Raw genomic sequence first — 54,649 nt, 5'->3', positions numbered from 1 at the left:
CTGCGCGAGCGTACGGGTGAGCAGGCGCGAGACGTGCATCTGCGAGATGCCGACCTCCTCGCCGATCTGCGACTGGGTCATGTTCGCGAAGAAGCGGAGCATGATGATCTGCCGCTCCCGGGGCGGGAGTTTGGCGAGCAGCGGCTTCAGCGACTCGCGGTACTCGACGCCCTCCAGGGCCGCGTCCTCGTAGCCGAGGCGGTCCGCGAGGGAGCCCTCGCCGCCGTCGTCCTCCGGGGACGGGGAGTCGAGCGAGGAGGCCGTGTACGCGTTGCCCACCGCGAGGCCGTCGACGACGTCCTCCTCCGACACCCCGAGCACGGCGGCGAGTTCGGGCACGGTCGGCGAGCGGTCGAGCTTCTGCGCGAGCTCGTCGCTGGCCTTGGTGAGCGCGAGCCGCAGCTCCTGGAGCCGGCGCGGGACGCGCACCGACCACGAGGTGTCGCGGAAGAAGCGCTTGATCTCGCCGACGACCGTCGGCATCGCGAACGTCGGGAACTCCACGCCCCGTTCGCAGTCGAAGCGGTCGATCGCCTTGATCAGGCCGATGGTGCCGACCTGGACGATGTCCTCCATCGGCTCGTTGCGCGAGCGGAAGCGGGCCGCCGCGTACCGCACGAGCGGGAGGTTCAGCTCGATGAGGGTGTCGCGGACGTAGGTGCGCTCCGGGCTGTCGGCCGCGGCGCCCACGGCGTCGAGGGCGCGCAGCCGTAGGAACAGAGAGCGGGAAAGGGTGCGGGTGTCGAGGGCTGCCGGGGCGACGGCGGGCGGCGGGGGGAGGAGCGCTTCGCTCTCGGCCGCGGTCGTCGCCGTCGTCTGCGTGGGTACCGGCTCGGACACGAGGACCGGAACGGGCGTGAGCGTGAGCACCTTCGAGCTGCCCTGTTCTGCGGACATGCCACCCCCTTGAGGTCGCGGACGGTCGCGGTGGGGCCGCGACCATCGGAGGAACGCAGCTTCCACCTCAATACCGGCCGTGGGGCTGCGGCAAACGCGTCCCCAGCAGAATGTCACATGTCGGCAACACGCTGTAGTGACTTGTCGACAAGGAGAGGGCGCATATCCGCAGGAAACAAGGGGTGTACGGCAATTGGGGCGCCGCGGAACTGCTCCGAACCGGTCTACCCGTTCCGGTCATGCCTCGATTCTGTTTGCGGATCTCAACCGGGCGAAGCTGCGGGCGAGGAGCCTTGACACGTGCATCTGCGAGACCCCGAGCTCCTGGCTGATCTGAGATTGCGTCAAGTTGCTGTAGTAGCGCAGCATCAGGATCCGCTGCTCCCGCTCGGGCAGCTGGACGAGCAGGTGCCGGACCAGGTCGCGGTGCTCGACGCCGGCGAGCGCGGGGTCCTCGTAACCGAGCCGGTCGAGCAGTCCTGGCAGCCCGTCGCCCTCCTGCGCCGCCTCCAGGGAGGTGGCGTGGTACGACCGTCCGGCCTCGATGCAGGCGAGCACCTCGTCCTCGCCGATCCGCAGCCGCTCGGCGATCTCGGCGGTGGTGGGGGAGCGGCCGTGAGCCGTCGTCAGGTCCTCGGTGGCGCCGTTCACCTGCACCCACAGCTCGTGGAGCCGGCGCGGTACGTGCACGGTGCGGACGTTGTCGCGGAAGTACCGCTTGATCTCGCCGACCACGGTCGGCATGGCGAAGGTCGGGAACTGCACGCCCCGGTCCGGGTCGAAGCGGTCGATCGCGTTGATCAGGCCGATGGTGCCGACCTGGACGACGTCCTCCATCGGCTCGTTGCGCGAGCGGAAGCGGGCCGCCGCGTACCGCACGAGCGGCAGATTGGCCTCGATGAGCGCCCCGCGCACCCGGTCGTGCTCGGGGGTGCCCGGCTCCATGTTCTTGAGCTGCCCGAAGAGCACCTGGGTGAGCGCCCTGGTGTCGGCGCCGCGGCTGCTCCGGTCCCGGGGCCGGGGGGTCTCCGGGGCTTCGCCCCCCTCGTGCTGGGGCGGGACCTGAGGCGCTGTACTGGCCGGCACGTTCACGCCACCCCTTTGGCTGGTGTAGCTGGTCGACTGGTCTTTCAACTACGGTCAACTCATCCGTCAAAAGCGGTCATAGCATCACAAGACATGTCCACTGTGTGCAAGCACCGCATAACGACGTGTTGAAGGCATGGTGGAGCAAAAAGCGAAGGCCAGAGGCGTGATGGGCGGAAACGCGCGAGACCCCCCGCCCGGACGGCGGGGGGTCTCGGAGACGTACGGGGCCGAACGGCCCTGAGGGGGACCTAGAAGGGGTAGTCCGCGATCACCCAGGTGGAGAACTCGCGCCAGAGCGCGACGCCCGCCTGGTGCGCCGGGTGGTCGAGGTACCGCTGGAGCGCCTCCAGGTCCTCCACGGCCGAGTTGATCGCGAAGTCGTAGGCGATCGGCCGCTCCGACACGTTCCAGTCGCACTCCCAGAAGCGCAGCTCGGGGATCTGCCCGCCCAGCGCACGGAAGGCCTCGACGCCGGCGACGACGCGCGGGTCGTCCCGCTCGACACCCTCGTCGAGCTTGAAGAGGACCAGATGGCGGATCATGGCGGGCTCCTAATTGATGAGTTCGGTCATGAACTCGCCGACACCCTTGGCGGCGCCGGAAAGGCCCTCGAAGCCTATCTGGACGAGCTCGGCGGAGCGGTCGGGGGCGGTGATGATCGCGTACAGGATGAAGACCCCGAACGCGTAGACCGCGACTTTCCTCGCCTGGGACATCGGCCCCTCCCCTCCCCGTACCGTGACCCCGCCTGGGCGGTCGCCACTCTAACCGAGCCTTTATGGACCAAGGGCCCTGCGTTCGGGGTCTTTCGCCGTCCCCCGGACGGGTGTACGCGGAGCAGGATGGATGTCGAGCCCGGCGGATCTGGCAGGAATCCGCGGGGCACATGGAACCGGCCCGCACTGCGGGGCCCGCGCCGCGAGCTTCCCCCTGACTGCGGCGCAGGGCTTGCCGGACCGGTTCTCATCGGGGGGAGCGGCTTGTCCCCCCGATGCCGCTCCCCCCGTCCTCATGAGTGCGGGAAGGGCCCCGGCGGTGCGCCGGGGCCCTTCGCCGTGTCCGTACGCGGGAACGCCGTCCGTGGGAACGCCGTACGCGGGAACGCCGAAGGGCCCGGCGCTTTCGCGTCGGGCCCTTCGTAGTGGCGGTAGCGGAGGGATTTGAACCCTCGGTGACTTGCGCCACACTCGCTTTCGAGGCGAGCTCCTTCGGCCGCTCGGACACGCTACCGAGAGAGAGCTTAGCCCAAAGTCGCCCAGCCAAGAAATCCGTATCCCCGCGCAGCTCAGCGGGTGCGGAAGAAGGAGGTCAGCAGCTCCGCGCACTCCTCGCCGAGCACCCCGCGGACGACCTCCGGACGGTGGTTGAGGCGGCGGTCGCGGACGAGGTCCCAGAGGGAGCCGGCGGCGCCCGCCTTCTCGTCGTCGGCGCCGTAGACGACCCGTTCGACGCGGGACTGGACGAGCGCGCCCGCGCACATCACGCAGGGCTCCAGGGTCACCACGAGGGTGCAGCCGGTCAGCCGCCACTCGCCGGTGGCGGCGGCGGCCCGGCGCAGCGCCAGGAGTTCGGCGTGGGCGGTCGGATCGCCGGTCGCCTCCCGCTCGTTGTGGCCGCGGGAGAGGACCTCGCCGGACGGGGAGAGTACGACCGCGCCGACCGGTACGTCACCGGCCGGCACGGCCGCGTCGGCCTCGGCGAGGGCGAGACGCATGGCGTCCCGCCAGGAGTCCGGCACGGGGCCGGGTATCGCGGTCGGCACTAGCGGACGGCCTCCAGGATCTCGGAGGCGCCGATCGCGTCGGCGATCTCCCCGAGGGCGTCCTCGGTCAGTCCGAGCAGGGTCCGCTCCGGCATGCCGAGGTCGGCGAGGATCCGGCCCTCGCCGAGCGGGCCGGCCGGCGCGATGCCGGCGCTGCCGGCGGAGGCGTCGTCCTCGTTCCCGTCGGTGGTGTGCTCCGGCTCGCCGTCCTCGGTGCCGTCCAGGTCCGCGAGCGCGTCGAGCTCGTCCAGCTCGCTGTCCGGGTCGTCGTCGCCGAGCAGTTCCGAGGTGAGGATCTCCCCGTACGAGGAGCGGGCCGCGGCCGCCGCGTGGGAGACGTAGACCCGGGGGTCGTCCTCTCCGTCGACGCGGACGACGCCGAACCATGCGTCCTCCTGCTCGATGAAGACGAGGACGGTCTCTCCTTCGTCGGCCGCCGCCTCACGGGCCAGATCGGCCAGGTCCGCCAGCGTCTCCACGTCGTCGAGCTCCGTATCGCTCGCTTCCCACCCGTCTTCGGTGCGCGCGAGCAGTGCGGCGAAGTACACCTGACTCTCCCACTGATCAGAGGTGTGATGATCCGGCGGCGCGCTCCTGAGCCCCGCCCAATCGGCATCGTGACAGAAACGACGGCCTCAGGAGAGGTCTTCGGCTCTTGCGTCGTGCATCAGTCTGAACCACACCGCGTTCGGGTGGGCGTACGACCCCGGCGCACGGAGGGGGCGCGTCGACCGTGGCCAGGGGCCTCACCAACGGAAGGTGCGCATCCGCATCGCCTGTCTCATCCGGGCCGCCCGGGCGCGCCGGGGCTGGACCCGGTCGCGCAGCGCCTTCGCCTCGCCGAGCTCGCGGAGGAACTGGGCGCGGCGCCTGCGGCGCTCCGCGTCGGTCTCCGTGCCGGTCTCCGGCTGTGGCTCCGGCGTCCGGGGCTCCGTGTCGCCCCGGACCTGGCCGGATGTGTTCTTCGGGTCGGGCATCGGCCACACCACCCCATCACTGGGTCCCTGTGCCCCCACCTTGCCGCAGCGGTGCGGGTCGGTGCCAGTGGTGGGCCGGTGCCGGTGTGCGGCGGGCTACTGTTGAGCCATGCGTCTCCACGTCGTCGATCACCCGCTGGTCGCCCACAAGCTCACCACCCTGCGCGACAAGCGCACGGACTCCCCGACCTTCCGCCGGCTCGCCGACGAGCTGGTCACCCTGCTCGCCTACGAGGCGACCAGGGACGTGCGGACCGAGCGGGTCGACATCGAGACCCCCGTGACGCCGACGACCGGCGTGAAGCTGTCGTACCCGCGTCCGCTGGTCGTCCCGATCCTGCGCGCCGGGCTCGGCATGCTCGACGGCATGGTGCGGCTGCTCCCGACGGCCGAGGTCGGCTTCCTGGGCATGATCCGCAACGAGGAGACGCTGGAGGCGTCGACCTACGCCACCCGGATGCCGGAGGACCTCTCGGGCCGCCAGGTGTACGTGCTCGACCCGATGCTGGCGACCGGCGGCACGCTGGTCGCGGCGATCCAGGAGCTGATCCGGCGCGGCGCGGACGACGTGACGGCCGTGGTGCTGCTCGCCGCCCCGGAGGGCGTCGAGGTCATGGAGCGCGAGCTCGCGGGCACGCCGGTGACGGTCGTGACGGCCTCGGTCGACGAGCGGCTCAACGAGGCCGGCTACATCGTCCCGGGGCTGGGCGACGCCGGTGACCGCATGTACGGCGCCGCCGAGTAGGTCCCGCAAGGGGGCGCTGGAGCCCCCCGCAGCGCTCAGCAGCGGGCGGCCGGGACCGGCTTCGGCTTGTCGAGGGCCACGAGCGCCGCGTCCGCCGTCGCCTTGGGCGACAGGTTCTTGAAGGCCGTACCGATGATCAGGTCGACGTCCGCCGTGGTGCGGGCGTCGACCTTCGTCGTGGCGCCGGTGAGCTGGGTGCCGAGGACGGCGAAGGCGCCCTTGGTGGCCGTCGGGGCGCCGAGCAGGATGCCGGTGCCGGGGACCTTCTTGTCGTAGGCGGCGGACGCGTTCCCGATCTTGCCGATGGTGAAGCCGCGCTTCTTGAGCTCGTCGGCGGTGGCCTTGGCGAGCCCCTTGCGCGGGGTCGCGTTGTAGACGTTCACCGTGACCTGCGCGGGCTTCGGCGGCTTCGCCGCGGCCGTGGCGCTGGGGGTGAGGGTGGGCGCGGGCTTGCAGTCGGTCTGCTTGCCGGCGGTGGTCTTCCGGGTGTCGTCGCCGGAGAAGACGTCGACGAGCTGGAGCGTGCCCCAGCCGGCCGCGCCGAGCACGACCACCGCGGCGGCCGAGGCCAGGACGATCCTGCGCCGGCGGTGGGGTCGGCGCATGCGCGGGTAGACATCCCCCGTGATGCGGTACTTTCCGCCCATGCCGGGGGGAGTGAGCATGCTCATGAACGCAGCGTAATGCCGCCCGCGCGCGATGCCTACTTGATGATCATGTGATCACGGCCGGATGGGCGCGAACTGCCCTCGAAAGGATCAGCGCGGGGCCTCCGGCGGTGACGTCAGTCCAGTTCGAGCACGCGCGCGTGGAGCACCTGGCGCTGCTGCAGGGCCGCGCGGACGGCGCGGTGCAGTCCGTCCTCGAGGTACAGGTCGCCCTGCCACTTCACGACGTGCGCGAAGAGGTCGCCGTAGAAGGTGGAGTCCTCGGCGAGCAGGGTCTCCAGGTCCAGCTGGCCCTTGGTGGTGACGAGCTGGTCGAGGCGGACCGGGCGCGGGGCGACGTCCGCCCACTGCCGGGTGCTTTCCCGGCCGTGGTCGGGATACGGTCGGCCGTTTCCGATGCGCTTGAAGATCACACGGAAAGCCTACCGGGCGAGCGGTCCCCGGCGCAGCCACGCGGAGCCGATGGGATGCTGTCACAGACCACGACATAAGCGACATTGGGGTGCCGCATGGGCGAGGCGGAGCAGCAGGAGCCGGAGCGGGCCGGGCCGGAACGGGTCACGCCGAAGCCGGTCGCGTCGGACGGCGCCGCGTCGGACGGCGCCGCGCCGGACGGCGCCGCGCCGGAGCGGGTGACGTCGGGCGGGGGCGCGCCGGACGGAGTCACGTCGGGCGGGGTTGCGTCGGACGGGGTGACGTCGGGCGGGGTTGCGTCGGACCGGGTGACGTCGGACGGGGTCGCGTCGGACGGAGTCACGCCGGTGCGGGTGACGTCGGACGGGGTCGCCCCGGACCGGGCCACCTCGGACGGGGTCGCGTCGGACCGGGCCACCTCGGACCGGGCAGCGCCGGACCAGGCCACCTTGGACCGGAGCACGTCGGACCGGGCAGCGCCGGACCAGGTCACCTTGGACCGGAGCACGTCGGACCGGGCAGCGCCGGACCAGGTCACCTTGGACCGGAGCACGTCGGACCGGGCAGCGCCGGACCAGGTCACCTCGGATCGGAGCACGCCGGACCGGGCCGTCCTTCCCGGTCCCGTCGCGGAGATCGCGGCCGGGTACGCCTTCGAGGGCCCCGCGCTCGACCTGGGCGCCGTGCTGTGGGACGGGACCTGTCACCCGGACGCGTCCGTACGGATCCCGCTCCCCGTCCTCAACCGGCACGGTCTCGTCGCCGGCGCCACCGGCACCGGCAAGACCAAGACCCTCCAGCTGATCGCCGAGCAGCTCTCCGCCCAGGGCGTCCCGGTCTTCCTCGCCGACGTCAAGGGCGACGTCTCGGGCGTCTCCGCCCCCGGCGAGGACGGCGCGAAGGTACGGGAGCGGGCCGCGCAGGTCGGCCAGGAGTGGACGCCCACGGGCTTCCCCTGCGCGTTCTACGGCCTCGGCGGCCTCGGCACCGGCATCCCGATCCGGGCGACGGTCACCGGCTTCGGCCCGGTGCTGCTCTCCAAGGTGCTCCAGCTGAACCGGACGCAGGAGCAGTCCCTCGGCCTGATCTTCCACTACGCCGACGCCAAGGGCCTGGAGCTGGTGGACCTCAAGGACCTGCGCGCGGTGGTCGCCTTCCTCGTCTCGGACGTCGGCAAGCCCGAGCTGAAGGGGATCGGCGTCCTCTCGACGGTGACCGCCGGGGTCATCCTGCGCGCCCTGACCACCTTCGAGCAGCAGGGCGCGGGCGGCTTCTTCGGGGAGCCGGAGTTCGACACCGCCGAGTTCCTGAGGACGGCGCCGGACGGGCGGGGCACCGTCTCGGTCCTGGAGCTGCCGGCCGTGCAGCAGCAGCCGCAGCTCTTCTCGACCTTCCTGATGTGGCTGCTCGCGGACCTCTTCCACGACCTGCCGGAGGTCGGGGACCTGGAGAAGCCGAAGCTGGTCTTCTTCTTCGACGAGGCCCACCTCCTCTTCAACGGGGCGTCGAAGGCCTTCCTGGAGTCGATCACGCAGACGGTGCGGCTGATCCGCTCCAAGGGCGTCGGCGTCTTCTTCGTGACCCAGACCCCGAAGGACGTGCCGGCGGACGTCCTCGCCCAGCTCGGCAACCGGGTGCAGCACGCGCTGCGCGCCTTCACTCCGGACGACGCCAAGGCCCTGAAGGCGACGGTGCGGACCTTCCCGGAGTCGGCGTACGACCTGGAGGAGGTGCTGACCTCGCTGGGTACGGGCGAGGCGGTGGTCACCGTACTCAGTGAGCGGGGTGCGCCGACCCCGGTGGCGGCGACCCGGCTGCGGGCGCCGGAGTCGCTGATGGGGCCGGTCGACCCGGCCGCGCTGGACGCGGCGGTGAAGGGCTCGCCGCTGTACGGGCGGTACGCGCAGGCGGTGGACCGGGAGTCGGCGTACGAGCGCCTGGCGGCGGCCGAGGCGGCCGAGGCGGCGCGCACGGCGGAGCCGAAGGTGGAGACGGAGGCGAAGACGGGGGCGAAGACGGAAGCGAGGGCTCCCGAAGAGGAGCCCTCGCTCGTCGAACAGGTCGTCGGCAGCGGGATGTTCAAGTCCCTCGCGCGCTCGATCGGCACCCAGCTGGGCCGGGAGATCAGCCGCTCGCTCTTCGGGACGGCCCGCCGCCGCAGGTGAGGCGGTGTGGGGGGGGGTCTACTCGGTGACCTCGTGGTGGTCGTCGTGCAGGCCGCCGTCGCTGCCCTCGCCCGTGGTCGGCGTGGAGACGACCGGCCGGCGCAGCGAGGAGATGTCGTGGGCGTAGGTGCCGACGGCGTTGGCGATGACGTCGATGTTGGCGTCGAAGGCCTCGCGGTTGATGTTGGTGATGTCGTCGCCCTCGGCGTGGTAGTTCACGTCGTAGGCGACGCCCGCCTCACCGCCGAACTTGGCGGCCTGGGCAGGGGTCTTGATGCCCTCGGCGCCGGTGAAGGTGCCGCCGGAGGGGATGCCGGCCTTGATGAACGGGCCGTAGTCGGAGCGGCCGCTGAAGTCGGTGCCCTCGTGCGGGAGTCCGCGCCGGTCCATGAAGTCGGTGATGTCGCGCTCCAGCTGCGCGGAGCCCTCGGGGCCCGCGCCCTGGCCGACGCCGTCCGAGTCGTCGCCGTCGTACACGAACAGGCCGTAGTTCGGCGAGGCGATCATGTCGAAGTTGAGGTAGAGCTTGATCTCCTTCTTGTCGAGCGCCGTCAGGTTGGCGACGTAGTGCTCGGAGCCGAGGAGGCCGTTCTCCTCCGCGGACCACCAGGCGAAGCGGACCTTGTTGCGGACCTTCTCCTTCGACTGGGCGAGCTCCAGGGCGGTCTGGAGGAGACCGGCGGAGCCGGAGCCGTTGTCGTTGATGCCGGGGCCGGCGGTGACGGAGTCGAGGTGCGAGCCGAGCATCACGGTGTTGGCGGCGTTGCCGCCCTTGGTCTCCGCGATGACGTTGTTGGTGGAGCGCTTCTCCTTGAGCTGGCGGATCTCGTAGGAGAGGTTCACCGGGCCCTTGGCGAGGTCGGCGAGGAGCTGCTCGCCCTCGGCCTGGGAGATGCCGGCGGTCGGGACCTTGCCGGCGTCGGCGGCGCCGAGGGTGCCGGAGAGCAGGCCCGCGGTGTTGTTGAAGACGATCGCGCCGACGGCGCCGGCCGCGGCGGCGTTCGCCTGCTTGGTCGCGAAGGGGCACACACCGCGCTTGATCAGGGCGATCTTGCCGGTGAAGGCGCCGGCGGCGAAGTCGCCCGGCTCGCAGCCGACCGAGCCGTCGGCGTCGAGCGGGGCGGCGGCCAGCTCGGCGGTGATGCCGCCGACCGGGGTGGACTCGGTGTAGGTCATCGCCCGGACGTCGAGCGCGCGGGGAGCGTCACCGAGGACGGTGGCCTTCTCGGCGAGGGTCTCGGTGTAGACGAAGTCGAACTTCTCGTACGAGACGTTGTAGCCGGCCTTCTTGAGCTGCGCGTACACGTACGCGGCCGAGGCGTCGTGGCCGAGGGAGCCGGCCGCGCGGTGGCCGCCGGCCGAGTCGGCTATCGCCTGGAACTTCTGCAGGTGCCTGAAGGCGTCCTCGCCGGTGGTCTCCCGGACCAGCTTCTTCGCCAGCTTCGCGGCGTCCCGGGCGGGCGCGGCGGCGGGGTCCTTCACGGCGGTGGCCGGAGAGGCGAGGACCAGGGGGGTGGCGAGGGCCGCCGCGGCGAGGATGGCCGCGGTACGACGCTGGGTTGAGTTCACAGGAGTCCTTCCCGATGGGGACGAGGTTGAGGGGAAGTTAGCCACCGGGAGGGCATTCTGTGAACACGTCCGCCGCAATTCATGTCAGCTTGAACAGGATTGACATCTGGAATTCTTAATTCCCGGAAGATTTGCTGGCATTGGCGGCCTTGCTGGCATTGGCGGCTTTGGGGTCCTTGGCGGCTTTCGCCGCTTTGGCGGCCGCCTTCATCTCCTGCTTGTGGGCGCGGACCTTCGCGAGCGAGGCGGGGCCGGTGATGTCGGCGGCCGAGCGGTACGCGCCCTGCTCGCCGTACGGGCCGGCCGCCTCCCGCCAGCCCGTGGGCCGCACGTCGTACCGCTTGCCGAGGAGGGCGAGGAAGATCTGCGCCTTCTGCTTCCCGAAGCCGGGCAGTGCCTGGAGCCGGGCGAGCAGCTCCTCGCCGCTGTCCGCGGTACGCCAGACGGCCTCGGCATCGCCGTCGTACTCCTCGACGAGGTACCGGCACAGCTGCTGGATCCTCTGCGCCATGGACCCCGGGTAGCGGTGCACGGCCGGCTTCTCCGAGAGCAGCGCGGCGAAGGCCTCGGGGTCCTGGGCGGCGATCTCGTGCGCGTCCAGGTCGTCCCGGCCCATGCGCCCGGCGATGGTGTACGGGCCGGAGAAGGCCCATTCCATCGGGACCTGCTGGTCGAGCAGCATCCCGACGAGCGCGGCGAGCGGTGACCGCCCGAGGAGCGCGTCGGCCTCGGGCTGCTGGGCGAGGTGGATCTCTGGGCTCATGTTCCGATGATCCCGCCGGGCGGGTCGCGGCGCCTGGCGGAGGCTCCCCCCCCGGTACGGGGCGGCGTCCTCCTGGCTCAGGCGTCCGCGAACCGCTCCAGGGCCTCGACGATCAGCCGCCGGGTCTCGCCGCCGCCGAGGTGACCGGCCTGTTCGACGACGTGGAGCTCGGCGTCCGGCCAGGCGCGGGAGAGCTCCCAGGCGGTGGTGAGCGGCCCGCCCATGTCGAGCCGCCCGTGGACCAGCACGCCGGGGATGCCGGCGAGCCGGTGCGCGTCCCTGATCAGGGCGCCCTCCTCCAGGAAGGCGCCGTGGGCGAAGTAGTGCGAGCAGATCCGGACGAAGCCGAGCCGGGTGTCGTCGACGCGGTCGGTGTAAGGGGTCCCCATGCCCTCCATGGACAGCACGGCGTCCTCCCAGGCGCACCAGTCGGCCGCCGCCCGCTCCCGGACGGCCCGGTCGGGGTGGTTCATCCGGGCCGCGTACGCCCCCACCAGGTCCTCCGCGCCGTCCACGCCGACCCGGAACCGCTCGTGCGCCTCGGGGAAGAACCGGCCGACACCCTCGTACAGCCAGGCCGTCTCGGAGCGCCGGGTGGTGGTGACGGCGGCGATGACGATCTCGCTCACCCGCTCCGGGTGCGCCTCCGCGTACGCCAGGATCAGCGTCGAGCCCCAGGAGCCGCCGTACAGCAGCCAGCGGTCGATCCCCAGGTGGACGCGGAGCCGCTCCATGTCGGCCACCAGGTGGGCGGTGGTGTTCACGGAGAGGTCGGCGGCCGGGTCGCTCGCGTGCGGCAGGGACCGCCCGCAGCCGCGCTGGTCGAACTGGACGATCCGGTACTTCCCCGGGTCGAAGAGCCGGGGCGCGGTGGGGGAGGACCCGGAGCCCGGCCCGCCGTGCACGACGAGCGCGGGCTTGCCGTCCGGGTTCCCGTGCACCTCGTAGTGGACGCGGTTGCCGTCCCCGACGTCGAGCAGCCCGCTCTCGTACGGGACGGGGGTAGGTGCCGGTGCCGGTGCCGGTGCCGGTGCAGGGGCCGGGGCGGCGGATGTCGGCGGGGGAGGGGCGTCGGATCGCATCCGCCCGACGCTACTCGGCGCCGGTGATCCGGGTCTCGGGGTTTTCGCACCAGCGCAGCACGGCGGGCCAGGGCCCGAAGCCGCTGTCGGGGGTGAGGTGGCCGCCGCCCGCGACGAGGTCGAGGTCCAGGCCGAGCGGGGTGCCGTAGTGCAGGTCGGCGCCCTCGGGGCAGTACCCGTCCCCGTCGCCGTACACGAGTCGGGCCGTCACCCCCTCCTCGGTGAGGTCGAGCCTCTCGGCGAACGCGGCGATCTCCGGGATGCCGGCGGTGACGCCGGGGGAGGGCGGGGCGACGAGCAGCACCCGGTCGGCCTCGGGCCGCCGTCCGCCGGCCCGCAGCCAGAGCAGCACGGACAGGCTGTGCGCGAGGACGACGAACTCGCCCTCGGCCGGCCGCTTCCCGTGCTCCTCCAGGGCCGCGAGCCAGTCGTCGAGGACGGGCGCGTCCGGCTCGGGCAGCTGCGGATAGCGGACCTCGTGCCCGCGGTCCCGCAGCTCACCGGCGAGCCAGTGCTGCCAGTGGCCGACGGGCCGGTGGTTCTCGAAGCCGTGGAGGATGAGGAAGGTCTTCGGCGTGGTGGTCATGCGGCGATGGTGAGGCGCGCGACCACGTGGGTCCAGGGGCGTTCCGAGGACTGGACGGGAGCACGCCCGCCCCGCGCCTCCCCCTCCTGCCTTCCGCTCCCGCTTTCCCCTCCTGCCTCCCCCCACTGCATCCGCTCCTGCCTCCCCCTCCTGCCTCCCCCTTACGCCCGGAGGGCGAGCAGCTCCCGTACGCCCGCCTTGACGCGCTCGGCGGGCAGCGCCTGCTCCACCGAGAGGTGGTGCATCAGGTCGGGCGAGAAGGGCGCCAGGAGGAGGTGGGCGAGGAGGGCGGAGTCGCCGCCGGGCCGGAACCGGGAGAGCAGCATCGCCACGTGCGTGTGCATGACCTGGTAGGCGCCGCTGTGGTAGCGGGCGCGGGGCGCGGCGGAGTGCGCGGCGAGCAGGAGGGGGCGCTGTTCGGCGACGCGGTCGACGAGCGCGTCGAGGAAGGCGTCGAGCCGCTCGCCGGCGGGGGCGCCGGGGCCGAGCGGCGGCGGCCCGCTCATGTACGCCTCCTGGAACTGCCGCTCGCGGTCGTCGAGGAGCGCCCACAGCAGCTGGGAGACGTCGCCGAAGCGGCGGTAGACGGTGCCGACGCCGATGCCGCTGGCGTGGGCGACCTGGTTCATGGTGACGGCGTCGGGGCCCTGCTCGGCGACGATCCGGGCGGCGGCGTCGAGGATCCGGCGGCGGTTGCGGGCGGCGTCGGCGCGCTCGGAGACGGGCGCGGAGCCGGTGCCGGGGCCGGCGTGCGGCCCGGTGGCGGTGGCGGAGGCGGAGGCGGTCGGCAGCACGGTGAGCAGCCGTGCGGGTCCGTCGCCGTCGGCTCCCGGCGTGCCCGGTGTTCTCGTGCTCATCGGCCCGTTCCTGCCCTTCGTCGCGCCCCCGTCGTCGATGGTCCTGTCCTTCGAGCATACCCGCCCCCCTTGCGAACCGGATGGCTATCCGCTTAGCTGGAGAAAAGTGAAACGGAAAGAAATCCACTTATCCGCCACGAGGAGCCAGCCATGTCCGTCAAGGTCGCCGTCGTCTACTACTCGTCCACCGGTGCCGTGCACCAGCTCGCCCAGGCGGTCGCCGAGGGCGCGGAGAAGGCCGGCGCCGAGGTGCGCCTGCGCCGCGTGCCCGAGCTGGCGCCGGACGCCGCGATCGACGCCAACCCGGCCTGGCGCGCCCACGTCGAGGCCACCGCCGGCGTCGAGGTCGCCACCCTCGACGACCTGGAGTGGGCGGACGCGTACGCGCTCGGCTCGCCGACCCGCTTCGGGAACGTGGCGGCCCAGCTCAAGCAGTTCGTCGACACCACCGGCGGCCTGTGGCAGCGCGGCGTCCTGGCGGACAAGCCCGCCACCGCCTTCACCAGCGCGCACAACCTCCACGGCGGCAACGAGTCCACGCTGCTCGCCCTCTACAACACCTTCCACCACTGGGGCTCGGTCATCGTCTCCCCCGGCTTCACGGACCCGGCCGTCTACGGCGCCGGCGGCAACCCCTACGGCACCGCCCACCCCGCCGCCAACGGCGCCCCCGCCGAGAACGTCCTGGCCGCCGCCCGCTACCAGGGCACCCGCCTCACCACGATCACCAAGCGCCTCAAGGGCCTGGCGGTCGACTGACCGGCACGAGGAAGCGAAAAGAGCGCGCCCCGGCGGACGAAGTCCCCGGGGCGCGCTCCGCTCCACGGATGCGGCGAATGCGGCACGCACAGAAGGCACATGCGGCCATGAGGCCTCTCAGGCCAACGACAGGAACAGCTTCTCCAGCCGGGCCCGCATCTTGTCCGGGTCCTCGCCGTCCCGCTTCCCGTTCTCCATCTCGGTCAGGCACTGCTGGAGCCCCGTCGCGATGATCGCGAACCCGGCCCGGTCCAGCGCCCGCGAGGCCGCCGCCAGCTGCGTCACGACCTCCTCGCAGTCGCGCCCCTCCTCGATCATCCGGATCACCCCGGAGATCTGGCCCTGCGCCCGGCGCAGCCGGTTCAGCACGGCCTTGAGCTCCGCACCCGCGAGATCGAGTTCCACAACCACTCCTCAGCACACACCCCAGGGGGGCAGCCCGACCCCCACCACGGGGACCCATCACCCCCAAGGATGACACCCACCCCAACCATTCCCCCGGGCCCGCACCCGGCCCTCGCCGTCGGGGCTCGGGCCGGGAAGGGCGGCCGCCTCAGTCCTGGGCCGGCCCCGTCTCGTCGATGCGGCGGATGACGACCGGGTATTCCGGGGCGCCCGCGGGCTGGGGGCAGCGGGCGACGCGGGCGGCGATCTCCGTGACCCGGTCGAGGCTCTCGCACTCCAGGACCCAGTAGCCGGCCAGGACCTCCTTGGTCTCGGCGTACGGGCCGTCCGTCACGACCGGGCGGCCTTCGGCGTCCAGGGAGACGTGCCGGGTCTCGCCCGGGTCGGCCAGGCCCTGCCCGTCGAGCATCTCGCCGCTTTCGAGCAGCTCCTTGTTGAGCGTGTTCATGAAGTCGAACATCGTCGTCAGGGACTCCTTGTCCCAGGCCGGGCTGTGCGCCGAGCCGCGCCCGGACATCGCCTCGTAGTCGGCGTGCGAGCCCTGGACCATCACGAGGTACTTCATGGTGTCCTCCGTACGTGCGTGTCGTGTGAACCTCTCTCGAAGGTGGGTCGGAACCGACCCCCGGATCTCGACACCGCGCGGGCGGAATGCCGAAATCCATCCGGAATCACCCGACCGCCCCATGATGTCCGCTGTGCAGTCCTTCACCTTCTCCGCCGCGTTCATCACGTTCTTCTCCGTCATCGGACCGCCGAAGGTGCTCCTCGCCTTCGCCGGCCTCGCCCAGTCCCACCCGGTCCGGCAGCTCCGCACCATCGCCCTGCTCTCCTCCGCCGCGGCGGTCGTCGTCGGCATCGTCACCGGCGGCACCGCGCCGTGGCTGCTCGACCTCTTCCACATCAGCACCCCCGCCCTCCAGCTCGCGGGCGGCGTCATCTTCTTCATCTACGCCGTCGGCCTCGTCCTCGGCATGCACCTCGGCTCCGACGGCCCGCACGACGACTCGCCCGACACCGTCAGCGGCGTACGCGAACTGCTCATGCCGTACGTCGTCAGCCCCCTCGCCATGACGGCCCTGCTCATCGAGGGCGCCGCCCGCACCTCGCTCGGCTGGCGCTCCACCGTCGTCGGCGCCTACATGGCGGTCATCGCGCTCGACCTCCTCTGCGTCCTGCTGCTCGCCCGGATCCTGCGCCGCACCCACCACGCCACCATCGAACTCCTCGGCCGGCTCCTCGGCCTGCTGCTCGCCGCGGTCGGCGTGGACCTCGTCCTCGACGGCCTCTCGGACCTGGGCGTCCCGGGCGTGGGCCGGTACCACTAGGACGAGGGGCCCCTCACGCGTCCAGGAAGTCCGTCACCGTCCGCACGAACTCGTCCTCCTTCTCGAAGAACACCACGTGCCCCGCGTCGATCTCCGCGTACGCGCTGCCGCCGATCGCCGCCGCCAGCTCCCGGCTGTTCTCCACCGGCACGGTCGCGTCCCGGGTGCAGCCGACCACCAGCGTCGGCGCGGTGATCCGGGGCAGCAGCGCCCGTACGTCCACCCCCAGGTCGAGCGCGACGTGCCGCAGGGTCCCGGGCGTGGGCGGCATGTTGGGGACCAGCGCCTCGACGCCCTCGCGGCCGATCGCGTTGAGGAACCCCCGGCTGAAGCCGGTCATCGCCACGATCCGCCCGAAGCCCGCCGGGTCGTGCTCGCCCAGCCGCTCCCACAGCGTGAACAGGTTCCGCAGGTACTCGTCGCCCTCGGTGTACGCCCAACCTGCCACCAGGATCAGCCGGTTGACCAGATCAGGCCGCAGCGCGGCCACGGCCGCCGCGACCGGCGCCCCCATCGAGAACCCGAGCAGATCCACGGGCCGGCCGCCGGCGTCCTCGATCACCGCGACCACCTGCGCCGCGAGCCCTTCGACGGTCAGCGCCCCGCCGTCGTCGACGGTCCGGTCGGCGCCCGAGAGATCGGGCGTGATCACGGTCCGGGACGGCGTGAAACGGCCCGCGGTCTGCCCCCAGTTGACGACGGCGCCGCCCGACCCGGTGCCGTGCACGAGCAGCAGGGCGGGCCGGGAGGAGGCGGTACCGGCGTGGACGTCGTAGTGGACGCGGGCGCCACCGACGGAGACGGTCGAGGCGGAGAGGGTGGCGGCGGAGAGGGTGGTGGGGGCGGTGCTCGTGGTCATGATGGCTGCTTCCTGAGATGAGGACGGTTCGGGCCGTTCGGGCCGTTCGGGCCGCTCGGGCCGTTCGGTCCTGCGATGAGGGCCGCTCGGGCCGTTCGGCCGACACCCAGGACGATGCCGCCGTACGGAACCCACCGGGAGAGCCCTCCTCACCCTGGGATCGCCGGTCCCTGTCTCGGCCGCCGCCCCTCCGGCAGGATGATCGTCATGGCCACGACGATCGACCGCCGCGAACTCGCGGACTTCCTGCGCCGCCGCCGCGAGCGGGTCGCCCCGAAGGACGTGGGCCTCCCGGCCGGCCCGCGCCGCCGCACACCGGGCCTGCGCCGCGAGGAGGTGGCCCAGCTGGCGGGCATGTCCGCGGACTACTACATCCGCCTGGAGCAGGCCCGCGGCCCGCAGCCCTCGCCGCCGATGCTCGCCGCCCTCGCCCGCGCGCTGCGCCTGGACGCCGACGAGCGCGACCACCTCCACCTGCTGGCGGGACACCGCCCGCCGGCCGGAGCCGTCGCGGGCGAGCACGTCGCCCCCGGCCTGCTGCACCTCCTCGACCAGCTCCCGACGACCCCCGCGCAGATCCTGAGCGACCTCGGCGACGTCCTCGCCCAGAACGCCCCGGCCCGCGCCCTCCTCGGCGGCGTCTGCACGGTCTCGGAGCACGGGCGGAACGTCGTGTGGCGCTGGTTCGCCGACCCCGACGCCCGTACGGCGTACCCGCGGGAGGAGCACGCGTACTACAGCCGGCTCCACGTCGCCGACCTGCGCGCCGCCTACGGCCGCCGCGGCGCCGACCCGGCCTCGACCCGCCTGGTGGAACGGCTCCGCGCCGCAAGCGAGGAGTTCGCGGAGCTGTGGGCCGAGCACGAGGTCGCCGTCCGCCGCCACAGCCGGATGCGCGTCGAGCACCCCGTCATCGGCCCGGTCGACCTGGACTGCCAGGTGCTGCTCGCCCCGGCGGGCGAACAGCGCCTGGTCTTCTTCACCCCGCCGCCCGGCACGGACACCGCCGACCGCTTGGCCCTCCTCGCGGTGGTGGGCACCGAGCAGTTCACCCCCTGAGACGCCCAGCCGTCAGCCGTCGGACGCGGCCCGCTCCTCCAACGGCCGCCGCCGCAGCGCCGGTTCGGTGAGGGACGGCGGCCGCCAGACGCCGTCGGCTCGGTAGGCGTCCGTCCCCGGCGGCACGATCGCGTCGATACGGTCGAGCACCGCGTCGTCGAGCACGAGCGAGGCGCCCTTCAGCAGCCCGTCCAGCTGCTCCATCGTCCGGGGCCCGAGGATCACCGAGGTGACGGCCGGGTGCGCGGCGGCGAAGGCGATCGCGAGCTCGGGCAGCGAGCAACCGATCTCCTCGGCGAGCAGGGCGAGTTCCTCGACGAGGTCGAGCTTCGCCGCGTTCTCGGGGAGCGCGGGGTCGAAGCGGTGCGGGGTGATCGCCGCCCGCCCGCGCGTCATGTCCACCGCGCGCCCCTTCCGGTACGCCCCCGAGAGGTACCCGGAGGCGAGCGGTGCCCACGTCAGGACGCCCATCCCGTACCGCTGCGCCACCGGCAGCACCGCGGTCTCCACCCCGCGCGCGAGCAGCGAGTACGGCGGCTGCTCGGTCCGGAACCGCCGCAGCCCGCGCCGCTCGGCGACCGCGTGCGCCTCGACGATCCGCTCGGCCGGGAAGGTCGAGCAGCCGAAGGCCCGGATCTTTCCCTGAGAGACGAGGTCGCCGAGGACGTCGAGGGTCTCCTCGATGTCGGTCCTGTGGTCGGGCCGGTGCACCTGGTACAGGTCGATCCGGTCCGTCCCGAGCCGCGCCAGGCTGGCCTCGACGGCCCGCACGATCCACCGCCGCGACAGCCCGCCCCGCCCGGGCCCGTCCCCGCCCACGGGGAAGTACACCTTCGACGCGAGCACGGTCTCGTCCCGGCGGCGCGGGTCGCGCAGCGCCTTCCCGACGATCTCCTCGGACTCGCCCGCCGAGTACATGTCGGCGGTGTCGACGAAGTTGACGCCCCGGTCGAGGGCGGAGTGGATGATCCGTACGGCGTCCTGATGGTCGGGGTTGCCGACGGCCCCGAACATCATGGTGCCGAGGCAGTAGCTGCTGACTTCGATCCCGGTCCCGCCGAGTATCCGATAGCGCATGCGCCGCACCCTAGGAGTTGGAGCGGACTCCAGCGCAAGCCCCGGGACCCCCGGCGCTACCGGCGCTGCCGGCCGCCGCGACCGACCTCGCTCAGGAACGCCCCGACCGCCCCGTACACCTCCCCGGGCCGCTCCAGATGCACGTCGTGCCCGGCCCCCGGCAGGCAGACGCCGCGCAGGCGTACGGGCTGCCGCCGCGCCATCCCGTCCCACTGCGCCGCGTCGATGATCCCGTGCTGCCCGAGCACCGCGAGCAGCGGTACGTCGACGGCGTCCCACTCCTCCCACCAGGAACGGACGGCGTTCTCGTCGAGCGAGGCGGCCAGCACCCCGGCGTCGAACCGGGGCCACCACCCCCCGTCCCGCTGTTCGAGCCCGGCGGCCCACCCCTCCCCGACGGCCCCGCCGCCGAAGTACGCGACGGCCGCCTCCCGGCTCGCGAAGGGCACGGGCCACCCCCGCAGCCATCCCGCGACCCCCGCCACCTCCTCGGGCGTGGACCCGGCGGGCCCGGCCTCGACCAGGACGGCCCCGGCGACCCGGGGATGCCGCCGGGCGGCGGCGAGCAGCGCGGCATGCCCCCCATAGGACTGCCCGACGAGCACGAACCCCCGCCCACGGCCCCCGAACTCCTCCACGACCCCGAGCACATCGTCGACGTACGCCCTCCGGGACACATCCGCCGGCGTCCGCTCGCTCCCCCCGTGCCCCCGCTGGTCGAGCGCGAGCACCCGGTACCCGTCCCGGCGCAGCGACCGGGCGAGCCCGTCCCACTCCCCGCAGTGCCCGGCGAGCCCGTGGAGCAGCAGTACGCCCACCCCGTCGCCGCCCCAGTCGCGCACGGACAGCCGGACACCCCCACGCACGAACGTCCTGGTGACGTACGCCACATCCACCCCCGTCACATCCATCCCCCGCCCTCCGTCAAACCAATGAAAGCCCACGGAGAACCCCGAACTCACCAAGGAGAACGACATGGACGCGCGCCTCAACCTCTTCGCCAGCCCCGTCGCCGCCAAGGTCGTCCGGCACCTCGCCTCGGCCGGCCTCGCGATCTCCGACGCCGTGATCCCGCACAGCACCCAGGAACTGGTGAAGATCCGCGCGAGCCAGATCAACGGCTGCGGCTTCTGCCTCGACATGCACACCAAGGACGCCACCGCGGCCGGCGAGACGGCCCAGCGCCTCCACATGGTCGCCGCCTGGCGCGAGGCCAAGGTCTACACGGAGGCCGAGCGCGCGGCCCTCGAACTCACCGAGCAGGGCACCCGCCTCGCCGACCACCACACCGGCGTCACCGAGGCGGCCTGGGAGAACGCGGCCAAGCACTACGACGAGGAGCAGCTCGCCGCCCTGGCCTCCCTGATCGCCATCATCAACGCCTTCAACCGCCTCAACATCATGGCGCAGACGCCGGCCGGCGACTACGTCCCCGGCCAGTTCGCCTGACGGCCGGCCTGATAGCCGGCCCGACGGCCTACTTCCCGTCCTCGGCCCGCACATGAGCCACCAGAGCGTTGGCGTGCCCGTGCCCGAGACCGTGCTCGCCCTTCAGCCACGCGACGAGCTCCATGTGCTTGTCGAGCGGCGAGGAGCGGATCACCTCGAACCACTCGGACACGGGCCGCCCGTACTTCTTCTCGATGGAGGGGAAGTAGCTGGCGGGACCCTTGGGCGCGGGGCTGGTGGACAAGACGACCTCCGAATGAGTGGAACGGAACGGAACCGAACGGAACCGAGCGGAACGGAACCGGGCGGAACGCATACGCACCAAGAATGACCCCGCTCCCTCCCCGAACTCATCGCCCCCCCACAGGAAAAACCTCAATCCCGCCGAACAAGTCCCGGATCCACATGCCGCCGCACCATCAACCCGGAGGCCCCCGCAAAGTCCCCGCCCGAGCCCCCAACAACCCCAACGCCACCACCTGCCCCCGCCGCAAGGCCCGCTGGCGCCATCGAGGGCGGCACGAGCAGGGTGTCGGGCCGGAGGACGGAAGGCTGATACGCGTCCCTCTCCACGCCGACCTCCGGCACGGCGAGGACGACCTTCCGTCCGTCCTGAAGGGCGAACGGGAAACGGTCGCCGGGCTTCGGGTCGTACGCGGTCGGCGGGAGCGGACCGCGGAGCCGCATGACCTCGCCGCCCACGCAGCCGCGTAGCCGCGCAGCGAGATCGCGGCCCTGGCCGCCTGCTCGCACGTGCCGACGACCACGTCGAGGCCGATGCCGCCGGGTTCGCCGGGCGGGCTCCACGAGCTGTACGCGGTCAGATGGGCCCGCACGTCCGGCAGCCGTTGAGCTCGCTCAGGAGCACGCCCGGCGTGAGCGAGGCACCGAAGACCAGCAGCACGAGCCCGGTGACCACCCGCAGCGAGGAGCCCGGATCCACCTCCGAACGCCGCATCGCCAGCGTCAGCGGCAGGGACCTGGAGACGGCGGCGGTCCGCCGCGCGAGCCACGCGATGACGGGCGGCAGTCCGAAGACGAGCCCCGCACCGGTCGGCAGCACGGCGGCCGGCACGAGGGTGGAGGCGGCGGACCCGCCGGACGGGTCCTTCCCCAGGACGCTCATCGCGCAGTAGCAGCGTCCCCCCTTTCCGCGGCGGCCGGCGCTCCGCCGTCCGGCGCACCGCGATCGGCGAGAGCGCGGCCCGCCGGGCCCCGAACAACCCGACGATCCAGGCCGGCGCGGGGCACCCGACCAGGCACACCGCCGCGGTCGACCACTCGGGCCGCCCGTCCGCCGGATACCACTGGAACCCCGGGAGCCCGACCCGTGCCATGACCTCGTCGACCCCGAGGTACGCGACGAGCCCGAGCACCGCCCCGACGCACGCCGCCGCGACCGCAGCGCCGCCGGCCGCCGTGCCCGGGACTCCCCGGAGAGGCGCGCGGACGGAGAGGGAGACGACGAGCGGAAGGAGGACGATGCACCCGAGGGTGAACCGCAGGATGCTCAGGGTCCCCTCGTCGACGACCTCCTCGTGGAGCCGTCCGTCCCCCCTCCCCCCCCGAAGCGTTCGAGCGCGTGCGGCGCGGTCAGCTTGTCCGGAGCGGTGCCGACATAGGCGTAGAGCTCGTCGGGACCGCCGAAGCCTGCCGCTCCGATGGTGCCGGTCACCCGGCCGGGAACGAAGCCCGAGACACCGGGATTCGCCGCGAGGACGTCACGGAGCACGGGCGAGACGACGCCCTCCCCGGGGCCGGGGAACGCCGCGACCCCCGGCGGGCGGGGGACCGGGCCCGGTCCCGCGCGGGCGAGGAAGATCCGCCGGAACGGCCTCGAACCGTACGGGTCGAGGAACTTCTGGTAGACGCCATCAGCAGAAAGCGCGCACGCCCCCTGCGCCCACTGCCCCACAGCAGGCGCAGTCCCAGAAGGAAGGGGCTCACGCCGCCACCCGCTGGGCGAGGACGCCGTCCACCATCACGTACTGGGTGTCGGCGTGCGCGGCCACGTCCGGGTCGTGGGTGACGACCACCACCGCGGTGTCCAGCTCGCGCGCGAGACGCAGGAACTCCCCCAGAACCGCCTGGGCGTCGGCGCTGTCGAGAGCTCCGGTCGGCTCGTCCGCGAAGACCACGTCGGGCTGGTGGACGAGCGCCCGCGCGACGGCGATCCGCTGGCGCTGCCCGCTCGACAGCTTCGACGCCCGGCGGCGGAGCACGTCGCCCATGCCCAAGCGGCCGAGGACGCGGGCGGCCGCGGCGTGCGCCCGGTCCTTCGCGATCCCTGCCAGGCGGAGCGGCAGGGCCGCGTTCTCCTCCACGGTCAGTTCGTCGAGCAACTCCCCGTACTGGAAGACGAATCCGATCCGCTCCCGGCGTAAGGCGCTCAGGTCGGCGTCGGACAGCGAGGACAACGGCACCCCGTCGAAGGCGACCGTGCCGCTCGCCGGCGGCAGGACACCGGCGAGGCAGTACAGCAGCGAGGACTTCCCGGAGCCGCTGCTGCCCATGATCGCCGCCACCTCGCCGCGCGCGAGCGAGAAGTCGGCGCCGCTGACGGCCTGTTGTTCTCCGTAGAAGAAGTCCACGCCCTCGGCGCGGAGGATGAGGTCCATGATGCTGAGACTCCTGAAAAAAGGGGAGCCGCTGAGCGCGGCTCCCCTGGGGCGGTCGAGGTCAGCGGAGGAACTCCCGGAGCTTCGAGCAGTTGTCCGGCCGGAGCGAGTCCCGGTCCCGGCAGGCCTGGATCTTCGCCTGGTGGGTCTCGGGCATCGCGCCGTCGAAGAACACGTGGTCGACGTGGACCGCCTTCTTCTGGACGCCCTTGAGCCGCGTCCAGTCGTAGGCCTCGACCTTCGCGCGGAGGCAGACGTTGCGCCCGTCGCCGCCATCGGTGTCCTTCAGACTGCCGACGAGAACAGCTCCGCGACGACCGCCGCGACGACCGCCGCGGTGATCGACTTCTTCAACTGGCCCATGGAGCACTCCTCGGTGGCTAGGGGCCGACTGGTCGTCGCAGAAAGTACCGACTCCACTACGCACCGCATGCGGCAGGAACGTAATTTCGTTCAGATCACCGCCCGATCCGGTGACCGGAAGGTCGGAAGGAAATCTCTACGCTTCGGGCCATCCGTGACCGGATACCGCCGTACCCCACCGAACGAAACCGCAGCTCAGCCACGGGAGCGCGTGAGCGGCGGAAGGGCCGGCGCCCCCAGGGGTGATCGTCGACGAACCTGTGACGGGTGTTCGACCGAGGGCGCGGCTCCGCACGAAGGGCCGGACCCTTGTCCCGGAGAGCTTGCCTCGCAGGCGTCTCCACCCGCAGAACGGTGACGTTCCCGCCTCCCCTTGCACGGGTGTGCCGGGCGGCCTCGTGAGGAACTGTCACACCTCCTGGCCATACTTCGCGGCATGGCTGTCAGATCGGACTTCTCGCTGCACCTTCAACTGGACTACGTTCGCGAGCAGGTGGTGAGCGACGAGGTAAGACAATCGGTCGCGTCTGTGATCCAGCACATGAGCAGCGGACGCGGTGGTCACCGCAGGGGCGGGAAGAAACTCACGCAACTCTTGAAAGAGGCGCGTGGACACGCGGCCTCGGCCGGCGAATGGGATGTGGTCCGGCTGCTTCAGGACTCTCTGGACTACGCCGAGGAGCGGATCCTGCAGCCGGATTTCAGCGAGAGGTACCGGCTCTTCCAGGACGGTATACGCAACCAGAACCTACGGAAGTTCGTGGCGAGCGCACTCGAGATCAATTTCAGGTACGCCGCCGATGCCGGGCGCGAGTTCGTGGACCAGCACCCCGGGGCGGACGTGGATGATCTGCTGGCCCATATCGCATCACTCAGCCACGACGCGCGGTATCTCGTGGCGCCGGAAGGCCGGCCAGGGCGGTACTCCCTCTTCCGCGGCCGGGCGGAGCACGCGGTGTGGCTGGAGCGTGCGCTGCAGGAGCGGATCGACATCGAGGACCCGGAGGAAGCCGCTCGGCGGATCGCCGCCTCGCCGGAGACATGGGCTCTCCTGGCCGCCGATCCGGACGGCCGGATGATCCTGCGGGCGGCTGCGCTGCAGCGGCGCGCGGCCGGCCTGGCCGCCCTGCGCAGGGCGGCGGAGGATCGTACGGCCACGGAGCTGGACCTGCAGCGGGCGCTGGAAGGGCAGCACTGGATCTTTGGCGGACGTTTCGTCGGGGAAGCCGCACAGCGCAGATTGGTGCCCGGCGACGAGGTCGACATCCCCCTGATCCGCGGCGACGGAAGTCTCCACATCGTCGAATTGAAGCGGGCCATGGGAATGAAGGGTTCCCTGGTGAAGCGACACCGTGGAGCCTGGGTCCCTACCGCCGAGGTACACGACGCCGTCGGCCAAGCGGTCAACTACCTGGTCGGGCTCGATGAGAACCGCCGGCAGATCCTCGAAGAATTCGGTATCGAGACACGTCGAGCGAGCGCCATCGTCCTGATCGGTCATCCGGGCGTCCAGCCGGACGTGCCGGAGCATGACATCAACGAAGCGCTACGGACGTTCAACACGCACGTGAACCGGGTCGAGGTCATGACGTACAAGGAAATCGTCGACAACGCCGGACGCTCCCTCGGGGAGCCGTCCGACGTGCAGCAAGCGACCCGATGAAAGGCTTGTCGCGCAGAGCCTCGGAGCGCCGTGACATGACCGCCCGAGCCGTGTTCATCCCTGGCGGGGAACGTGCGGCGACCGGCGTGCCCGAACAGTGGTCGGTGCCGGTCTGGGAGTTCGAGACCGGCCGCTACACCGATCGCGCCTCGGCCTGGCGCACCGCTCGCCGCCCCGGCGAGGGTCAGGAGGTCGAAGCCCGCGCCCGCGGCACGGACAGGACAGCCGTGGAAGCGGCCTTCGCCGAGGCGTGCGCACAGGCTGTGGACCGCGCACGGCATCCGGGGAAGTACGGCGACACGGACGAGTGGTAGGCGGATCACCGGCAACGGGAGGCAACGGCGTTCCACCACGCGGGAACTCATCCGACGGCCGCGGGTATATGGGGGTGTGAACAGTTTCGAGGCACCAGCCACACAGACGGACGACCGCCGCTTGTGGGCCGAGTGCGCAGCAGGCGACGCGGACGCGCTCGGGTGGCTCTTCGCCCGACACGCGGACGCCGTCTACACCTACTGTTTCCGCCGCACAGCTTCCTGGTCCGAGGCCGATGACCTGGTCTCGGTGGTGTTCCTGGAGGCATGGCGGCTGAGGGAGCGGCTGACGGTGGACGGCGACTCGGCGCTGCCGCTGCTCTTCGGCCTCGCCCATCGCATCACCCAGAAGCATCACCGCTCGATCAGCCGCTACCGGGCGGCGCTCGGACGCCTGCCCGACCCGCCGCACGAGCCGGACATCGCGGATGCCGTAGCGCACAGGATGGACGACGAGGAACGGATGCGGCAGGTGCGCGAGCATCTGCGCGCGCTTCCCCGCCATGAGCGTGACGTCATCGAACTGCATGTCTTCGGTGAACTCGACTACGCCGCGACCGCCGCAGCCCTGGACATTCCCGTGGGAACCGTGCGCTCCCGCCTGTCCCGGGCCCGCCACAGGCTGCGGCACCTGCGTGAGGACGCCGCCCTGTTCCAGCCGCCCGCACGTCAACTCCCTGGAGCCGCCGTATGAGTCCCCACGACCTGCCCCCCGCCCGCTCCCTGCCCGCGATGCGGAAGGAACAGCTCAGGGCCGCCCTGGTCCGAGAAGCGGAAGCCACCCCCCGCGGGGTCCCGCGAGCACGGCGCGCTCCGAGCCGTCGCCTGCGGCTGGGCATCGCGGCGGGAACCGTCGCGGCGGGCGTCTGCGCGTGGACGGCGATCGGCCTGCTCGCCGGCTCCGACAGCGCCTACGCCTCGTGGACCGCTGTGCCGGACGCGGTCCGGCTCAGCGACACCACCTCGCTCGCCGCCTCATGCGAGCAGAGGCTTCCGGACGGCTCGATGGGGCCCGTGGGCACCGGAAAGCTGTCGCCGGTCCTGGCGGAACGCCGCGGCGAGATCACGGCGGTCATGCTCGGCAACGACAACAGCGCGGGCGTGTGCCTCGACGGTACGGACAGTCTGATGGCCGGCCGCAGCGAGGTTCCGGGCCTGAGTGGCGGGGAGAAGCTTTCGGTCGCCGGCAACGGCGGCAAGACCAACGGCGAGGACGCCGCCCGCTACGTGTACGGCCGGGTCTCCTCCGACGTGGTCAAGGTCACCGTCGGCACTTCGGACGGCCGCCACGTCACGGCCACGACGGCGAATGGCTACTTCTTCGCCTGGTGGCCCTCCGGCGCTGACCCGGTGGAAGCCGAAGCCTTCAACTCCGCCGGGGTGACGGTCACTTCCGTGAACACCTCGCGAGTTCCGCACTCCTGACAAATCGGAATCAAAGCCTCCAAACCACAACTTTCGTCTCAATCACAGAAGTTAATTGACGCAACACCACAAACCGTGGAAACGTGATCGTCGTTCCACGGGGGGTGGGAACTTCAGTTCTCATGTGCTCCCCCCTGCCTCGACCAAGCAGGAGGAGAACCATGCGGAAGATCCGCGTCGCAATAGCCACCGCGGCCGTGGCGGTCACACTCGGGGCCGTCGCCCCGGCCGCCCAGGCCGATGAGTCCCAGCTCGACGGCCTGAAGATCGCTCAGCGGGTCTTCGACTCGGGCAACCCGGAGCAGGCGTACGCCGGCCTCTCCGGGGCCGAGAAGGAGGCCATGGAGCACAGCACCAAGCCGGTCAAGACCGTGCTGCTGAAGACCGAGATCCAGGCCGTCCCGGGCGCCAAGAGCGAGGCCGGCGCCCTGGGGTGCTGGAACACCTGGCAGCGGTGGGGCAAGAAGGCGGCCGCCGGCAACACCGTGTACACCTGGTGGCAGGGTCTGGAGTGGTGCGGGAGCGGCGGCAAGATCACCAGCTACAAGGTCTATGACCGGGGAGGCGAGACCGCGACCCCGGGGTGGAGCTACTCGGGCAACGACGGAGCGGGCAGCCGGAACGTCGGCTGGGAGGTCCGGCAGTACACCAAGCAGAAGTTCACCTTCGGAATCGGCCAGTACGGTTACAGCACCAGCGAGTGCGGGCAGATCCGGGGCGGCGCGACGGGCCTGTACTCCCAGCGGGCCTCCTGCACCCTGAGCTGACCGCGTAGGCCGGCAGGGCATCTGTAGCGGAGAAGAAGGAAGCGCGAGGACTGTCATGGAGCACACCAACCGCCGGCGGCTTGCCCCCCTCGACCTCGCGGCCGTGCTGCTGGCTGCAGCGGGCATCGCCGCCGCCCCGGTCAGCTGGTATTTGGGGACCACTCTGAGCGTGATCGCGGCCGGCGTGATCGCTGCCTCACTGTGGCTCGTGCACCGTCCCATCACCTCGCTCACCCGAGCAGCGATGGTGATGGTCGGAGCCGGACTGGTCCTCCAGCTGGTCATCGCACTGGTCTTCACTCCGGCCGTGACGGAGTCGGTGACCTGACTCCGTCCCTCGAACAGCAGTGTGGCCCTGCCGGGATCCAGGCAGGGCCACACTGCGCTTCAGCCTCAGAGGACGACGTGGAGTCGGATCCGGGCTGGCAACCGCAACCACGGAACGACGAAGGTCCCGGCCGCTGTGCGGTCGGGACCTTCGTTTCGCCTGTTTAGGCGGCTGCGGAGGATACGAGATTCGAACTCGTGAGGGGTTGCCCCCAACACGCTTTCCAAGCGTGCGCCCTAGGCCTCTAGGCGAATCCTCCGTGGAGAACATTACATGACCGCGGAGGGTGCTCGCGAACGTGATCCACGAGGGGGAGGGCGGGGGAGGGCGGGGGAGAGGAGTGGGTGGGAGGGAGGGCTGGTGTGGGGGTTCGGATCGGGTAGGCTGGGCGGAGCCCCTCACGCGGCGCTATCTGACTGAACTCCCCCAGGGCCGGAAGGCAGCAAGGGTAGGTCGGCTCTGGCGGGTGCGTGGGGGGCGCTTGCGTTCTGCGGGCCCGGTGGGTTTTCCCGGGTTGTCGGTGGGCGCCGATACCCTCGTATACGTGTCGTCTCTCGCGCTGTACCGCCGCTACCGCCCCGAGTCCTTCGCCGAGGTCATCGGGCAGGAGCATGTCACCGACCCGTTGCAGCAGGCCCTGCGGAACAACCGGGTCAATCACGCGTACCTGTTCAGCGGGCCCCGCGGGTGCGGCAAGACGACCAGTGCGCGGATCCTCGCGCGGTGCCTGAACTGCGAGCAGGGGCCGACGCCGACGCCGTGCGGCGAGTGCCAGTCCTGTCGGGACCTCGCGCGCAACGGACCGGGGTCCATCGACGTCATCGAGATCGACGCCGCCTCGCACGGTGGTGTCGACGACGCTCGTGACCTGCGGGAGAAGGCCTTCTTCGGGCCCGCCTCCAGCCGGTACAAGATCTACATCATCGACGAGGCCCACATGGTCACCTCGGCGGGGTTCAACGCCCTGCTCAAGGTGGTCGAGGAGCCGCCGGAGCACCTCAAGTTCATCTTCGCGACGACCGAGCCCGAGAAGGTCATCGGGACCATCCGTTCCCGGACGCACCACTATCCCTTCCGGCTCGTGCCTCCGGGGACGCTCCGGGAGTACCTGGGCGAGGTGTGCGGGCGGGAGGGCATTCCCGTCGACGACGGCGTGCTGCCGCTCGTCGTGCGCGCCGGTGCCGGGTCCGTCCGTGACTCCATGTCCGTGATGGACCAGCTCCTCGCCGGTGCGGGCGAGGAGGGTGTGACGTATGCCATGGCGACCTCGCTCCTCGGCTATACGGACGGGTCGCTGCTCGACTCCGTCGTCGACGCCTTCGCCTCGGGCGACGGCGCCGCCGCCTTCGAGGTCGTCGACCGCGTCATCGAGGGCGGCAACGACCCCCGCCGCTTCGTCGCCGACCTGCTGGAGCGGCTGCGGGACCTCGTGATCCTCGCGGCCGTGCCCGACGCCGGCGAGAAGGGGCTCATCGACGCGCCCGCCGATGTCGTGGAGCGGATGCAGGCGCAGGCGTCCGTGTTCGGCGCCGCCGAGCTGAGCCGCGCCGCCGACCTCGTCAACGAGGGGCTGACCGAGATGCGCGGTGCCACCTCGCCGCGCCTCCAGCTGGAGCTGATCTGCGCGCGCGTGCTGCTGCCCGCCGCCTTCGACGACGAGCGGTCGCTGCTCGCCCGGCTCGACCGGCTGGAGCGCGGCGCCCAGAGCGCGCCCGCCGCCGCCGTCTTCACGCCGGCCCCGCCCGCCGGGCCGCCGATGGGGTACGTCCCCGGGCCCGACGCCCATACGCCGATCGCCCCGCCGCCCCTGCCCCCGAGCCCCGCACCCACCCCGGCACCGGCACCTGCCCCCGCCGCCCCCGTGCAGCAGTCGCCGCAGGCGCCGCAGCCCGGTGCCTGGCCCGGCGCCGCGCGGCCCGGCGGGTGGCCGACCGCCGGAGCCCCGGCCCCCGCCGCGCCCGCACCCGCGGCCGCGCCCACTCCGCCCCCGTCCCCGGCCGCCGCGCCCGCTCCCGCCGGCGACATGGCCGCCGGTGCCGCTCAGGTGCGGAACATGTGGCCGTCGATCCTCGAAGCGGTCAAGAACCGCCGCCGCTTCACCTGGATCCTGCTGAGTCAGAACGCGCAGGTGGCCGGTTTCGACGGCACCACGCTCCAGATCGGCTTCCTCAACGCCGGCGCGCGGGACAACTTCGCGAGCAGCGGCAGCGAGGACGTCCTCAAGGCCGCCCTCGCCGAGCAGTTCAACGTGCAGTGGAAGATCGAGGCGATCGTCGACCCGTCGGGCGGCTCCGCGCCCCCGCCCGGCGCCGGCAGCCCGGGAGGGAACTTCTCGGGCGGAGGCGGCGGCGGAGGCTTCGGCGGCGGCAGCGGCTTCGGCGGAGGCGGCGGCTTCAGCGGTGGCGGAGGCGGAAGCGGTCGGCCCCCGGCCCCGCCCGCGCCCGCTCCCGCCCCCGCCGCCGCGCCCGCCCCCGTACAGGCTCCGCCCGTCGCGCACGCGCAGCCCGCGCCCGCGCAGGCTCCGGCGCCCGCGCCCGTACAGCAGCGGCCGCCGCAGCCGCAGCCCGTGGCGCCCGAGGACGACGTGCCGGAGGAGGACGATCCGGACCTCGTGGAGTCGGCGCTCTCCGGGCACGAGCTGATCGTGCGCGAGCTCGGCGCCACTGTTGTGGAGGAATACACGAACGACTAGGGACGTCTCGCTCGGTGGCCCGCACAAGGAGCTTCCCGGCCATCGGGCTACCCTGGCTGGCGTGAAGGTCCTCGTCATCGGCGGCGGCGCCCGCGAACATGCCCTGTGCCGCTCTCTCTCCCTCGATCCCGACGTCACCGCTCTGCACTGCGCGCCCGGCAACGCCGGAATCGCCGAGGTCGCCGAGCTGCACCCCGTCGACCAGCTGGACGGCGGCGCGGTCGCCGCGCTCGCCACCGGGCTCGGCGCCGACCTGGTCGTCGTCGGCCCGGAGGCCCCGCTCGTCGCGGGTGTCGCCGACGCCGTCCGCGCCGTCGGCATCCCGGTCTTCGGCCCCTCCCAGGAGGCGGCGCTCCTGGAGGGCTCCAAGGCGTTCGCCAAGGACGTCATGGCCGGCGCCGGCGTGCCGACCGCCCGCAGCTACGTCTGCACCACCCCCGCCGAGATCGACGAGGCCCTCGACGCCTTCGGCGCGCCGTACGTCGTCAAGGACGACGGTCTCGCGGCCGGCAAGGGCGTCGTCGTGACCGGCGACGTCGAGGTGGCCCGCGCCCATGCGCTGGCCTGCGACCGCGTGGTCATCGAGGAGTACCTGGACGGCCCCGAGGTCTCCCTCTTCGCGATCTGCGACGGCACCACCGTCCTCCCGCTCCAGCCCGCGCAGGACTTCAAGCGCGCGCTCGACGGCGACGAGGGCCCCAACACCGGCGGCATGGGCGCCTACTCGCCGCTGCCGTGGGCCGACCCGAAGCTGGTCGACGAGGTCATGGAGACCGTCCTCCAGCCGACCGTCGACGAGCTGCGCCGCCGCGGCACCCCCTTCTCCGGCCTGCTGTACGCCGGTCTGGCGATCACCAGCCGCGGCGTCCGGGTCATCGAGTTCAACGCCCGCTTCGGCGACCCCGAGACGCAGGTCGTCCTCGCCCGCCTGAAGACCCCGCTCGCCGGCGTGCTGCTGCACTCCGCGAACGGCACCCTCGCCGACCAGGCCCCGCTGGCCTGGCGCGACGAGGCCGCCGTCACCGTGGTCGTCGCCTCGCACAACTACCCGGACACCCCGCGCACCGGCGACCCCATCGAGGGCCTCGCCGAGGTCGCGGAGCAGGACGCCCCGCACGCGTACGTGCTCCACGCGGGCACCAGGCGGGATGGCGACGCGGTCGTCAGCGCGGGCGGCCGGGTGCTGTCCGTCACCGCCACCGGTTCGGACCTGGCCGAGGCCCGCGAGCGCGCCTACGCGGCAGTCGGCCGCATCCGCCTTGACGGTTCGCAGCACCGTACGGACATCGCGCTGAAGGCCGCACAGGCCTGAGCCGTACGGGAGCGAGGGCGCGGCCGGGAAGTCAAGCGACCGGCCGCGCCACCGGCACCACCTTTACCCAAAGCCATTCGATCGAGTGACGACTCGGCCATCTGGATGACGCCCGCCGAAGCCCCAACTAGGGTGCGGCGCAGGCGTTCCGGCACTTGGCCCATCGGCATTGCGATGTCGGTGACGGGTGCCACAGTGGGGGAGTGAGCAACACCGCCACGGGTAGTCCCGTCCAGGACGGGGAGAGGGGGTGAGGTACGGCGTGTCCGGCAGCGGCTTCGGAAACGGCGGCAGCGACAGCGGCCTCGGCGAGGAGTGGGGCGTGCGGGCCGCACGCTCCCGCGCCCTCGCCGTCCTGCGCATCCGCGGACGGGCGCTCGGCGCCGCCATCCTCCCCGCCGCCGTCGCCGTGGTGCTGTACGCGGGTGAGGTCACCGGCCACTTCACGGGTACGGGGTGGACCACCGCCCGCTGGATCGTCACCGTCCTCGCGGTCCTCGTCCTGCTCGCCGCCGCGGCCGTCGCCCTCGTCGTCGCCCGCGCCCGCCCGGCCGTGACGCCGACGGTGGAGCTCCCCGAGACCGCCGCCCCCGACCTCCACCGCCTCGTGCGGGACCTCGCCGACCGGCTCGGCGTGCCCGCGCCCGCCGCGATAGCCCTGACCCCGGACTGCGACAGCTGGCTGGAGGACCGTTCGCACCGGTCGCACCGGCAGGCCGGCGCGACCGGCTCGCCGGTCCTCGTCATAGGCTCCCCGTTCCTGTGGTGGATGCGGGTGGGCGAGCTGCGCGCGGTCCTCGCGCCGGTCGTCGCCGGCACCGGCCCGGCCGCCGACCCCGACATAGCCGCCGCCCGCCGCTTCGTCCGCGGGCTCGACGCCGCCGTCGCCGTCCCGGACGAGCCCGGTCTCGGCCCGCTGCGCCGGTTCGGCGCCCGGGGCGTCGGGCGGGTGGCCCGGCTGCTGCTGCGGGCCTGCGGCACGCACGCCGCCGAGATGGAGCGCGGCGTCGCCGCCGCCGGATCCGAGCGCGCGCAGGCCGTGGACCAGGGGACCCGGATCGTCGCCCAGGAGCAGGTGGGGCTCGCGTACGCGGGCTGGGACCGGCTCCTCACCCGGGTCGCGCTGCCCGCCTGGCGGATGGGCCGCTGGCCGTCCGGGCTCGACGCGGGCGTGGTCTCCGCCCTCACCGAACTCTCCCGCCGCGACCGGCTCGCGGAGGGCTTCTCCTCCCGGCTCGGCGAGCGCCCGGCCTGCGACCTCCTGGAGGAGCCCGGGGCCGTGGACGAGGCCGCCTCGCTGCTCGCCGCCCGGCTCTTCCACGGCGGCCCCGCCGAGCCGGGCCCGGACTGGGCGCCGGTCGAGTGGAGCCGCTACCCGGAGGAGGTCGTCGACCGGAAGTGGCGGGCCGACGCGGCCCGGCTCCACGAGGTCCTCGACCGCCTGGCGGCCGCCACCGGACCCGAGGAGGCCGACGCCGCCGAGGCCCCGACGCTCACCCGCGTCCTCACCCACCTGACGACCGAGACCCACCTGACGACCGAGACCCACCTGACGACCGAGACCCAGCTGCCGGACGCGGCCCACCTGCCGACCGGGACCGACCTGACGACCGCGCAGGACGAGCACCCAGGAGCGTCGGCGGACGAGCACCCCGTGCCGCCGCGGGACGAGCACCCCGTGCCCGTGGACGACGAGGTGAGCAACCCCGCCGCCGACACGCTCGCCGCCGCGCTCAGCGCCCGGGTGGCGCGCGAGGACGCCGAGCGGGAGGCCCGGATCACGGCCGGCGCCGCCGGCTTCTCCGGCCCGGACGGCCCCTGGCCGCTCTGCCCGCTGCTCCCGCCCCGCACCGGCCGCGACCTCCTCGCCGACCACGTGACCGCGCTGGTCTGCTGCGCCGCCGTCGACACCACCGGCGCCGCGCCGGGCCTGGACTGGCTCGACGGCCCGGCCCTGCTGGTGGACGGCGTACGGGCCACGGACCTCACCCCGCACGTCCTGGCCCTGGTGGAGGAGGGCGACCCGGCGCCCCTGCGGGCCTGGCTGGCCACGACGGGCGTACGCCCCGAGAAGCCGGTCCGCCTCCTCTGATCCGCCTCCTCTGATCCGCCCCTTCCATCGGCCCGAACTACCGGACGGTCGTGTTCCACCTTTGTCGATTCACGACGAACGGTGACGATCCGCGTGCGTTATGTGATGTGCTGGGGAGTGGCACTGACCGGGGCACCACTCGCGGGCAGGAGCCGCTGGCACCGGCCGGGGGAGTCGAGGGAGGGCGCGGCATGGGGGCGGAGCAGATCAGGCGCTGGGAGTCGGGCGCGCTCGCGCACGCCGTCTCCGATCCCTTCGGGCAGGGCCCACTGCCCTGGCTGCGCGGGTCGGACAACTACTTCGACGACACGGGGCAGCTGGTGCCCTGGTACGCGGACGAGACCCTGGCCGGGGGCGGCGGCGGGGGTGGCGCCGGAGGCCCGCGGACCGCCGACGACGTGCGCCGGCAGATCAAGGGCTTCGCCTCCGGAGGCGCCGTCGCGCCCGGCGAGTCGATCGACTTCCACGTCACCGTGGACCCGCCGCAGTCGTTCTCGGTCGACGTCTACCGGATCGGGCACTACGGCGGTGACGGCGCCGCGAAGATCACCACGAGTCCCCGGCTCTCCGGGATCGTCCAGCCGCCCCCGCTCACCGCCGACCGCACGGTCTCCTGCCACCACTGGTGGCAGTCCTGGCGGCTCCAGGTCCCGAGCTACTGGACGATCGGCGCGTACGTCGCCGTCCTCACCACCGCCGACGGCTTCCGCTCCCACATCCCCTTCACGGTGCGGGACTCCCACCCCGCGGACCTCCTCCTCGTCCTGCCGGACTTCACCTGGCAGGCGTACAACCTCTACCCGGAGGACGGCCGCACCGGCGCCAGCCTCTACCACGCCTGGGACGAGGAGGGCCGACTGCTCGGCGAGGAGGACGCCGCCACCACCGTCTCCTTCGACCGGCCGTACGCGGGCGCCGGCCTGCCCCTGCACGTCGGCCACGCCTACGACTTCATCCGCTGGGCGGAGCGGTACGGCTACGACCTCGCCTACGCCGAGACCCGCGACCTGCACGCCGGCCGGATCGACCCCACCCGCTACCGGGGCCTGGTCTTCCCCGGCCACGACGAGTACTGGTCGGCGCCGATGCGGAAGGCCGCCGAGCGCGCCCGCGACCAGGGCACCTCGCTCGTCTTCCTCTCCGCCAACACCATGTACTGGCAGGTGGAGCTCGGCCCCTCGCCGTCCGGCGTGCCGGACCGGCTGCTGACCTGCCGCAAGCGCCGTGGCCCCGGCCGCCCCGTCCTGTGGCGCGAGGTCGACCGCCCCGAGCAGCAGCTCCTCGGCATCCAGTACGCGGGACGGGTGCCCGAACCGCACCCGCTCGTCGTGCGGAACGCCGAGCACTGGCTCTGGGAGGCCACCGGCGCCGGCGACGGCGACGAGCTGCCCGGCCTCGTCGCCGGCGAGGCCGACCGCTACTTCCCGCGCACCCCGCTCCCCGAGCACGAGAACCGCATCCTGCTCGCCCACTCCCCCTATCGGGACGGCGACGGGGCGCTGCGCCACCAGGAGACCAGCCTCTACCGGGCACCCTCGGGCGCCTGGATCTTCGCCTCCGGCACCTTCGCCTGGTCACCCGCGCTGGACCGGCCGGGCCATGTCGACACCCGCGTCCAGCGCGCCACCGCCAACCTCCTCGACCGCATCTGTAAGAGGGACTGACCAGGAGAAGCCGCCGGCCGGCGGCTGCGAGGGGCCCGGCGACCCGGCCCGGCCGCATGTGCGAGAGAATCGGACTGTTCCTGGATCAACCTACGCGGAGGAACCGTGTCCGGATTCGTAGAAAAGCCCGAGCCCGTCGAGGTTCCGGGTCTCACCCACCTGCACACGGGCAAGGTGCGTGACCTGTACCGGAACGAGGCCGGCGAGCTCGTGATGGTGGCGAGCGACCGCATGTCCGCGTACGACTGGGTGCTGCCCACCGAGATCCCGGACAAGGGCCGCGTCCTCACCCAGCTCTCCCTGTGGTGGTTCGACCAGCTCTCCGACCTGGTCCCCCACCACGTCCTCTCCACCGAGCTGCCGGCCGGCGCCCCCGCCGACTGGGCGGGCCGCACCCTCGTCTGCAAGTCCCTCGACATGATCCCCGTCGAGTGCGTCGCCCGCGGCTACCTGACCGGCTCCGGCCTGGTCGAGTACGACGAGTCCCGCACGGTCTGCGGCCTCGCGCTCCCCGAGGGGCTGACCGACGGCTCCGAGCTGCCCGCGCCGATCTTCACCCCGGCGACCAAGGCCGCCGTCGGCGACCACGACGAGAACGTCTCCTACGAGGAGGTGGCCCGTCAGGTCGGCGCCGAGACCGCCGCCCTGCTGCGCCAGACCACCCTCGCCGTCTACGGCCGGGCCCGGGACATCGCCCGCGAGCGGGGCATCATCCTCGCCGACACCAAGTTCGAGTTCGGCTTCGACGGCGGGACCCTGGTCCTCGCCGACGAGGTGCTGACCCCGGACTCCTCCCGCTTCTGGCCGGCCGACCAGTGGCAGCCGGGCCGCGCCCAGCCCTCGTACGACAAGCAGTTCGTGCGGAACTGGCTGACCTCCCCGGCCTCGGGCTGGGACCGCAAGAGCGAGCAGCCGCCGCCGCCCCTCCCGCAGGAGATCGTGGACGCCACCCGCGCCAAGTACCTGGAGGCGTACGAGCTGCTGACCGGCAAGTCCTGGTCCGACAGCTTCTAGCCGAGCCGAGCCGTCCGGGTCCCCTCCCTGGGGGCCTGTACGGCTCCGGCGCGCCTCCGGCCGCGCACACGACGAAGGCCCCGGTTCGATGAACCGGGGCCTTCACTCTGAGCGGACGACGAGATTCGAACTCGCGACCCTCACCTTGGCAAGGTGATGCTCTACCAACTGAGCCACGTCCGCATGCGCCGTAGCGCGCTGCTAACTATACCCAACCTTTGGAGCGCGCGAGACGCACTGCCGCGTGACGGTTCTCCGCACCGAGTTTCGCGGCGGCGGAGGAGAGGTAGTTCCGGACCGTTCCGGGGGAGAGTGCGGCCCGTCGGGCGATCTCCGCGACGGGGGCGCCGTCGGTGGCGAGTTCGAGCACCTCGGCCTCCCGGGCGGTCAGCGGGGAGTCCCCGGCGGCGATCGCGTCGGCCGCCAACTCCGGGTCCACATAACGGTTTCCGGCGTGCACGGTACGGATCAGCTCGGCCAGCCGCTGGGCGCTGACGGTCTTCGGGGCGAAGCCGCGGACGCCCGCCGCGAGGGCCCGCTTGAGGTGGCCGGGGCGGCCGTGGCTGGTCACGATCATCGTGCGGCAGTCCGGGAGTTCGTCCCGGATCGATGTGGCCACCGTCACACCATCCGCCCCCGGCATCTGCAGGTCGAGGACGGCGACGTCGGGCCGGTGGGCGCGCGCCATCGCGAGCGCCTCGGGCCCGGTCGCGGCCTCCGCGACGACGACCAGGTCGTCCTCCAGGGCGAGCAGGGCGGCGAGCGCGCCCCGGATCAGATGCTCGTCGTCGGCGAGCAGGACGCGTACGGGCTCGCTCACGCGACCGTCTCCTTCTCCTGTCGGGTACCGGCGTGTTCCGGCACGGCCAGCGGCACCCGGGCGGTGACGCGGAAGGAGTGCGGGTCCGCGAGCCCGGCCTCCAGGGTGCCGTCCACCGCCCCGAGCCGTTCGCGCAGCCCGGCGAGGCCGGAGCCGGTACGCCCGGGGGCGCCGGCCCCGTCCCGTATCGCGGCCCCGTCGTTCTCGACCGTCAGCAGTACCTCGTCCGCCGTCCGCCGCAGGGTGATCACGCAGTTGCGGGCGTCGCCGTGCCGCAGCACGTTGGTGGTCGTCTCGCGGACGACCCAGCCGAGCGCGGACTGCACCCCGTCGGGCAGGTCGACGGCGGGGGCGTCGACGGCGCAGTCGATGCCCGCGGCGTCCAGGACCCCGCGGGCGCCCTCCAGCTCGATCCGCAGATCGGCCTCCCGGTAGCCGCGGACGACCTCGCGGACCTCCCGCTGGGACTCCTGGGCTATCCGCTGGACCTCGACCATCTGGTCCACGCTCTCCGGGCGGCCGCGCCGGGCGAGCTGGACGGCCAGCTCGCTCTTGAGCGCGATCACCGAGAGGTTGCGGCCCATGACGTCGTGGAGGTCGCGGCCGAAGCGGAGCCGCTCCTCGGCGACGGCGAGCCGGGCCTTCAGGTCGCGGGACCGCTCCAGCTCCTGGACGACCCGCAGGAGCCAGGAGGAGAAGCCGCAGGCCGCGGCGTACCCCCCGCCCGCGAGGAAGACACCGACCAGGGTGACGAGCCCCTCCGGGACGCGGCCGAAGAGGACGAGGGGCAGGGCGGCCACCGCCGCGACGCCGGCGACCAGGCCCAGCATGTGCCGCACGCGGTCCACGCAGAGGACGAGCGCACCGGTGGTGAAGACCGAGGTGACGACGGTGAACGCGGCGACGAGGGAGCCGTCGGACAGGGCCCCGGCCGTCCACAGGCCGGTGACGGCGAGGTCGGCGAGGGCGGTGGTGACCGCGAGCGCGACGGCCAGCCGGACGGGCCGGTCCCGGGTGCCCGAGGTGTGGTCGATGCCGCGGGAGGCGACCACCGTGCAGAGCACGGAGTGGGCGACCACCCAGCCGACGAGGCCGAGCGTGGCGCCCAGGCCGAGGTCGCCCCGCTGCCCCCGGCCCAGCGGCACGCTGCCCAGGGCGAGGAGCTCGACCGGCGCCATGAGGTGGAAGGTCCACCGGGTGTACAGCTCGACCTTCCCGGCCACGCTGCGCCGTGACCACCATCCCGTCATCGCGGACATCCCGTCCCCTCTCCCCCTGGCCTGCTGTCCTGTCCTAGCGCCGGGGCTCCCAGAGGAACCAGCGGCGGACCGCCCACCCCGTCAGGACGCCCCAGGCCACTGTATTGAGCGCCGCGCCGAGCAGGCTGTCCGCGTGGGCGGTGCCGAGCCAGCCGGCCCGGACGAATTCCATGACGCCGCTGAGCGGGAGCAGCCCGGCGAGGTCGGCGGCCATGCCGGGCAGGGCGTCGCGGGGGACGAAGAGGCCGGAGCCGAAGGAGGAGACGAGGAAGAGCGGCAGGGTGGTGAGGCCGGCGCTCTCGACCGTTCTCGTGATGGTGGTGGTGACGGCGGCGAGTCCGGCGAGCAGCACGATCGCGGCGACCAGGCCGAGGGCCAGCAGGTCGGGGCGGGCGGGGGCGTCTGCGCCGAGCAGCGTGAAGCCGCCGAAGGTGAGGATCGCGCACTGGGCGAGGGCGATGGCCGTCGCGGGCAGGGCGGCGCCGGTGAGGATCTCCATGTCGGTGGCCTCGCCGGTGCGCAGCCGCTTGAGGACCAACTCCTCGCGGCGGGCGACGAGGCTGGAGGTGAGGCTCATGTAGACGACGAGGAGCAGGACCATGCCGGTGCCGCCGATGAGGGTGGCGGAGGCGAAGGAGCTGCCGAGGGTGGCCTCGTCGACGCCCTTGAGCGAGGACCGGAGCAGGAGGATCATCAGCAGCGGCATGGCGGCCGCGATGAAGAGGTTGTTGCGGTTGCGGCCGAGGAGGGTCAGCTCGGTTCGGCCGAGGGCGGCGAGCCGGGTGAGGGTGGTGGAGGGCCGGCCGGCGCCGGTCGCGGTGGTCGTGCTCATCGGGTCACGGTCTCCTTCTGGCCGCCGGGGGTGGACTCCGTGCGGGAGGCGATGTCGAGGAAGGCCTCTTCGAGGGAGGCGGAGCGGGCGTCGAGCCCGTCGAGCCGGACTCCGTGCTCGCGGGCCCAGCCGAGGAGTGCGGTGAGGTCGTCCTGGAGGGCGTGGGTGCGGATCTCGATCCGGCCGCCGTCCTCGGCGGCCTTCAGTCCGAGCGGCAGCCGGGCGGCGGGCACTCCGGCCGGGAGCGCGAAGCGGATCCGGGCGGGCTGGGCGGCGGTGACCTCGGCGGGCGTGCCGGAGAGCACGATCCGGCCGGCGTGCATGATCGCGAGCCGGTCGGCGAGCGATTCGGCCTCCTCCAGGTAGTGCGTGGTGAGGAGGACGGTGGTGCCCTGGTCGCGCAGGGAGCGGACGAGCTCCCAGGTGTCGCGGCGGCCCTCGGCGTCGAGGCCGGTGGTGGGCTCGTCGAGGAAGAGGACCTCGGGGCGGCCGAGGAGGGCGCAGGCGAGGTCGAGGCGGCGGCGCTCGCCGCCGGACAGCTGCTTGATCCGCACCTTCTCGCGGCCGGCGAGGCCGACGGCGGCGAGGGCTTCCCCGGCGGGCCGGGCGCCGCTGGTGACGCCGGCCCACATCCGTACCGTCTCGGCCACGGTGAGGTCGGAGGGGAAGCCGCCCTCCTGGAGCATCACGCCGATGCGCGGGCGGACGGCGGAGCGCTCCCGGTACGGATCGTGGCCGAGGACGCGGGCGGTGCCGCCGGTGGGGGCGGCGAGGCCCTCCAGGAGCTCGACGGTGGAGGTCTTGCCGGCGCCGTTGGTGCCGAGGAGCGCGAAGACCTCGCCCCGGGGCACGGAGAGCGAGATGCCGCGCACCGCCTCGAACCCGCCGTCGTAGGTGCGGCTCAGGTCGGTCGCCTCGATGGCCGGTGTCTGGGCTTCAGCTGTCATGGCTCCAGCCTCCCGTCCGTCCTGGCCGGAGGGCAGTGCGCGGTGTCATCACCCGTACTGACAAATGTCATGGGGGTCGCGGAAGGCCCGGAGCCGTGGAGAGCCCGAAACCCAGAAGATCCGGAAACCCAGAAGATCCGGAAACATAGAGGATCCCGAACGCAGAAGATCCGGAAACGCAGAAGGACCCGGTTCCTGAGAACCGGGTCCTTCTCCCTGAGCGGACGACGAGATTCGAACTCGCGACCCTCACCTTGGCAAGGTGATGCTCTACCAACTGAGCCACGTCCGCATTGCTCCCGACCGGCTTTCACCGGGCGGTGCGAGCACCACTCTACCTGATCCACCGGAGTGGTCGGTAACCGTGATGCAGAGCGGGTGACAGGGATCGCACACTGCGCCTTCCCCCTGGAAGGGGGATGTTCTGCTACTGAACTACACCCGCACGCTGCGTGGGACTCGGCTTTTCGGCCTCGCCCCTCGGCGTGATCCAGACTCTAGCCGATCAAGGGGGGTGGAACGCAAATCCGTTCCACCGGCCCCGGGAGGCGGCGGTCAGCTCGCCTCGCGGAAGGCCTCGTAGACCCGCTTGGGGATGCGGCCCCGGGCCGGCACGTCCATCTTGTTGGACTGGGCCCAGGCGCGGACCGCCGCCGGGTCGGGGGCGAGAGCGGTGACCTTGTAGGCGGTGGTGGTTCCGGTCACACCGGAGGCCGCCTTGCCCGTCTGCTTCCGGCCGGCCGCCAGGTAGGGCGCGAGTGCCTTGCGGAGTTTCTTTGCATTGGCAGCATTCAGGTCGATCTCGTACATCTTCCCGTCGAGCCCGAACGCGACCGTTTCCGCCGCTTCTCCGCCGTCGATGTCGTCGGAGAGGGTGACCACCACTCGCTGCGCCACGGATATCGGTCCTTTCCTGTGGCCCGCCACCTGTCAAGGGCTTTGGGTACGCCTCTGACGTGCGGTGACACCAGGCCTCTGGCTGCCCAGGGACAATGTTGCTTTCCTCTGGATTCCTTTGTACAGCGACGGGCGTCGCATTGTGAAGCCCTGTCAATTGTCTCAGCGTGTCCCGGGCAATGCACGGCACGATATTTCACGCGCATTTCATGTGCGGAGGGGTGTGGGGGGCGTTTGGAGTGGATCACTCGCGGCGGCCCCTTCCGGCCTGGGCATTTGTAGGATCCTTCAGATCTCTACCCGCGTAGAATTTGGAGGCAGGTACGCTGAGGGAACCGCCCACGCAACACACCACCGGGAGTGCCAGTGGCACGCGTCGTAGTCGACGTCATGCTCAAGCCGGAGATCCTCGACCCGCAGGGACAGGCGGTGCAGCGTGCACTGCCCCGCCTCGGGTTCGCCGGAATCGCCGACGTCCGTCAGGGGAAGCGCTTCGAGCTGGAGGTGGAGGGGCCGGTGGACGACGCCGCCCTCGCCCGCATCCATGAGATGGCCGAAACCTTCCTCGCCAACACCGTGATCGAAGACTTCGTCGTGAAGGTCGAGTCGTGACCGCACGCATCGGCGTCGTCACCTTCCCCGGTACGCTCGACGACCAGGACGCGCTGCGCGCCGCCCGCCTCGCGGGCGCCGAGCCGGTCTCGCTGTGGCACCGCGACAAGGACCTCAAGCAGGTCGACGCGGTCGTCCTCGCCGGCGGCTTCTCCTACGGCGACTACCTGCGGGCCGGCGCCATCTCCCGCTTCTCGCCGGTGATGGAGACGATCATCGAGCAGGCGAAGGCCGGCATGCCGGTCCTCGGCATCTGCAACGGCTTCCAGATCCTCACCGAGGCCCATCTGCTGCCGGGCGCGATGCTCCGCAACAACCACCTGCACTTCATCTGCCGCGACCAGAAGCTGCGGGTGGAGAACGCGGAGACCGCCTGGACCTCGGACTACGTCCGGGGCCAGGAGATCGAGGTCCCGCTCAAGAACATGGACGGCCGGTACGTCGCCGACGAGCGCACGCTCGACGAGCTGGAGGCCGAGGGGCGGGTGGCCTTCCGCTACCTGGACATGAACCCCAACGGCTCGCTCCGCGACATCGCGGGCATCACCAACGCCGCGGGCAACGTGGTCGGCCTCATGCCGCACCCCGAGCACGCCGTCGAACCGCTGATCGGCACCGGCAAGACGGACGGTCTCGGTTTCTTCACCTCGATCCTCAAGAAGCTGGTCAACGCCTGATGAGCCTCGACACCGTCAAGCACGCGAGCGAGACGCCGGACAGCGAGCAGCCCTGGAAGGAGCTCGGCCTCAAGGAGGACGAGTACGCGCGCATCCGCGAGATCCTCGGCCGCCGTCCCACCGGCGCCGAGCTCGCCATGTACTCGGTCATGTGGTCCGAGCACTGCTCCTACAAGAGCAGCAAGGTCCACCTGAAGCAGTTCGGCGAGAAGACCCCGCAGAACGACGCCATGCTCGTCGGCATCGGCGAGAACGCGGGCGTCGTCGACGTCGGCCAGGGTTACGCGGTCACCTTCAAGGTCGAGTCGCACAACCACCCCTCGTACATCGAGCCCTACCAGGGCGCGGCGACCGGCGTGGGCGGCATCGTCCGCGACATCCTCGCCATGGGCGCCCGCCCGGTCGCGGTCGTCGACCCGCTGCGCTTCGGCGCGGCCGACCACCCCGACACCAAGCGCGTGCTGCCCGGTGTCGTCGCCGGCATCGGCGGCTACGGCAACTGCCTGGGCCTGCCGAACATCGGCGGCGAGGTCGTCTTCGACTCCTGCTACCAGGGCAACCCGCTGGTCAACGCCGGCTGCATCGGCGTGATGAAGCACGAGGACATCCACCTCGCCAAGGCCTCGGGCCCCGGCAACAAGGTCATCCTGTACGGCGCCCGCACGGGCGGCGACGGCATCGGCGGCGTCTCGGTCCTCGCGTCCGAGACCTTCGACGACACCAAGCCCACCAAGCGGCCCGCGGTCCAGGTCGGCGACCCGTTCCAGGAGAAGCTCCTCATCGAGTGCACCCTGGAGATCTTCCAGGAGAAGCTGGTCGCGGGCATCCAGGACCTCGGCGGCGCCGGTCTCTCCTGCGCCACCTCCGAGCTGGCCTCGGCCGGCTCCGGCGGCATGCGGGTCGACCTGGAGAAGGTCCACCTGCGCGACGCGACGCTCTCTCCTGAGGAGATCCTCATGAGCGAGTCGCAGGAGCGCATGTGCGCGATCGTCGAGCCGCAGCACGTCGACCGCTTCCTGGAGATCTGCGAGAAGTGGGACGTCATCGCGGTCGTCATCGGTGAGGTCACCGAGGGCGAGCGACTGGAGATCTTCTGGCACGGCGAGCAGATCGTCGACGTGCCGCCGCGCTCCGTCGCCCACGAGGGCCCGACGTACCACCGGCCGTACGCCCGCCCGGAGTGGCAGGACGCGCTCCAGGCCGACGACGCCGGCAAGCTGCCCCGTCCGAAGGACGGCGCGGAGCTCAAGGACCAGGTCCTGAAGCTCGTCTCGTCCCCGAACCAGGCCTCGAAGTCCTGGATCACGGACCAGTACGACCGCTTCGTGCAGGGCAACACGGTCCTGGCGCAGCCCGAGGACGCGGGCATGGTCCGCATCGACGAGGAGACCAACCTCGGCGTGGCCATGGCGACCGACGGCAACGGCCGGTACGCCAAGCTCGACCCGTACACCGGCGCGCAGCTCGCGCTCGCGGAGGCGTACCGCAACGTCGCCGCCTCCGGCGCCAAGCCGCTCGCCATCTCGGACTGCCTGAACTTCGGTTCGCCCGAGGACCCGGCCGTGATGTGGCAGTTCGCCGAGGCCACCCGCGGTCTCGCGGACGGCTGCTTCCAGCTGGGCACCCCGGTCACCGGCGGCAACGTGTCGCTGTACAACCAGACCGGTGAGGTCGCGATCCACCCGACGCCCGTCGTGGCCGTCCTCGGTGTGATCGACGACGTCAACCGCCGCACCCCGATCGCCTTCGCGGAAGAGGGCCAGCTCCTCTACCTGCTGGGCGACACCAAGGAGGAGTTCGGCGGTTCGGCCTGGTCCGAGGTGATCCACCAGCACCTCGGCGGCTTGCCGCCGGCCGTGGACCTCGACCGGGAGAAGCTGCTCGGCGAGATCCTGATCTCGGGCTCCCGCGACGGCATGATCGACGCGGCGCACGACCTGTCCGACGGCGGTCTCGTCCAGGCGGTCGTCGAGTCCTGCCTGCGCGGCGGGAACGGCGCGCGCCTGGTCGTCCCCGAGGGCCTGGACGCCTTCACGTTCCTCTTCTCGGAGTCGGCGGGCCGCGCGGTCGTTTCCGTTCCGCGCAGCGAGGAGCTCCGCTTCACCGACATGTGCGGCGCCCGAGGCCTGCCGGCGACCCGCATCGGTGTCGTCGACGGCGACGCGGTCGACGTCCAGGGCGAGTTCGCGCTCTCCCTGGAGGAGCTGCGCACCGCGCACGAGGCGACGATCCCGGGCCTCCTGGCCTGAGTCGGTTCCACCCGGAAACCCCCGCTCCGCTCGGGCGGGGGTTTCCGCGTGCGCCCTACTCCGTTCCCCAGAAGGCGTCCGATTCGGGGATGTCGGCCACGCACTCGTCGACGTCGGAGATCTTGCCGCCGACGAGGGTGAAGAAGAGGCCGCCGTCCATCGAGATGCCCCGGTCGTCCTTGTCGCCGTGCCAGGTGTGGACGGACATCACGTGGCCCCTGCCGTCCGGGTAGACGCCCTTCAGCTCCACCCGGAAGGTGCCGCCGGTCAGCTCGGCGAGCTTCCCGTAGTGGGCCAGGACGTTGTCCCGGCCTTTGAAGTGCCCGGACATCTGGCTCTCGCCGGGCGAGTGGTGCGTGCAGTCGTTGGTCATGAGGGAGGCGAGCGTCTCCACGTCACCCGCGCCGAACGCTTCGTACCCCCGGCGCACGACAGCCGCGTCGGGGTGCTCGTGATGGGTCATGGTCCCGCCACTGCCTTTCCTGAGGGGTTTCCCCCCTCCCTCAAGTCTCGGCGTTAGCCTCGGGCCATGCCACCCGCCAGGAAACGCACCCGCAGTTACGACTCCGCCAGGACCCGCGCCGCCGTCTCCGCCCAGTTCGGGCACGTACGGGACGCGGTGCTCGCCCTCCCGCCGGAGGCGCTCGACGGGCCGACGCGGCTCGGGGCCTGGACGGTACGGGAGCTGGCCGCGCACATCACGATGGTGCTCGGCTCGGTCGTGCGGGGGCTCGCGGCGCCCGAGCCCGCCGTGCGGGAGCTCGCCCTCCTGGACTGGCCCCGGGCCACCGCGACCGGCGCCGCCGGGATCGACGAGGACGTCCGGGCGCTCGACGCCGCCGACCTGCCGGGGCTGTACGCGCGCGTGGGCGACGATTTCGCGAAGGCGCTGGCCGACGCGGACGGGGAACGGCTCGTCCCGACCCGGTTCGGCGCCATGACCCTCGCCGACTTCCTCGTCACCCGCACCGTCGAGCTGGTCGTCCACACCGACGACCTCGCCGCCGCGACCGGCACGGAGATCCCCTACGACCGGCAGGCGCTCGCCGCCTGCACCAGGCTCCTCGCCGACGCCCTCGCGGCGAAGGCCCCCGGCGGCGCGGTGGAGGTCAGGGTCCCGCCGTACGCGGTGGTGCAGTGCGTGGAGGGCCCCCGGCACACCAGGGGCACCCCGCCGAACGTCGTCGAGACGGACCCGCTGACCTGGATCCGCCTCGCCACCGGGCGTACCGACTGGGCCGTCGAGCTCGACGCGGCCCGGATCGCCGCCAGCGGCGAGCGCGCGGACCTGGCGGGGCTGCTGCCTGTGATGGGCTGAGGCCCGTCACGGGCTGAGCCCGGTCTACGGGGAGGCTCCCGCACGCGGACGCCCCCACCCGGACGCCCGCGCCCCCGCCCGTACGCCCCCACGGACGCCCCCACCCGGGCCGCGCCCGTACGCCCCCGCCCGTACGCCCCGCCCGTACGCCCCCACCCGGACGGCCGCGCCCGGGAACCCCTCGCGGGTCCGCCGCGTCCCACCGGCATGTCGAAGCCGCGCAGCACCACCCTCGCCGCCGCCGTCCTGCTCGCCGCGTCGCTCTCCGCCTGTGGGCAGGGCGGGGGCGGCGGCGCGGGCGGGAACGCCGGGGATCCCGACCTGCCCCTCGCCGGTAGCCAGTGGACCGTCGGCGCCGTCACCGTCGACGGCGACCGCGCGCAGGCCCCCGAGGGCGCGCGCGTCGGCTTCACCGGGAAGGGGCGCGCCCAGGGCAGTACCGGCTGCAACCACTTCGGCGCGGCCGTGACCGTGGCCGGCACCACGGTCACGGTCTCCCCGGACGAGGTCACCGAGATGGCCTGCCCCGACGACCGGCAGCGCTTCGAGACCGCCTTCCTCGCCGCCTTCACCGGCCCCCTGAAGGGCACGCTCACGGACGGCGCGCTGACCCTCGTCTCCGCCGACGGCGCCCGGAAGGTGGAGCTGGCCGCCGAGCCGTCCCTCCCGCTGCGCGGCACCACCTGGAAGATCGACGGCCTGGTCTCCGGTGACACGGCCGCCTCCCTCCCGGCCGGCGGCGGGGAGAAGGCCCGCTTCGTCATCGGCACCGACGGCCGGATCACCGGCAACCTCGGCTGCAACGACTTCACGGCCACGGCGAGGCTCGACGAGAAGGCCCGCACCCTCACCGTCGAGGGCCCGGCCGCCACCACACGCATGATGTGCGGCAGTCCCCAGATGGAGCTGGAGACGAAGCTGTACGAGCTCCTCGACGGCCCCCTCTCCTACCGGCTCGACCACCGGACCCTGACCCTCACCGACAGCGCCGGCGAGGGCCTGACCGCACAGGCGGCGGACCCGGCTCAGTAGCGCTGCGTCGACGGTGGTCCGGGTGGTCGACGCGCGTAGTTCGTGTGCTCGAAACGCTGGCGAAACCCCCGGGGACTGCGTTCTGCGTCACACCGACGGGGACTCCGAGAGGCGGTGCGGGCGTTCGTACGGGCGGGGCCGGAGGGGCGGAGCCCTTCCGGCGCCTGCCTTGTAGGGCCCTCCAAGTTCTCGGCGATCTTTTGGTGCGATCACACGAGGGCCGTCCGCGCTCGATTCCCCAATTCGGACCAGTGGTCGAGGTCCCCTAGACTCGGAAACGTGCCACGCGGAGACGGTCGACTCAATCACGATCTGCTCCCCGGTGAGAAAGGCCCCCAGGACGCTTGTGGCGTCTTCGGTGTCTGGGCTCCGGGTGAAGAGGTCGCAAAGCTCACGTACTTCGGGCTCTACGCCCTCCAGCATCGGGGTCAGGAATCCGCGGGAATCGCGGTCAGCAACGGCTCCCAGATCCTCGTCTTCAAGGACATGGGACTTGTCTCCCAGGTCTTCGACGAGACCTCTCTCGGTTCCCTCCAGGGTCATATCGCGGTCGGTCACGCCCGCTACTCGACCACCGGAGCATCCGTCTGGGAGAACGCCCAGCCGACCTTCCGGGCCACCGCCCACGGGTCCCTGGCGCTCGGCCACAACGGCAACCTGGTGAACACGGCGCAGCTGGCCGAGATGGTCGCCGACCTTCCCAAGAAGGACGGCCGCGCCACCCAGGTCGCCGCCACCAACGACACCGACCTGGTCACCGCGCTCCTCGCGGGCCAGGTGGACGAGGACGGCACGCCGCTCACCATCGAGCAGGCCGCCGCGAAGGTCCTCCCCGACGTCCGGGGCGCCTTCTCCCTCGTCTTCATGGACGAGCACACGCTCTACGCGGCCCGTGACCCGCAGGGCATCCGCCCGCTGGTCCTCGGCCGCCTGGAGCGCGGCTGGGTCGTCGCCTCGGAGTCCGCCGCCCTCGACATCTGCGGCGCCAGCTTCGTCCGCGAGGTCGAGCCTGGCGAGCTGATCGCGATCGACGAGAACGGCATCCGCACCTCCCGCTTCGCAGAAGCGAAGCCGAAGGGCTGTGTCTTCGAGTACGTGTACCTGGCCCGTCCCGACACGGACATCGCCGGCCGGAACGTGTACCTCTCCCGCGTCGAGATGGGCCGCCGCCTCGCCAAGGAGGCCCCCGTCGAGGCCGACCTGGTCATAGCGACGCCCGAGTCCGGCACCCCCGCCGCCATCGGCTACGCGGAGGCCTCCGGCATCCCCTTCGGCGCCGGCCTGGTCAAGAACGCCTACGTCGGGCGCACCTTCATCCAGCCCTCGCAGACCATCCGCCAGCTCGGCATCCGCCTGAAGCTGAACCCCCTCAAGGAAGTCATCAAGGGGAAGCGGCTGGTCGTCGTCGACGACTCGATCGTCCGCGGCAACACCCAGCGCGCCCTGGTCCGGATGCTCCGCGAGGCCGGCGCGGCCGAGATCCACATCCGGATCTCCTCGCCGCCGGTCAAGTGGCCCTGCTTCTTCGGCATCGACTTCGCCACCCGCGCGGAGCTGATCGCCAACGGCATGTCGATCGACGAGATCGGCAAGTCGCTCGGCGCGGACTCGCTCTCGTACATCTCCCTGGAGGGGATGGTCGAGGCGACCACCATCGCCAAGCCCAACCTCTGCCGGGCCTGCTTCGACGGCGAGTACCCGATGGAGCTGCCCGACCCCGAGCTGCTCGGCAAGCAGCTCCTGGAGACGGAACTGGCCGCCGGCCCCGCCGCCACCGCGGCCGCCGACGCCCTGCGCCGTCCGTGAGACCCCGCTGCACCCCCGCAGTGACGCAGTAACGACACGAAAGCTCTGAACCCCATGTCTCAGACTGAGAGTGCCGCAGGCGGCGCCAGCTACGCCTCTGCGGGCGTCGACATCGAGGCGGGCGACCGCGCCGTCGAGCTGATGAAGGAGTGGGTGAAGAAGACGCAGCGCCCCGAGGTCCTCGGCGGCCTCGGCGGCTTCGCCGGCCTCTTCGACGCCTCCGCCCTCAAGCGCTACGAGCGTCCGCTGCTCGCCTCGGCGACCGACGGCGTCGGCACGAAGGTCGACATCGCCCGCCAGATGGGCGTGTACGACACCATCGGCCACGACCTGGTCGCCATGGTCATGGACGACATCGTCGTCTGCGGCGCCGAGCCGCTCTTCATGACCGACTACATCTGCGTGGGCAAGGTCCACCCGGAGCGGGTCGCCGCCATCGTCAAGGGCATCGCCGAGGGCTGCGTCCTCGCCGGCTGCGCCCTGGTCGGCGGCGAGACGGCGGAGCACCCGGGCCTCCTCGGCCCGGACGACTTCGACGTCGCGGGCGCGGGCACCGGTGTCGTCGAGTACGACCGCCTGCTCGGCGCCGATCGCATCCGTACGGGGGACGCGGTCATCGCCATGGCCTCCTCCGGTCTTCACTCCAACGGGTACTCGCTCGTCCGCCACGTGGTCTTCGACCGCGCCGGGATGAGCCTCGACCAGCGGGTCGAGGAGCTGGGCCGGACCCTCGGCGAGGAGCTCCTGGAGCCCACGAAGATCTACTCGCTGGACTGCCTGGCGCTCACCCGGACCACCGAGGTGCACGCCTTCAGCCACATCACCGGCGGCGGTCTCGCGGCCAACCTCGCCCGGGTCGTTCCGGACGGGCTGCACGCCACCGTGGACCGCTCCACGTGGACCCCGGGCGCGATCTTCGACCTCGTCGGCACCGCCGGCCGGGTGGAGCGCCTGGAGCTGGAGAAGACCCTCAACATGGGCGTCGGCATGATGGCCGTCGTCCCCGCCGAGTCGGTCGACGCCGCCCTCACCACGCTGGCCGACCGCGGGCTCGACGCCTGGGTCGCCGGCGAGATCACCGAGCGCGGCGACAAGGACTCCGGCGCGGAGCTGGTCGGCGACTACGCGAAGTAGGAGCGAACGCGAGGGGCCCACATAGGAACGTTCCTATGTGGGCCCCTCGCGTTCGCCGTCGCTCCGGCCGTCCGCCCCCGAGCAGCACGAAAACTCGGTCCGGGGTGTCCTGGACCGAGTTTCGGCGTACAGAAGGTCAAGCGCGACGCTGCGGCGACTGCGGACCGGACTCGTCGTCCTCGTCGTCGTCGTCCGTGTTGTAGAGATCCGCGTACTGCGCGTACGGGTCGTCTTCCTCGTCGTCGTCCTCGAACGGCTCGCCATTCGGCGGCTGGCTCGAAGTCGAAGCGCCCAGCTCATTGGCCAGACGCGACAGGTCAGTCCCGCCGCTGCTGTACTTCAGCTGGCGGGCGACCTTGGTCTGCTTGGCCTTTGCCCGGCCGCGCCCCATGGCTCGACCCCCTCGGTGACGGGGCTCGCTGGCCCCAGAGTCTTGACACGCGTTCATGATGCGAAACGGGCTCTCGGTGGAGAGACCGGTCCGTAGGGCTTCAACGGTACCTGTTTCCTCGGGTCTACGGTACGCCGTGCGCATCACATACCCCGGTACAGAACCATCGAGGTGCCCTTACCTTGCTGGTCAATCGCGATTTTAACCTCTTCTGGGGGGCCGACCCGCCGACCGGCGTGAGCGAAGTCTCCCGGACGGCGGGCCGATCACTCCCCGTGCACCGGACGGCTCAGCCGCGCCGGGCCTCGGCCATCCGCTGCTCGGCGATGCGGTCGGCGGCCGCGGCCGGCGGAATGCCGTCCGCCTTCGCACGTGTGAAGATCTCCAGGGTGGTGTCGAAGATCTTCGTGGCCTTCGCCTTGCAGCGGTCGAAGTCGAAGCCGTGCAGCTCGTCGGCGACCTGGATCACGCCGCCGGCGTTCACCACGTAGTCGGGGGCGTAGAGGATGCCGCGCTCCTCCAGGTCCTTCTCGATGCCCGGGTGGGCGAGCTGGTTGTTCGCCGCGCCGCAGACCACCTTCGCGGTGAGGACCGGGACGGTGTCGTCGTTCAGGGCGCCGCCCAGCGCGCAGGGGGCGTAGATGTCGAGACCCTCGACGCGGATCAGCGCGTCGGTGTCGGCGACCACCTGGACCTGCGGGTGCCTGTCGGTGATCCGGCGCACCGACTCCTCGCGGACGTCGGTGATGACGACCTCGGCGCCGTCCTCCAGGAGGTGCTCGACGAGGTAGTGGCCGACCTTGCCGACGCCGGCGACGCCGACCTTCCGGCCGCGCAGGGTCGGGTCGCCCCACAGGTGCTGGGCGGAGGCGCGCATGCCCTGGAAGACGCCGAAGGCGGTCAGCACGGAGGAGTCGCCGGCGCCGCCGTTCTCGGGGGAGCGGCCGGTGGTCCACTGGTTGGTGCGGGCCACGACGTCCATGTCGGCGACGTAGGTGCCGACGTCGCAGGCCGTGACGTAGCGCCCGCCGAGGGAGGCGACGAAGCGGCCGTAGGCGAGGAGCAGCTCCTCGGTCTTGATCTGCTCGGGGTCGCCGATGATCACGGCCTTGCCGCCGCCGTGGTCGAGCCCGGCCATGGCGTTCTTGTACGACATGCCGCGCGCGAGGTTGAGGGCGTCGGCGACGGCCTCGGCCTCGGTCGCGTACGGGTAGAAGCGGGTGCCGCCGAGCGCGGGGCCCAGCGCGGTGTTGTGCAGGGCGATGACGGCCTTCAGGCCGGTGGCGCGGTCCTGGCAGAGCACGACTTGTTCGTGTCCGCCCTGCTCCGAGTGGAACAGGGTGTGCAGGACGCCGTCGGATACAGCGGTCACGGTGGTGACTCCCAAGTACGAAGCGGCGGAAGGTCCCCCCTGCGGGTGGGGGAGGACACATGGCGCCATGAGATTAAGTCCTACCTGGGCGTAGGGAAGGCGGAGTGGGCCGGATCACCCCCTCGCGGAGTACCCGCGTGGAAGGATCGGGACATGTCGGTCGACTCCACGTTGCTCGTCCCGTACGCCTCCTATCTCCGGGTGTACGAGCCGCTGGCCGCGTTCCCCGAGCCGGAGCGGACCCACTGGTCGCGGTACGCCCGCCGGCCGCGCACCCCGGGGGCCCAGGACGAGCTGCGGCGCTCGCTGGCGGACCTGGTGCCGGTGCCGCCGGTGCCGGTCCCGGTGCACGAGAGCGGCGAGGCCTTCGTGGCGCACCTGGACGGCGTGGTGGTGGTCTGCCCGTGGCGGACCCGGCTGCGGGGCTGGCTGGCGCTGCGGGACCTGGTGGCGGAGGGCGGGCTCCCGGCCTCGGTCCTGGACGCGATGCTGCCGCCGGTGGTGCGGGCCCAGGTGGAGGCGGACCACGAGCGGTGGCTGGAGCGGAACCCGGACGCGCGGCCGTGGATCAGGACGGCGGTGTGGCAGGTGCCGCTGCGCTGGTTCGCGCTCTTCGGGGACGAGGAGCGGTGTTACGAGCCGGGGGACCGGGCGGCGGGGCGGGCGCCGGTGCTGCGCTACCGGACGACGATGGCGCAGGCGCGGCGGCGGCTCGCGCGGGCGCTGCGCGCGCTGCGGGACTCGGTGGACGAGGGGACGCTGGCGCAGGGTCTGGCCGACGTGGGCCGCTGGCTGGAGGAGTTCCATCCGCGGGCCCTCGTGGAGCTGGACTACGGGGGGCTCGTGCACGCGGTGGCGGAGGAGCGGCTGGCCGAGGACCGTTCGGCGGCGGACGTGGCGGAGGGGCTTGCGGCGCTGCGGGCGGGCGACGACGACGCGGCGGGCGAGGTGTACGCGCGGCTCGCGGAGCGCTGGCGGGCCGTCAGGGACCTGCGGCACGCGAACTGAAGGCCCGGTGGGACACGAATTGACATAGGTCGGGCATCTTCGTCAGGTGTGCATGGACAAGACATGTCCCGTCGGGGTAAATGATCTTCAGGCGCCTGGCCGGATCGATCTGTCCGAATCGCATGGGACGTTGGTCCTGAACCGGGCCTTTGGCTCAAGCGTGACGGACAGCACTAAACGCACCCTTGCGTCGATCACCTACCCTCGTGCCAAAATAGGACAAGGAGTCCGGGGAGGGTTCCTTCCGCCCAACTTTGGGCGGAACGCTCAGCATTGCACTCTATGGGGGGTCTGAGGACTCCTGATCGCTCTGTGACTGATCGTCACAGTGGCGTGACTGTCCGTTATGGCATGGTCAGTCGACTTCCGCCGCTGATGAACACCTGCGAGGGCAATTCCATCGGTTTGGCCGACGTGGCTGGACGGATGGTGTAGTTGTAGTGCCGAGGACAAGCCGTTCGTCCTATAACCGACTCGACCCGCTTCTGCCATTTCGGGCAAGGCGGGTCAAGGTGCAGAATTTAGAGGAAAGAACCGAGAAGGTTCGGTTCTCCCGAGGAGGCCGCTCATGACCGCTCGCACCCCTGATGCCGAGCCGCTGCTGACCCCTGCCGAGGTCGCCACGATGTTCCGCGTGGACCCGAAGACGGTGACTCGCTGGGCCAAGGCCGGCAAGCTCACGTCCATCCGCACCCTGGGTGGGCACCGTCGGTACCGCGAGGCCGAGGTCCGCGCTCTGCTGGCGGGCATTCCGCAGCAGCGCAGCGAGGCCTGAGGCCTCGGCGACAGCCGCAGCACACGCAGCACCCCGTAACACCGGGCAGGTCCGGGTCCCCCAATCCGGTCGCCCAACCCACAGCTCTGCCGGCGGTTCCTGCCCCAACAGGCCACCGTCAACGATCGCGCTGGACTCCGCCGGGTCCGGCGCGATCTTCTTTTTGCGCCCCGCCCCCTTCGCCGCGCCCCGCCCCCCTGCGCCGTGTCTCGCCCCCCACTCGTCGAACATGGGTGCAATTGCACATATTAAATTGAGTCGTTGTAGGGGTGGTGTAAATGGAGGGGTTCCTGAAGGACTTCTAGTGACTCCCGTCACACACCCGAAGCCTTGCCACTCAACAGCCTGCCACCCGGGGATCGTCCCCCAAGCCGCCGTTGGTCACCGGCCGGTGGGACTTTCGTCCCCCGTTCGAGTGGAGTTCACGCATGACGAAGAAGGCCCGCATCGAGACGATGCGGGCCTTCTTCCAAAGCGACTCTGACGGGACTTGAACCCGCGACCTCCACCTTGACAGGGTGGCGAGCTAACCAACTGCTCCACAGAGCCCTCGCAGCCGGTCTTTCGTGGCTGCGAGAAGAACTGTACAGCAGGTCAGCGGTCCGGTCGAACTCGCCTGCGGTGGGCGCCCCGCTACCGGGCCGGGCCCGGCACCGCCGCGTCGATGGCCTTCACGATCCGCTTGTCCGACACCGGATGGGCCGTGCCGAGGGCGTGCGCGAAGTAGCTCACCCGCAGCTCCTCGATCATCCAGCGGA

General features: G+C 71.9%; 59 protein-coding genes, 6 tRNA genes and 1 other RNA gene (2 of these 66 only partly in view). 27 read left to right on the top strand and 39 right to left on the bottom strand.

All coding sequences use genetic code 11. The features are described 5' to 3' along the window. The 8 genes from HHL19_RS32510 to HHL19_RS32475 form a co-directional block, all read right to left on the bottom strand. Positions 1-897: the 5' portion of an RNA polymerase sigma factor SigF gene (locus HHL19_RS32510; protein WP_206325617.1), read on the bottom strand. The gene continues 27 nt to the left of window position 1, outside the view; only the first 897 of its 924 coding nucleotides appear in the window; it begins with the start codon at positions 895-897; its stop codon lies off the left edge, out of view. 237 nt (positions 898-1,134) lie between these two features. Beyond that, on the bottom strand, positions 1,135-1,983 hold the full coding sequence (locus tag HHL19_RS32505; RefSeq protein ID WP_169093969.1) for an RNA polymerase sigma factor SigF: 849 nt from the start codon (positions 1,981-1,983) through the stop codon (positions 1,135-1,137). A gap of 251 nt (positions 1,984-2,234) precedes the next feature. Next, positions 2,235-2,528, bottom strand: a complete 294-nt coding sequence (locus tag HHL19_RS32500; protein ID WP_169093968.1) for a Dabb family protein — start codon at positions 2,526-2,528, stop codon at positions 2,235-2,237. Between the two features lie 9 nt (positions 2,529-2,537). After that, positions 2,538-2,702, bottom strand: a complete 165-nt coding sequence (locus HHL19_RS32495; protein ID WP_169093967.1) for a hypothetical protein — start codon at positions 2,700-2,702, stop codon at positions 2,538-2,540. Positions 2,703-3,128: 426 nt separating this feature from the next. Next, positions 3,129-3,216 (bottom strand) — tRNA-Ser (locus HHL19_RS32490). A gap of 55 nt (positions 3,217-3,271) precedes the next feature. Then, a complete protein-coding gene (tadA, locus tag HHL19_RS32485; RefSeq protein ID WP_346768503.1) occupies positions 3,272-3,748 on the bottom strand; it encodes a tRNA adenosine(34) deaminase TadA in 477 nt (158 codons plus the stop codon). Beyond that, a complete protein-coding gene (locus tag HHL19_RS32480; protein WP_169093966.1) occupies positions 3,748-4,296 on the bottom strand; it encodes a hypothetical protein in 549 nt (182 codons plus the stop codon). The genes tadA and HHL19_RS32480 overlap by 1 nt, the downstream gene beginning before the upstream one ends. 198 nt (positions 4,297-4,494) lie before the next feature. Further along, on the bottom strand, positions 4,495-4,725 hold the full coding sequence (locus HHL19_RS32475) for a hypothetical protein (protein WP_169093965.1): 231 nt from the start codon (positions 4,723-4,725) through the stop codon (positions 4,495-4,497). A 109-nt stretch (positions 4,726-4,834) separates the two neighbouring features. Between HHL19_RS32475 and upp the strand changes: the two genes are divergently transcribed. Continuing rightward, on the top strand, positions 4,835-5,470 hold the full coding sequence (upp, locus tag HHL19_RS32470) for a uracil phosphoribosyltransferase (protein WP_169093964.1): 636 nt from the start codon (positions 4,835-4,837) through the stop codon (positions 5,468-5,470). Between the two features lie 35 nt (positions 5,471-5,505). Here upp and HHL19_RS32465 read toward each other — a convergent pair whose 3' ends face one another. Continuing rightward, on the bottom strand, positions 5,506-6,141 hold the full coding sequence (locus HHL19_RS32465) for a LytR C-terminal domain-containing protein (RefSeq protein WP_169093963.1): 636 nt from the start codon (positions 6,139-6,141) through the stop codon (positions 5,506-5,508). A 113-nt stretch (positions 6,142-6,254) separates the two neighbouring features. After that, positions 6,255-6,551, bottom strand: coding sequence for a type II toxin-antitoxin system VapB family antitoxin (locus tag HHL19_RS32460; RefSeq protein ID WP_003999914.1), 297 nt, complete (start codon positions 6,549-6,551; stop codon positions 6,255-6,257). Positions 6,552-7,187: 636 nt separating this feature from the next. On the opposite strand from HHL19_RS32460, the gene HHL19_RS32455 reads away from it, so the two are divergent. Beyond that, positions 7,188-8,717 (top strand): helicase HerA-like domain-containing protein, encoded by a 1,530-nt coding sequence (locus HHL19_RS32455; RefSeq protein ID WP_346768508.1) that lies wholly within the window; start codon positions 7,188-7,190, stop codon positions 8,715-8,717. 18 nt (positions 8,718-8,735) lie between these two features. Here the strand turns inward: HHL19_RS32455 and HHL19_RS32450 are convergent, their stop codons facing one another. The 5 genes from HHL19_RS32450 to HHL19_RS32430 all read right to left on the bottom strand — a co-directional run bounded on the left by HHL19_RS32450 (position 8,736) and on the right by HHL19_RS32430 (position 13,574). Next, positions 8,736-10,286: a M28 family metallopeptidase gene (locus tag HHL19_RS32450; protein ID WP_169093961.1), complete on the bottom strand. Its 1,551-nt coding sequence runs from the start codon at positions 10,284-10,286 to the stop codon at positions 8,736-8,738. A gap of 115 nt (positions 10,287-10,401) precedes the next feature. Continuing rightward, positions 10,402-11,049 carry an HhH-GPD-type base excision DNA repair protein gene (locus HHL19_RS32445; RefSeq protein WP_169093960.1) on the bottom strand — a complete coding sequence of 216 codons (648 nt, stop codon included), beginning with the start codon at positions 11,047-11,049 and terminating at the stop codon, positions 10,402-10,404. A 77-nt stretch (positions 11,050-11,126) separates the two neighbouring features. Then, positions 11,127-12,131, bottom strand: a complete 1,005-nt coding sequence (gene pip, locus HHL19_RS32440; protein ID WP_169093959.1) for a prolyl aminopeptidase — start codon at positions 12,129-12,131, stop codon at positions 11,127-11,129. 10 nt (positions 12,132-12,141) lie between these two features. Further along, positions 12,142-12,717 (bottom strand): alpha/beta hydrolase, encoded by a 576-nt coding sequence (locus tag HHL19_RS32435; protein ID WP_169093958.1) that lies wholly within the window; start codon positions 12,715-12,717, stop codon positions 12,142-12,144. A gap of 161 nt (positions 12,718-12,878) precedes the next feature. After that, positions 12,879-13,574, bottom strand: coding sequence for a TetR/AcrR family transcriptional regulator (locus HHL19_RS32430; RefSeq protein WP_169093957.1), 696 nt, complete (start codon positions 13,572-13,574; stop codon positions 12,879-12,881). Between the two features lie 150 nt (positions 13,575-13,724). Between HHL19_RS32430 and wrbA the strand changes: the two genes are divergently transcribed. Further along, positions 13,725-14,333, top strand: coding sequence for an NAD(P)H:quinone oxidoreductase (gene wrbA / locus HHL19_RS32425; RefSeq protein ID WP_169093956.1), 609 nt, complete (start codon positions 13,725-13,727; stop codon positions 14,331-14,333). Positions 14,334-14,450: 117 nt separating this feature from the next. Here the strand turns inward: wrbA and HHL19_RS32420 are convergent, their stop codons facing one another. Both HHL19_RS32420 and HHL19_RS32415 read right to left on the bottom strand, forming a co-directional pair. Next, on the bottom strand, positions 14,451-14,738 hold the full coding sequence (locus tag HHL19_RS32420; RefSeq protein ID WP_043224790.1) for a metal-sensitive transcriptional regulator: 288 nt from the start codon (positions 14,736-14,738) through the stop codon (positions 14,451-14,453). 148 nt (positions 14,739-14,886) lie between these two features. Next, positions 14,887-15,303, bottom strand: coding sequence for a YciI family protein (locus tag HHL19_RS32415; RefSeq protein WP_169093955.1), 417 nt, complete (start codon positions 15,301-15,303; stop codon positions 14,887-14,889). Positions 15,304-15,427: 124 nt separating this feature from the next. On the opposite strand from HHL19_RS32415, the gene HHL19_RS32410 reads away from it, so the two are divergent. After that, positions 15,428-16,066, top strand: coding sequence for a MarC family protein (locus HHL19_RS32410; RefSeq protein WP_206325637.1), 639 nt, complete (start codon positions 15,428-15,430; stop codon positions 16,064-16,066). Between the two features lie 13 nt (positions 16,067-16,079). Here the strand turns inward: HHL19_RS32410 and HHL19_RS32405 are convergent, their stop codons facing one another. Then, the gene (locus HHL19_RS32405) at positions 16,080-16,925 is read right to left on the bottom strand and encodes an alpha/beta hydrolase (protein ID WP_169093953.1); all 846 of its coding nucleotides are present in this window, start codon (positions 16,923-16,925) and stop codon (positions 16,080-16,082) included. A 207-nt stretch (positions 16,926-17,132) separates the two neighbouring features. Between HHL19_RS32405 and HHL19_RS32400 the strand changes: the two genes are divergently transcribed. Further along, the gene (locus HHL19_RS32400; RefSeq protein ID WP_240982019.1) at positions 17,133-17,984 is read left to right on the top strand and encodes a helix-turn-helix transcriptional regulator; all 852 of its coding nucleotides are present in this window, start codon (positions 17,133-17,135) and stop codon (positions 17,982-17,984) included. 12 nt (positions 17,985-17,996) lie between these two features. Here the strand turns inward: HHL19_RS32400 and HHL19_RS32395 are convergent, their stop codons facing one another. Then, positions 17,997-19,061, bottom strand: a complete 1,065-nt coding sequence (locus HHL19_RS32395) for an aldo/keto reductase (protein WP_169093951.1) — start codon at positions 19,059-19,061, stop codon at positions 17,997-17,999. Positions 19,062-19,117: 56 nt separating this feature from the next. After that, positions 19,118-19,972, bottom strand: coding sequence for an alpha/beta hydrolase (locus HHL19_RS32390; RefSeq protein WP_169093950.1), 855 nt, complete (start codon positions 19,970-19,972; stop codon positions 19,118-19,120). 64 nt (positions 19,973-20,036) lie between these two features. On the opposite strand from HHL19_RS32390, the gene HHL19_RS32385 reads away from it, so the two are divergent. Next, the gene (locus HHL19_RS32385; RefSeq protein WP_169093949.1) at positions 20,037-20,510 is read left to right on the top strand and encodes a carboxymuconolactone decarboxylase family protein; all 474 of its coding nucleotides are present in this window, start codon (positions 20,037-20,039) and stop codon (positions 20,508-20,510) included. Positions 20,511-20,538: 28 nt separating this feature from the next. Here the strand turns inward: HHL19_RS32385 and HHL19_RS32380 are convergent, their stop codons facing one another. From HHL19_RS32380 to HHL19_RS32360, 5 genes are all read right to left on the bottom strand, one after another. After that, positions 20,539-20,754, bottom strand: coding sequence for a DUF4287 domain-containing protein (locus HHL19_RS32380; protein WP_240982018.1), 216 nt, complete (start codon positions 20,752-20,754; stop codon positions 20,539-20,541). Positions 20,755-21,330: 576 nt separating this feature from the next. Next, positions 21,331-21,636 (bottom strand): hypothetical protein, encoded by a 306-nt coding sequence (locus tag HHL19_RS32375; protein WP_169093947.1) that lies wholly within the window; start codon positions 21,634-21,636, stop codon positions 21,331-21,333. A gap of 384 nt (positions 21,637-22,020) precedes the next feature. Further along, complete coding sequence (locus tag HHL19_RS32370; RefSeq protein WP_169093946.1) at positions 22,021-22,425, bottom strand: hypothetical protein; 405 nt, start codon at positions 22,423-22,425, stop codon at positions 22,021-22,023. A gap of 28 nt (positions 22,426-22,453) precedes the next feature. Further along, entirely contained in the window at positions 22,454-23,128 is a 675-nt protein-coding gene (locus tag HHL19_RS32365) for an ABC transporter ATP-binding protein (protein ID WP_169093945.1), read from the bottom strand. Between the two features lie 61 nt (positions 23,129-23,189). Continuing rightward, a complete protein-coding gene (locus HHL19_RS32360; RefSeq protein WP_240982017.1) occupies positions 23,190-23,498 on the bottom strand; it encodes a hypothetical protein in 309 nt (102 codons plus the stop codon). Between the two features lie 429 nt (positions 23,499-23,927). On the opposite strand from HHL19_RS32360, the gene HHL19_RS32355 reads away from it, so the two are divergent. From HHL19_RS32355 to HHL19_RS32330, 6 genes are all read left to right on the top strand, one after another. Next, the gene (locus HHL19_RS32355; protein WP_169093944.1) at positions 23,928-25,154 is read left to right on the top strand and encodes a Shedu anti-phage system protein SduA domain-containing protein; all 1,227 of its coding nucleotides are present in this window, start codon (positions 23,928-23,930) and stop codon (positions 25,152-25,154) included. Positions 25,155-25,189: 35 nt separating this feature from the next. After that, entirely contained in the window at positions 25,190-25,468 is a 279-nt protein-coding gene (locus HHL19_RS32350; RefSeq protein ID WP_240982016.1) for a hypothetical protein, read from the top strand. A 76-nt stretch (positions 25,469-25,544) separates the two neighbouring features. After that, positions 25,545-26,162: an RNA polymerase sigma factor gene (locus HHL19_RS32345; RefSeq protein WP_169093943.1), complete on the top strand. Its 618-nt coding sequence runs from the start codon at positions 25,545-25,547 to the stop codon at positions 26,160-26,162. Further along, positions 26,159-26,893 carry a hypothetical protein gene (locus HHL19_RS32340; RefSeq protein ID WP_169093942.1) on the top strand — a complete coding sequence of 245 codons (735 nt, stop codon included), beginning with the start codon at positions 26,159-26,161 and terminating at the stop codon, positions 26,891-26,893. Before HHL19_RS32345 ends, HHL19_RS32340 begins: the two co-directional genes overlap by 4 nt. A 161-nt stretch (positions 26,894-27,054) precedes the next feature. Beyond that, positions 27,055-27,660: a hypothetical protein gene (locus tag HHL19_RS32335; RefSeq protein WP_169093941.1), complete on the top strand. Its 606-nt coding sequence runs from the start codon at positions 27,055-27,057 to the stop codon at positions 27,658-27,660. A gap of 55 nt (positions 27,661-27,715) precedes the next feature. Further along, a complete protein-coding gene (locus tag HHL19_RS32330; protein WP_169093940.1) occupies positions 27,716-27,988 on the top strand; it encodes a hypothetical protein in 273 nt (90 codons plus the stop codon). Between the two features lie 174 nt (positions 27,989-28,162). Here HHL19_RS32330 and HHL19_RS32325 read toward each other — a convergent pair. Then, positions 28,163-28,247, bottom strand: a tRNA-Ser gene (locus HHL19_RS32325). Positions 28,248-28,377: 130 nt separating this feature from the next. Here HHL19_RS32325 and ffs point away from each other — a divergent pair. From ffs to HHL19_RS32295, 6 genes are all read left to right on the top strand, one after another. Continuing rightward, positions 28,378-28,476, top strand: an RNA gene (gene ffs, locus HHL19_RS32320) — signal recognition particle sRNA small type. Positions 28,477-28,532: 56 nt separating this feature from the next. Further along, positions 28,533-30,680 (top strand): DNA polymerase III subunit gamma and tau, encoded by a 2,148-nt coding sequence (locus HHL19_RS32315; protein WP_169093939.1) that lies wholly within the window; start codon positions 28,533-28,535, stop codon positions 30,678-30,680. Between the two features lie 61 nt (positions 30,681-30,741). Next, positions 30,742-31,992 carry a phosphoribosylamine--glycine ligase gene (gene purD / locus HHL19_RS32310; protein ID WP_169093938.1) on the top strand — a complete coding sequence of 417 codons (1,251 nt, stop codon included), beginning with the start codon at positions 30,742-30,744 and terminating at the stop codon, positions 31,990-31,992. Between the two features lie 250 nt (positions 31,993-32,242). Next, the gene (locus HHL19_RS32305) at positions 32,243-34,084 is read left to right on the top strand and encodes a hypothetical protein (RefSeq protein ID WP_346768502.1); all 1,842 of its coding nucleotides are present in this window, start codon (positions 32,243-32,245) and stop codon (positions 34,082-34,084) included. 191 nt (positions 34,085-34,275) lie between these two features. Then, positions 34,276-35,748 carry a N,N-dimethylformamidase beta subunit family domain-containing protein gene (locus HHL19_RS32300; RefSeq protein ID WP_169093937.1) on the top strand — a complete coding sequence of 491 codons (1,473 nt, stop codon included), beginning with the start codon at positions 34,276-34,278 and terminating at the stop codon, positions 35,746-35,748. 105 nt (positions 35,749-35,853) lie between these two features. Beyond that, entirely contained in the window at positions 35,854-36,762 is a 909-nt protein-coding gene (locus tag HHL19_RS32295; RefSeq protein WP_169093936.1) for a phosphoribosylaminoimidazolesuccinocarboxamide synthase, read from the top strand. Positions 36,763-36,872: 110 nt separating this feature from the next. On the opposite strand, the gene HHL19_RS32290 is transcribed toward HHL19_RS32295, so the two are convergent. From HHL19_RS32290 to HHL19_RS32255, 8 genes are all read right to left on the bottom strand, one after another. Continuing rightward, positions 36,873-36,945: transfer RNA gene (locus tag HHL19_RS32290), tRNA-Gly, on the bottom strand. A gap of 22 nt (positions 36,946-36,967) precedes the next feature. Further along, a complete protein-coding gene (locus HHL19_RS32285) occupies positions 36,968-37,582 on the bottom strand; it encodes a response regulator transcription factor (RefSeq protein ID WP_169093935.1) in 615 nt (204 codons plus the stop codon). Continuing rightward, the gene (locus HHL19_RS32280) at positions 37,579-38,841 is read right to left on the bottom strand and encodes a histidine kinase (RefSeq protein WP_169093934.1); all 1,263 of its coding nucleotides are present in this window, start codon (positions 38,839-38,841) and stop codon (positions 37,579-37,581) included. The genes HHL19_RS32285 and HHL19_RS32280 overlap by 4 nt, the downstream gene beginning before the upstream one ends. A gap of 34 nt (positions 38,842-38,875) precedes the next feature. Continuing rightward, entirely contained in the window at positions 38,876-39,673 is a 798-nt protein-coding gene (locus HHL19_RS32275) for an ABC transporter permease (RefSeq protein ID WP_169093933.1), read from the bottom strand. Next, the gene (locus HHL19_RS32270; protein ID WP_169093932.1) at positions 39,670-40,620 is read right to left on the bottom strand and encodes an ABC transporter ATP-binding protein; all 951 of its coding nucleotides are present in this window, start codon (positions 40,618-40,620) and stop codon (positions 39,670-39,672) included. The genes HHL19_RS32275 and HHL19_RS32270 overlap by 4 nt, the downstream gene beginning before the upstream one ends. 219 nt (positions 40,621-40,839) lie before the next feature. Continuing rightward, positions 40,840-40,912 (bottom strand) — tRNA-Gly (locus HHL19_RS32265). 81 nt (positions 40,913-40,993) lie between these two features. Next, positions 40,994-41,065: transfer RNA gene (locus HHL19_RS32260), tRNA-Gly, on the bottom strand. A gap of 110 nt (positions 41,066-41,175) precedes the next feature. After that, positions 41,176-41,517, bottom strand: coding sequence for an Lsr2 family protein (locus HHL19_RS32255; protein ID WP_169093931.1), 342 nt, complete (start codon positions 41,515-41,517; stop codon positions 41,176-41,178). A gap of 366 nt (positions 41,518-41,883) precedes the next feature. Here HHL19_RS32255 and purS point away from each other — a divergent pair, with 366 nt between their 5' ends. The 3 genes from purS to purL are packed head-to-tail and all read left to right on the top strand — an operon-like array spanning position 41,884 to position 45,055. Then, positions 41,884-42,129, top strand: coding sequence for a phosphoribosylformylglycinamidine synthase subunit PurS (gene purS / locus HHL19_RS32250; protein WP_015035032.1), 246 nt, complete (start codon positions 41,884-41,886; stop codon positions 42,127-42,129). After that, the gene (gene purQ, locus HHL19_RS32245; RefSeq protein WP_031011457.1) at positions 42,126-42,806 is read left to right on the top strand and encodes a phosphoribosylformylglycinamidine synthase subunit PurQ; all 681 of its coding nucleotides are present in this window, start codon (positions 42,126-42,128) and stop codon (positions 42,804-42,806) included. Before purS ends, purQ begins: the two co-directional genes overlap by 4 nt. Next, complete coding sequence (gene purL, locus HHL19_RS32240; RefSeq protein ID WP_169093930.1) at positions 42,806-45,055, top strand: phosphoribosylformylglycinamidine synthase subunit PurL; 2,250 nt, start codon at positions 42,806-42,808, stop codon at positions 45,053-45,055. Before purQ ends, purL begins: the two co-directional genes overlap by 1 nt. A gap of 55 nt (positions 45,056-45,110) precedes the next feature. Here the strand turns inward: purL and HHL19_RS32235 are convergent, their stop codons facing one another. Next, positions 45,111-45,518, bottom strand: a complete 408-nt coding sequence (locus HHL19_RS32235; RefSeq protein ID WP_169093929.1) for a nuclear transport factor 2 family protein — start codon at positions 45,516-45,518, stop codon at positions 45,111-45,113. 66 nt (positions 45,519-45,584) lie between these two features. Between HHL19_RS32235 and HHL19_RS32230 the strand changes: the two genes are divergently transcribed. The 4 genes from HHL19_RS32230 (at position 45,585) to purM (ending at position 50,345) form a co-directional block, all read left to right on the top strand. Further along, the gene (locus HHL19_RS32230; protein WP_169093928.1) at positions 45,585-46,373 is read left to right on the top strand and encodes a maleylpyruvate isomerase family mycothiol-dependent enzyme; all 789 of its coding nucleotides are present in this window, start codon (positions 45,585-45,587) and stop codon (positions 46,371-46,373) included. Between the two features lie 207 nt (positions 46,374-46,580). Continuing rightward, positions 46,581-47,405 carry an META domain-containing protein gene (locus HHL19_RS32225; protein WP_169093927.1) on the top strand — a complete coding sequence of 275 codons (825 nt, stop codon included), beginning with the start codon at positions 46,581-46,583 and terminating at the stop codon, positions 47,403-47,405. A gap of 279 nt (positions 47,406-47,684) precedes the next feature. Then, complete coding sequence (gene purF / locus HHL19_RS32220) at positions 47,685-49,211, top strand: amidophosphoribosyltransferase (RefSeq protein ID WP_169093926.1); 1,527 nt, start codon at positions 47,685-47,687, stop codon at positions 49,209-49,211. A gap of 54 nt (positions 49,212-49,265) precedes the next feature. After that, a complete protein-coding gene (gene purM / locus HHL19_RS32215) occupies positions 49,266-50,345 on the top strand; it encodes a phosphoribosylformylglycinamidine cyclo-ligase (protein WP_169093925.1) in 1,080 nt (359 codons plus the stop codon). Positions 50,346-50,481: 136 nt separating this feature from the next. On the opposite strand, the gene HHL19_RS32210 is transcribed toward purM, so the two are convergent. Continuing rightward, complete coding sequence (locus HHL19_RS32210; protein WP_169093924.1) at positions 50,482-50,736, bottom strand: DUF3073 domain-containing protein; 255 nt, start codon at positions 50,734-50,736, stop codon at positions 50,482-50,484. 289 nt (positions 50,737-51,025) lie between these two features. Then, positions 51,026-52,108, bottom strand: a complete 1,083-nt coding sequence (locus tag HHL19_RS32205) for a Glu/Leu/Phe/Val dehydrogenase dimerization domain-containing protein (RefSeq protein WP_346768501.1) — start codon at positions 52,106-52,108, stop codon at positions 51,026-51,028. 153 nt (positions 52,109-52,261) lie between these two features. Between HHL19_RS32205 and HHL19_RS32200 the strand changes: the two genes are divergently transcribed. Together HHL19_RS32200 and bldC are read left to right on the top strand one after the other, a co-directional pair. After that, the gene (locus HHL19_RS32200; RefSeq protein ID WP_169093922.1) at positions 52,262-53,116 is read left to right on the top strand and encodes a hypothetical protein; all 855 of its coding nucleotides are present in this window, start codon (positions 52,262-52,264) and stop codon (positions 53,114-53,116) included. Between the two features lie 568 nt (positions 53,117-53,684). Continuing rightward, a complete protein-coding gene (gene bldC, locus HHL19_RS32195) occupies positions 53,685-53,891 on the top strand; it encodes a developmental transcriptional regulator BldC (protein ID WP_003949541.1) in 207 nt (68 codons plus the stop codon). A 475-nt stretch (positions 53,892-54,366) separates the two neighbouring features. Here bldC and HHL19_RS32190 read toward each other — a convergent pair. Next, positions 54,367-54,440, bottom strand: a tRNA-Asp gene (locus tag HHL19_RS32190). Positions 54,441-54,524: 84 nt separating this feature from the next. Further along, positions 54,525-54,649 carry the final stretch of an ATP-dependent RNA helicase HrpA gene (hrpA, locus tag HHL19_RS32185; RefSeq protein WP_169093921.1) on the bottom strand. 3,883 nt of this gene lie beyond the right edge of the window, so only the last 125 of its 4,008 coding nucleotides appear in the window; its start codon lies off the right edge, out of view; the stop codon is at positions 54,525-54,527.

The organism is Streptomyces sp. R302 (genome assembly GCF_012927245.1).
In the GTDB taxonomy this organism is placed as follows: domain Bacteria; phylum Actinomycetota; class Actinomycetes; order Streptomycetales; family Streptomycetaceae; genus Streptomyces.
Note: the sequence above shows the minus strand (reverse complement) of the source record. Positions and strands in the feature narration are given on the sequence as shown.

Bases quoted from the DNA above. Each gene is read 5' to 3' on its own strand.
- HHL19_RS32365 (WP_169093945.1), bottom strand. From the start codon at position 23,128: ATGGACCTCATCCTCCGCGCCGAGGGCGTGGACTTCTTCTACGGAGAA.
- HHL19_RS32330 (WP_169093940.1), top strand. From the start codon at position 27,716: ATGGAGCACACCAACCGCCGGCGGCTTGCCCCCCTCGACCTCGCGGCC.
- HHL19_RS32410 (WP_206325637.1), top strand. From the start codon at position 15,428: ATGTCCGCTGTGCAGTCCTTCACCTTCTCCGCCGCGTTCATCACGTTC.
- HHL19_RS32465 (WP_169093963.1), bottom strand. From the start codon at position 6,141: ATGAGCATGCTCACTCCCCCCGGCATGGGCGGAAAGTACCGCATCACG.
- HHL19_RS32355 (WP_169093944.1), top strand. From the start codon at position 23,928: ATGGCTGTCAGATCGGACTTCTCGCTGCACCTTCAACTGGACTACGTT.
- HHL19_RS32230 (WP_169093928.1), top strand. From the start codon at position 45,585: ATGCCACCCGCCAGGAAACGCACCCGCAGTTACGACTCCGCCAGGACC.
- HHL19_RS32210 (WP_169093924.1), bottom strand. From the start codon at position 50,736: ATGGGGCGCGGCCGGGCAAAGGCCAAGCAGACCAAGGTCGCCCGCCAG.
- HHL19_RS32300 (WP_169093937.1), top strand. From the start codon at position 34,276: ATGGGGGCGGAGCAGATCAGGCGCTGGGAGTCGGGCGCGCTCGCGCAC.
- wrbA (WP_169093956.1), top strand. From the start codon at position 13,725: ATGTCCGTCAAGGTCGCCGTCGTCTACTACTCGTCCACCGGTGCCGTG.
- HHL19_RS32445 (WP_169093960.1), bottom strand. From the start codon at position 11,049: ATGAGCCCAGAGATCCACCTCGCCCAGCAGCCCGAGGCCGACGCGCTC.
- HHL19_RS32350 (WP_240982016.1), top strand. From the start codon at position 25,190: ATGACCGCCCGAGCCGTGTTCATCCCTGGCGGGGAACGTGCGGCGACC.
- HHL19_RS32385 (WP_169093949.1), top strand. From the start codon at position 20,037: ATGGACGCGCGCCTCAACCTCTTCGCCAGCCCCGTCGCCGCCAAGGTC.
- HHL19_RS32400 (WP_240982019.1), top strand. From the start codon at position 17,133: ATGGCCACGACGATCGACCGCCGCGAACTCGCGGACTTCCTGCGCCGC.
- purM (WP_169093925.1), top strand. From the start codon at position 49,266: ATGTCTCAGACTGAGAGTGCCGCAGGCGGCGCCAGCTACGCCTCTGCG.
- HHL19_RS32340 (WP_169093942.1), top strand. From the start codon at position 26,159: ATGAGTCCCCACGACCTGCCCCCCGCCCGCTCCCTGCCCGCGATGCGG.
- HHL19_RS32500 (WP_169093968.1), bottom strand. From the start codon at position 2,528: ATGATCCGCCATCTGGTCCTCTTCAAGCTCGACGAGGGTGTCGAGCGG.
- HHL19_RS32495 (WP_169093967.1), bottom strand. From the start codon at position 2,702: ATGTCCCAGGCGAGGAAAGTCGCGGTCTACGCGTTCGGGGTCTTCATC.
- HHL19_RS32270 (WP_169093932.1), bottom strand. From the start codon at position 40,620: ATGACAGCTGAAGCCCAGACACCGGCCATCGAGGCGACCGACCTGAGC.
- HHL19_RS32435 (WP_169093958.1), bottom strand. From the start codon at position 12,717: ATGACCACCACGCCGAAGACCTTCCTCATCCTCCACGGCTTCGAGAAC.
- HHL19_RS32390 (WP_169093950.1), bottom strand. From the start codon at position 19,972: ATGGATGTGACGGGGGTGGATGTGGCGTACGTCACCAGGACGTTCGTG.
- HHL19_RS32225 (WP_169093927.1), top strand. From the start codon at position 46,581: ATGTCGAAGCCGCGCAGCACCACCCTCGCCGCCGCCGTCCTGCTCGCC.
- pip (WP_169093959.1), bottom strand. From the start codon at position 12,131: ATGCGATCCGACGCCCCTCCCCCGCCGACATCCGCCGCCCCGGCCCCT.
- HHL19_RS32375 (WP_169093947.1), bottom strand. From the start codon at position 21,636: ATGAGCGTCCTGGGGAAGGACCCGTCCGGCGGGTCCGCCGCCTCCACC.
- HHL19_RS32200 (WP_169093922.1), top strand. From the start codon at position 52,262: ATGTCGGTCGACTCCACGTTGCTCGTCCCGTACGCCTCCTATCTCCGG.
- bldC (WP_003949541.1), top strand. From the start codon at position 53,685: ATGACCGCTCGCACCCCTGATGCCGAGCCGCTGCTGACCCCTGCCGAG.
- HHL19_RS32405 (WP_169093953.1), bottom strand. From the start codon at position 16,925: ATGACCACGAGCACCGCCCCCACCACCCTCTCCGCCGCCACCCTCTCC.
- HHL19_RS32395 (WP_169093951.1), bottom strand. From the start codon at position 19,061: ATGCGCTATCGGATACTCGGCGGGACCGGGATCGAAGTCAGCAGCTAC.
- HHL19_RS32335 (WP_169093941.1), top strand. From the start codon at position 27,055: ATGCGGAAGATCCGCGTCGCAATAGCCACCGCGGCCGTGGCGGTCACA.
- purL (WP_169093930.1), top strand. From the start codon at position 42,806: ATGAGCCTCGACACCGTCAAGCACGCGAGCGAGACGCCGGACAGCGAG.
- HHL19_RS32280 (WP_169093934.1), bottom strand. From the start codon at position 38,841: ATGTCCGCGATGACGGGATGGTGGTCACGGCGCAGCGTGGCCGGGAAG.
- upp (WP_169093964.1), top strand. From the start codon at position 4,835: ATGCGTCTCCACGTCGTCGATCACCCGCTGGTCGCCCACAAGCTCACC.
- HHL19_RS32275 (WP_169093933.1), bottom strand. From the start codon at position 39,673: ATGAGCACGACCACCGCGACCGGCGCCGGCCGGCCCTCCACCACCCTC.
- HHL19_RS32430 (WP_169093957.1), bottom strand. From the start codon at position 13,574: ATGAGCACGAGAACACCGGGCACGCCGGGAGCCGACGGCGACGGACCC.
- HHL19_RS32415 (WP_169093955.1), bottom strand. From the start codon at position 15,303: ATGAAGTACCTCGTGATGGTCCAGGGCTCGCACGCCGACTACGAGGCG.
- HHL19_RS32235 (WP_169093929.1), bottom strand. From the start codon at position 45,518: ATGACCCATCACGAGCACCCCGACGCGGCTGTCGTGCGCCGGGGGTAC.
- HHL19_RS32475 (WP_169093965.1), bottom strand. From the start codon at position 4,725: ATGCCCGACCCGAAGAACACATCCGGCCAGGTCCGGGGCGACACGGAG.